Annotated in this window: 44 protein-coding genes, 1 rRNA gene and 1 other RNA gene (1 of these 46 running past the window's edge); 35 read left to right on the forward strand and 11 right to left on the reverse strand. The window is 58.8% G+C overall.

Annotation, left to right across the window (positions count from 1 at the left end; translation table 11 throughout):
* Window positions 1-200: the start of a hypothetical protein gene (locus BM194_RS04750; RefSeq protein WP_092844220.1), read on the reverse strand. The gene continues 1,825 nt to the left of window position 1, outside the view; only the first 200 of its 2,025 coding nucleotides appear in the window; the start codon lies at window positions 198-200; its stop codon lies beyond the left edge, outside the window.
* A 21-nt stretch (window positions 201-221) separates the two neighbouring features.
* The gene (locus BM194_RS04755; protein WP_092844221.1) at window positions 222-1,445 is read right to left on the reverse strand and encodes an ATP-grasp domain-containing protein; all 1,224 of its coding nucleotides are present in this window, start codon (window positions 1,443-1,445) and stop codon (window positions 222-224) included.
* A gap of 290 nt (window positions 1,446-1,735) precedes the next feature.
* On the opposite strand from BM194_RS04755, the gene ffs reads away from it, so the two are divergent.
* The 7 genes from ffs to BM194_RS04790 all read left to right on the forward strand — a co-directional run bounded on the left by ffs (window position 1,736) and on the right by BM194_RS04790 (window position 6,904).
* An RNA gene (gene ffs, locus BM194_RS04760) (signal recognition particle sRNA small type) lies at window positions 1,736-1,832 on the forward strand.
* 140 nt (window positions 1,833-1,972) lie between these two features.
* Entirely contained in the window at window positions 1,973-4,024 is a 2,052-nt protein-coding gene (gene dnaX, locus BM194_RS04765; protein ID WP_092844223.1) for a DNA polymerase III subunit gamma/tau, read from the forward strand.
* Window positions 4,025-4,049: 25 nt separating this feature from the next.
* Window positions 4,050-4,376: a YbaB/EbfC family nucleoid-associated protein gene (locus tag BM194_RS04770; protein WP_092844225.1), complete on the forward strand. Its 327-nt coding sequence runs from the start codon at window positions 4,050-4,052 to the stop codon at window positions 4,374-4,376.
* Entirely contained in the window at window positions 4,376-4,981 is a 606-nt protein-coding gene (gene recR, locus BM194_RS04775; RefSeq protein ID WP_092844227.1) for a recombination mediator RecR, read from the forward strand. The genes BM194_RS04770 and recR overlap by 1 nt, the downstream gene beginning before the upstream one ends.
* Before the next feature lie 36 nt (window positions 4,982-5,017).
* Window positions 5,018-6,163 (forward strand): ribonuclease D, encoded by a 1,146-nt coding sequence (gene rnd / locus BM194_RS04780; protein WP_092844229.1) that lies wholly within the window; start codon window positions 5,018-5,020, stop codon window positions 6,161-6,163.
* 1 nt (window position 6,164) lies between these two features.
* Window positions 6,165-6,455: a YcgL domain-containing protein gene (locus BM194_RS04785; RefSeq protein ID WP_092844231.1), complete on the forward strand. Its 291-nt coding sequence runs from the start codon at window positions 6,165-6,167 to the stop codon at window positions 6,453-6,455.
* Window positions 6,455-6,904, forward strand: a complete 450-nt coding sequence (locus BM194_RS04790) for a YcgN family cysteine cluster protein (protein ID WP_092844233.1) — start codon at window positions 6,455-6,457, stop codon at window positions 6,902-6,904. Before BM194_RS04785 ends, BM194_RS04790 begins: the two co-directional genes overlap by 1 nt.
* Before the next feature lie 73 nt (window positions 6,905-6,977).
* Here the strand turns inward: BM194_RS04790 and BM194_RS04795 are convergent, their stop codons facing one another.
* Window positions 6,978-9,032, reverse strand: coding sequence for a S9 family peptidase (locus tag BM194_RS04795; RefSeq protein WP_092844235.1), 2,055 nt, complete (start codon window positions 9,030-9,032; stop codon window positions 6,978-6,980).
* Between the two features lie 47 nt (window positions 9,033-9,079).
* Here BM194_RS04795 and BM194_RS04800 point away from each other — a divergent pair, with 47 nt between their 5' ends.
* From BM194_RS04800 to BM194_RS04840, 9 genes are all read left to right on the forward strand, one after another.
* Entirely contained in the window at window positions 9,080-9,508 is a 429-nt protein-coding gene (locus tag BM194_RS04800; protein ID WP_092844237.1) for a hypothetical protein, read from the forward strand.
* 9 nt (window positions 9,509-9,517) lie between these two features.
* Window positions 9,518-11,320, forward strand: coding sequence for a vWA domain-containing protein (locus BM194_RS04805; RefSeq protein ID WP_092844239.1), 1,803 nt, complete (start codon window positions 9,518-9,520; stop codon window positions 11,318-11,320).
* A complete protein-coding gene (locus BM194_RS04810) occupies window positions 11,313-12,125 on the forward strand; it encodes a class II glutamine amidotransferase (RefSeq protein ID WP_092844241.1) in 813 nt (270 codons plus the stop codon). The genes BM194_RS04805 and BM194_RS04810 overlap by 8 nt, the downstream gene beginning before the upstream one ends.
* A gap of 160 nt (window positions 12,126-12,285) precedes the next feature.
* On the forward strand, window positions 12,286-13,941 hold the full coding sequence (locus BM194_RS04815) for an AMP-binding protein (protein WP_092844243.1): 1,656 nt from the start codon (window positions 12,286-12,288) through the stop codon (window positions 13,939-13,941).
* Window positions 13,942-14,037: 96 nt separating this feature from the next.
* Entirely contained in the window at window positions 14,038-18,057 is a 4,020-nt protein-coding gene (gene hrpA, locus BM194_RS04820; RefSeq protein ID WP_092844245.1) for an ATP-dependent RNA helicase HrpA, read from the forward strand.
* Window positions 18,058-18,107: 50 nt separating this feature from the next.
* Complete coding sequence (locus BM194_RS04825; protein ID WP_092844346.1) at window positions 18,108-19,235, forward strand: beta-ketoacyl-ACP synthase III; 1,128 nt, start codon at window positions 18,108-18,110, stop codon at window positions 19,233-19,235.
* Window positions 19,232-19,966, forward strand: coding sequence for an MlaA family lipoprotein (locus BM194_RS04830; RefSeq protein WP_092844247.1), 735 nt, complete (start codon window positions 19,232-19,234; stop codon window positions 19,964-19,966). The genes BM194_RS04825 and BM194_RS04830 overlap by 4 nt, the downstream gene beginning before the upstream one ends.
* A 12-nt stretch (window positions 19,967-19,978) precedes the next feature.
* Complete coding sequence (locus BM194_RS04835) at window positions 19,979-21,154, forward strand: PP2C family protein-serine/threonine phosphatase (protein ID WP_092844249.1); 1,176 nt, start codon at window positions 19,979-19,981, stop codon at window positions 21,152-21,154.
* Window positions 21,141-21,647, forward strand: a complete 507-nt coding sequence (locus BM194_RS04840) for an STAS domain-containing protein (RefSeq protein ID WP_092844251.1) — start codon at window positions 21,141-21,143, stop codon at window positions 21,645-21,647. Before BM194_RS04835 ends, BM194_RS04840 begins: the two co-directional genes overlap by 14 nt.
* A 74-nt stretch (window positions 21,648-21,721) precedes the next feature.
* On the opposite strand, the gene tal is transcribed toward BM194_RS04840, so the two are convergent.
* The 3 genes from tal to BM194_RS04855 form a co-directional block, all read right to left on the reverse strand.
* Complete coding sequence (gene tal, locus BM194_RS04845) at window positions 21,722-22,657, reverse strand: transaldolase (protein ID WP_092844253.1); 936 nt, start codon at window positions 22,655-22,657, stop codon at window positions 21,722-21,724.
* A gap of 72 nt (window positions 22,658-22,729) precedes the next feature.
* Entirely contained in the window at window positions 22,730-24,034 is a 1,305-nt protein-coding gene (locus BM194_RS04850) for a methyl-accepting chemotaxis protein (RefSeq protein ID WP_244890875.1), read from the reverse strand.
* A 48-nt stretch (window positions 24,035-24,082) separates the two neighbouring features.
* The gene (locus BM194_RS04855; protein ID WP_177223345.1) at window positions 24,083-24,394 is read right to left on the reverse strand and encodes a Tar ligand binding domain-containing protein; all 312 of its coding nucleotides are present in this window, start codon (window positions 24,392-24,394) and stop codon (window positions 24,083-24,085) included.
* Window positions 24,395-24,592: 198 nt separating this feature from the next.
* Between BM194_RS04855 and BM194_RS04860 the strand changes: the two genes are divergently transcribed.
* The 8 genes from BM194_RS04860 to pstB all read left to right on the forward strand — a co-directional run bounded on the left by BM194_RS04860 (window position 24,593) and on the right by pstB (window position 33,979).
* On the forward strand, window positions 24,593-27,001 hold the full coding sequence (locus BM194_RS04860) for a PAS domain-containing sensor histidine kinase (protein WP_177223346.1): 2,409 nt from the start codon (window positions 24,593-24,595) through the stop codon (window positions 26,999-27,001).
* A 12-nt stretch (window positions 27,002-27,013) separates the two neighbouring features.
* On the forward strand, window positions 27,014-27,406 hold the full coding sequence (locus tag BM194_RS04865) for a response regulator (protein WP_092844259.1): 393 nt from the start codon (window positions 27,014-27,016) through the stop codon (window positions 27,404-27,406).
* A gap of 121 nt (window positions 27,407-27,527) precedes the next feature.
* Entirely contained in the window at window positions 27,528-28,715 is a 1,188-nt protein-coding gene (locus tag BM194_RS04870; RefSeq protein WP_092844261.1) for a Bcr/CflA family multidrug efflux MFS transporter, read from the forward strand.
* Complete coding sequence (locus tag BM194_RS04875; protein ID WP_092844263.1) at window positions 28,708-29,430, forward strand: sulfite exporter TauE/SafE family protein; 723 nt, start codon at window positions 28,708-28,710, stop codon at window positions 29,428-29,430. Before BM194_RS04870 ends, BM194_RS04875 begins: the two co-directional genes overlap by 8 nt.
* Before the next feature lie 96 nt (window positions 29,431-29,526).
* On the forward strand, window positions 29,527-30,540 hold the full coding sequence (locus BM194_RS04880) for a PstS family phosphate ABC transporter substrate-binding protein (protein WP_092844265.1): 1,014 nt from the start codon (window positions 29,527-29,529) through the stop codon (window positions 30,538-30,540).
* A gap of 115 nt (window positions 30,541-30,655) precedes the next feature.
* Entirely contained in the window at window positions 30,656-31,912 is a 1,257-nt protein-coding gene (gene pstC / locus BM194_RS04885; RefSeq protein WP_092844267.1) for a phosphate ABC transporter permease subunit PstC, read from the forward strand.
* A 20-nt stretch (window positions 31,913-31,932) separates the two neighbouring features.
* The gene (gene pstA, locus BM194_RS04890; RefSeq protein WP_092844269.1) at window positions 31,933-33,099 is read left to right on the forward strand and encodes a phosphate ABC transporter permease PstA; all 1,167 of its coding nucleotides are present in this window, start codon (window positions 31,933-31,935) and stop codon (window positions 33,097-33,099) included.
* A 28-nt stretch (window positions 33,100-33,127) separates the two neighbouring features.
* Window positions 33,128-33,979 carry a phosphate ABC transporter ATP-binding protein PstB gene (gene pstB, locus BM194_RS04895; protein WP_244890876.1) on the forward strand — a complete coding sequence of 284 codons (852 nt, stop codon included), beginning with the start codon at window positions 33,128-33,130 and terminating at the stop codon, window positions 33,977-33,979.
* A 74-nt stretch (window positions 33,980-34,053) separates the two neighbouring features.
* On the opposite strand, the gene BM194_RS04900 is transcribed toward pstB, so the two are convergent.
* A complete protein-coding gene (locus BM194_RS04900) occupies window positions 34,054-35,241 on the reverse strand; it encodes an acetyl-CoA C-acyltransferase (RefSeq protein ID WP_092844271.1) in 1,188 nt (395 codons plus the stop codon).
* 125 nt (window positions 35,242-35,366) lie between these two features.
* Here BM194_RS04900 and BM194_RS04905 point away from each other — a divergent pair, with 125 nt between their 5' ends.
* From BM194_RS04905 to BM194_RS04920, 4 genes are all read left to right on the forward strand, one after another.
* Entirely contained in the window at window positions 35,367-35,951 is a 585-nt protein-coding gene (locus tag BM194_RS04905) for a TetR/AcrR family transcriptional regulator (protein ID WP_092844272.1), read from the forward strand.
* A gap of 135 nt (window positions 35,952-36,086) precedes the next feature.
* Entirely contained in the window at window positions 36,087-36,848 is a 762-nt protein-coding gene (locus BM194_RS04910; protein ID WP_092844274.1) for an SDR family NAD(P)-dependent oxidoreductase, read from the forward strand.
* Between the two features lie 112 nt (window positions 36,849-36,960).
* On the forward strand, window positions 36,961-38,772 hold the full coding sequence (locus tag BM194_RS04915) for an acyl-CoA dehydrogenase C-terminal domain-containing protein (protein ID WP_092844276.1): 1,812 nt from the start codon (window positions 36,961-36,963) through the stop codon (window positions 38,770-38,772).
* A gap of 151 nt (window positions 38,773-38,923) precedes the next feature.
* Complete coding sequence (locus tag BM194_RS04920) at window positions 38,924-40,009, forward strand: AI-2E family transporter (RefSeq protein ID WP_092844278.1); 1,086 nt, start codon at window positions 38,924-38,926, stop codon at window positions 40,007-40,009.
* Window positions 40,010-40,078: 69 nt separating this feature from the next.
* On the opposite strand, the gene BM194_RS04925 is transcribed toward BM194_RS04920, so the two are convergent.
* Both BM194_RS04925 and trxA read right to left on the reverse strand, forming a co-directional pair.
* Window positions 40,079-40,963: a hypothetical protein gene (locus tag BM194_RS04925; protein WP_092844280.1), complete on the reverse strand. Its 885-nt coding sequence runs from the start codon at window positions 40,961-40,963 to the stop codon at window positions 40,079-40,081.
* A 365-nt stretch (window positions 40,964-41,328) separates the two neighbouring features.
* Entirely contained in the window at window positions 41,329-41,652 is a 324-nt protein-coding gene (gene trxA, locus BM194_RS04930) for a thioredoxin (protein ID WP_092844282.1), read from the reverse strand.
* A gap of 273 nt (window positions 41,653-41,925) precedes the next feature.
* On the opposite strand from trxA, the gene cysB reads away from it, so the two are divergent.
* Window positions 41,926-42,897 carry an HTH-type transcriptional regulator CysB gene (gene cysB, locus BM194_RS04935; RefSeq protein ID WP_092844284.1) on the forward strand — a complete coding sequence of 324 codons (972 nt, stop codon included), beginning with the start codon at window positions 41,926-41,928 and terminating at the stop codon, window positions 42,895-42,897.
* Window positions 42,898-42,958: 61 nt separating this feature from the next.
* Here the strand turns inward: cysB and BM194_RS04940 are convergent, their stop codons facing one another.
* Together BM194_RS04940 and pabB are read right to left on the reverse strand one after the other, a co-directional pair.
* Window positions 42,959-43,579 carry a phosphoadenosine phosphosulfate reductase domain-containing protein gene (locus BM194_RS04940; protein ID WP_092844286.1) on the reverse strand — a complete coding sequence of 207 codons (621 nt, stop codon included), beginning with the start codon at window positions 43,577-43,579 and terminating at the stop codon, window positions 42,959-42,961.
* A gap of 168 nt (window positions 43,580-43,747) precedes the next feature.
* Window positions 43,748-45,097 carry an aminodeoxychorismate synthase component I gene (gene pabB / locus BM194_RS04945; RefSeq protein WP_092844288.1) on the reverse strand — a complete coding sequence of 450 codons (1,350 nt, stop codon included), beginning with the start codon at window positions 45,095-45,097 and terminating at the stop codon, window positions 43,748-43,750.
* A 117-nt stretch (window positions 45,098-45,214) separates the two neighbouring features.
* On the opposite strand from pabB, the gene BM194_RS04950 reads away from it, so the two are divergent.
* From BM194_RS04950 to BM194_RS04975, 6 genes are all read left to right on the forward strand, one after another.
* A complete protein-coding gene (locus BM194_RS04950; protein WP_092844290.1) occupies window positions 45,215-46,075 on the forward strand; it encodes an alpha/beta fold hydrolase in 861 nt (286 codons plus the stop codon).
* 137 nt (window positions 46,076-46,212) lie between these two features.
* The gene (locus tag BM194_RS04955) at window positions 46,213-46,944 is read left to right on the forward strand and encodes a GntR family transcriptional regulator (protein ID WP_244890877.1); all 732 of its coding nucleotides are present in this window, start codon (window positions 46,213-46,215) and stop codon (window positions 46,942-46,944) included.
* Window positions 46,941-47,828, forward strand: coding sequence for a methylisocitrate lyase (gene prpB / locus BM194_RS04960; protein ID WP_092844294.1), 888 nt, complete (start codon window positions 46,941-46,943; stop codon window positions 47,826-47,828). Before BM194_RS04955 ends, prpB begins: the two co-directional genes overlap by 4 nt.
* A 55-nt stretch (window positions 47,829-47,883) precedes the next feature.
* Window positions 47,884-49,011: a bifunctional 2-methylcitrate synthase/citrate synthase gene (prpC, locus tag BM194_RS04965; RefSeq protein WP_092844296.1), complete on the forward strand. Its 1,128-nt coding sequence runs from the start codon at window positions 47,884-47,886 to the stop codon at window positions 49,009-49,011.
* Window positions 49,012-49,083: 72 nt separating this feature from the next.
* Complete coding sequence (gene prpD / locus BM194_RS04970; RefSeq protein ID WP_092844298.1) at window positions 49,084-50,568, forward strand: 2-methylcitrate dehydratase; 1,485 nt, start codon at window positions 49,084-49,086, stop codon at window positions 50,566-50,568.
* 605 nt (window positions 50,569-51,173) lie between these two features.
* Window positions 51,174-51,373 (forward strand): 16S ribosomal RNA (locus tag BM194_RS04975); the annotation flags it as partial.

The raw sequence follows: 51,373 nt of genomic DNA on the forward strand, positions 1-51,373 counted from the left end.
TCCAGGGTGGGGAGGCGGCTTTCGAGCACTTCGCAGCCGCCCTCGGCCATCAGAACGCGACGAGCGGCGTGCAGAACACGACCGCTCTTGAGCGCCTTGGCAAACGTGCTGGTCTGGGCCAATGCCTGTATGGCATCGTCCAGCTTGGCCAGCAATGCGTTCAACTCCCCACCGCCGGGGATATGTTCTTCGTTGCTCAAACAGACTCCTCTCTCACCGAATCAGACATAGAAGTCAAGGTCTTCCTGATGCTTGAGAAGATCACGCATCGTATGCGGATCGTCGCCGAAGAAATAGATCAAGCCCCAGTGAGTTCCGAACGCCGTACGCTTGGTAACGGTTTCCTCGAGCGGCGGCGTCAGTTCGTGTGACTCGAAATACTCATGCTGCTCGGTTTCCTCGGGTATTTCCAGTCGGCTGACGACGCGACGGCGTGGGTATACGCCGAAACACCCGGCATAGCCCTTGGCATCCACCACCTCTTGAGGGAAGAAGGCGGTAATCTCTTCCTCGGTGGTCTTGGGGTCGAAGGACAGCACCAGGCCCTGATAGGCGTTGAAGCCATAGGCGCGTTCGAGCAATTCGAATACCTTGAAGCCAGGCGGGCGATAAGCCACTTCGCCAAAATACATTTCGCCGTCACTAGTAACGAAGTATTCAGGATGGATGAATCCGAACTGGATATCGAATGTCTTGATGAGTTTTTCGATCTGCGCCTTGATTTGCGGCCGGTATTTTTCCAACTCCGGTGTGGCGGGCACGAACACTGAATAGCCCAGGGTAACGTATTCCGAAATGTTCAAGAAGCGGATCTTGCCGTCATGGATCCACGCTTCGACGGCAAATTCCCAGCCGTCCAGATGGCTTTCCATCAGTACGGGAAATTCTTCCTCTGGAATGGTATCGATTTCGTCCGGTGTGCGAATCACGCGATGGCCCAGGCAGCCCGCCTTGTCGAAGGCCTTGAGGTGAATGGGGTCGTTGGGATCGCCGTCGAGCTTGAGCAGGGTCTGGTTGACACGCTTGAGAAAGCGAACCACATCGTCGCGGTCATGAGCTTCCTCGAAGATCCCTACGCGAATCCCGCCCAACTGTGCACGCCGCTTCATCAGTGCCTTGTCGCGGAACAGAATGGATTGGCCATATAGCCGAGGATTATCCATTAGCACGGAGTTGATCGCACCGGCCCATTCCACGGTTTCCTCGAACAGCGGAATGGCTACGTCCACGCCCATGTCCTTGAGCGTTTCGGCAATTTCCATGGAGCGGTCGTTCAGACGCTCGAAATTCCACGGAAGGTAGGGGATGGAATGCTGTTCGCAATATTCCTGAGCCCAGTCGGGGGCAACGATGACATAGCGCCGGTCAAAGCGTTCCAGAGCCTCGATGGCATTGAGGCTCCAGCCTAGCATGGCCACGTAACCTTTTTCCGGATTCTTGTCCATTATGCTGCTCCTTTTTTGTGTGACTTATGAGCGAAGGTAAATGGCTTTTCGCTCAGTAGCTTTAAAGGTAGCAGCCGCTGAGGTTAATAAAATGCCAAACTTTTCGTTAAATCTTTCTAATGCTTTTATTCGTTAAATAAAAAGTAAGGCCTTTATGCAGGATGGCCATAACCTCCAGGCTTGATCGTGCCCCCTTGGGCTGTTATAGTGCTGCCTCGTTCCACAAGGCCTTGAAGAACAAGCGCTTGTGGTCGCCTGGGCAAACAGCTTCAGGCGCGTTTGTGGTGGCCCATCGGTCCTCCCGCAACGCTAAACCGCGAACCCCGCCAGGCCCGGAAGGGAGCAACGGTAGTGGTGGCTGCGTGTGCCGGGATGTGGCTGGTGGGCCGCCTCCATTTCAGGCCTCCGCCTCTCTCCGCCGCGCTTTTCGCCTCTCCCCAAGCCGTTTAGAATAGATCGCTTCGTTCACTGTTATCGATGGCTGCCATTGGCATGCCTGGTCCAAGAGTCGAGGACATCCCCGCCGCATGAGCTATCAGGTACTGGCCCGCAAGTGGCGCCCACGCACCTTCCATGAATTGGTCGGACAGGAGCATGTCCAGCGTGCCTTGGTCAATGCGCTGGACCAAGGGCGGTTGCATCATGCCTATCTGTTCACCGGCACCCGTGGGGTAGGCAAGACCACCTTGGCGCGTATCCTGGCCAAGTGCCTCAACTGCGAGAGCGGCGTGACTTCGTCGCCCTGTGGCCAGTGCGGTACCTGTCGCGAAATCGATGATGGCCGCTTCGTCGATTTGATCGAAGTCGATGCGGCGTCACGAACCAAGGTCGAAGACACCCGGGAACTACTCGATAACGTGCAGTACGCGCCAACGCATGGGCGCTACAAGGTGTACCTCATCGACGAGGTGCACATGCTTTCGACGCACAGCTTCAATGCGCTGCTCAAGACGCTCGAGGAACCGCCGCCCCACGTCAAGTTCCTGCTGGCAACCACCGATCCGCAGAAACTGCCTGTCACGGTACTGTCGCGCTGCCTGCAGTTCACGCTCAAGAACATGCCGCCCGAGCGTATCGTGGAGCACTTGGCCAAGGTGCTTCAGGCAGAAGGGGTGCCGTTCGAGGATAGTGCGCTCTGGCTGCTCGGCAAGGCGGCCGACGGCTCCATGCGCGATGCCATGAGTCTCACGGACCAGGCAATTGCCTTTGGGCAGGGGGAGATCGCACGCGCCGATGTGGCGGCCATGCTCGGCACGCTCGATCATCGACACCTGCTGGCTCTGGTCGAAGCATTGGCCGAGGTCGATGCAGCGCGTGTGCTGGCGGAAATTGCCAGCCTGGCTGAGCAGGGGCCCGATTTTGCCGGGGTGCTTGACGACCTGACCGGCGTGTTTCATCGCTTGGCCATTGCCCAGATGGTGCCTGAGGCCCTCGACAACGGACATGGTGATCGAGACGCACTCCTGACGTTGGCGGTACGCTTCACGGCTGAAGACGTCCAGCTTTATTACCAGATCGGCCTACAGGGTCGCGCCGACATGGACAGCGCTCCGGATGCTCGCACCGCCCTGGAAATGACCTTGCTGCGCATGCTGGCCTTCCGCCCTCAGGGCGTACCCAAACCGGCGCAGACACCGTTGCCGCTGCGAGGACAGGGCGAGCACAGCTCCACGCACGATGGCACGGCTGCCGGTGGCGCCCCGGTGACACCTGGTCGCCCTGCTGTGCAGGCCCCCCGGCAAGCCGAACCGGCAGTATCTCCCGTCCCGGAAGCTATGGCGTCGATGCCTTCAGCTCCCAAAATGCCATCGTCCGATGCCTCGATCCTGCAGCCGCCGGTATCCGAGCCGCAAGACGATATGAATGTGTCCAGCGATTCGGCCAGCAGCGGGCACGCCGAGGCGCCTCCCCCCTGGGAATACCCTGACGAGGGCGTGCCGGTTGCTTCCCGGCAGGAGGGGAACCCCGCCGAAGGCGACGCTTCGTTGCCCGTGGCTGCCGACGTGGAGCCCGTAGGGAAGCCTATGGCGGAGCCGCTTCCTGAGCCGACTACGCCCCTCCCCGAGGAGGTGGCTCCGCCAGCCCCCCCGCGGGACACGGCACCCGTGTCGGAAAACGTATCGCCCGTGGTGACGGCGCATGAGGAAGCATTGCAAACCCGTCAGCAACCGGGTCCCACTTCACTCGACCATGCCGCCTGGCTCGATCTGTTTCCCCGCTTGAGCCTGGCTGGTCTGACGCGCAATCTGGCAGCACATTGCATTGTCGACCATGATGACGGCCAGACAGTGCAGTTGCGTTTGGCACCGAGCCAGGCCGCAATGAATGCCGAGGTGCATGTCGAGCGGGTACGACAGGCTCTGGCCGACGCCGGTATCGTGCGGCGCGTGACCATAGAGCCTGCCGAGCACCCCGAGGGGATCGAGACACCCAAGGCGCGAAGCGATCGCGAGGCTGCGGAGCGTCATGCCGCAGCGGTTGAAGCGTTGCGCGATGACCCGCATATCCAGCAACTGGAACAGGCTTTCGGTGCGCGCCTGCTCGTACAGACCGTTTCGCCCCAGGGGCAAGCGGAGTGATTCATGACTTTTATGAGGTGACAGCATGTTCAAGGGCGGAATGGGCAACCTGATGAAGCAGGCCCAGGAAATGCAGGAAAAGATGCAGAAGGTCCAGGAAGAGATCGCTCAAGCCGAAGTGATGGGTGAAGCCGGGGCCGGCATGATCAAGGTGGTGATGAACGGGCGTCATGACGTCAGCAAGGTAGAGATCGATCCAAGCATCATGGAAGAAGACAAGGAAATGCTCGAGGACTTGCTGGCAGCCGCAGTCAATGATGCGGTCCGCAAGGTCGAGGCCAGTTCAAAAGCCAAGATGGAAGAGGCCACATCGGGGCTTAACCTGCCACCCGGTTTCAAGATGCCGTTCTGATGAGCTTCTCGCCTCTCGTCGACCGGCTGCTCGAGTCCTTGCGGGTGTTACCTGGGGTAGGACCGAAGACGGCTCAGCGCATGGCTTTGCACCTTCTCGAGCGGGATAGGGAAGGTGGCCGTCGACTGGCCAGTGTGCTCGATCAGGCGCTGGAGCATGTTGGCTATTGTCGGCGCTGCCGTACCCTGACCGAGGAAGCCTTATGCTCGATCTGCAGCAGTTCGCGGCGTGACGGCTCGGTATTGTGCATCGTCGAGTCGCCGGCGGACCTGCTGGCCATCGAGGACGCGGGGGGGTATCGCGGCTACTATTATGTACTGCATGGCCACCTGTCGCCCCTGGATGGCATCGGTCCCGAGGATATCGGGCTCGATCAGCTCGAGGCTCGCCTCGACGAGGGTGGGGTCGAAGAGGTGATCCTGGCTACCAACCCGACCGTCGAGGGCGAGGCGACCGCACACTATATCGCCGAGCAGATCCGCGAGCGCGGCCTGAGGCTATCACGACTTGCGTACGGCTTGCCCATGGGCGGCGAGCTGGAGTATGTCGATGGTGGCACATTGAGCCGGGCCTTCAACGGGCGTCAGCCGTTTCTCGGCGAATGACGCACCGCCACTGAATCCAACCAGATAATTGACGCAATGCCTGTTGATCCCGACATCCAATGGGTGGACACCCCTGATGCCTTGAACCAAGCCTGCGAGGCGCTGGCAACGGTGTCGTTCCTGGCCGTGGATACCGAGTTTATCCGCGAGTCCAGTTTCCACCCGATTCCTGCCTTGATCCAGTTGACGGGAGGCGACACGGTATATCTGGTCGACCCCCAGGCGCTGGAAGCCAATGATGCCATGCGTCGCCTGCTGGGCCGGGAAGGGCCGGTCAAGCTGCTGCATGCCTGCAGCGAAGACCTGGAAGTGCTGGCCAAGTGGTCCGGTGTCATCGTGCAGCCAATGATCGATACCCAGCTGGCTCAGGGCATGCTGGGCGAGACACCGGCCATGGGCTATCAGCGCCTGGTCGAACACTGGACGGGAGATGTCCTGCCAAAGGACGAGACGCGTTCCGACTGGCTTGAGCGCCCATTGAGCGATGCGCAGTGTCGCTACGCTGCACTGGATGTGGTCTATCTCCTGCCGATCTGGCAGTTGCAGCGCCAGGCGTTGGAAGAAAGGGGCCGCCTGACATGGCTCGAGGCTGACTGTGGCGAACTCGTCAGCCAGGCCCAGCGCAGTGACGAAAACGATGAAGAATGGTATCGACGGCATCGCCAGCTGTGGCGGCTGGATCCGCGCTCGGTTGCCGCCTACCAGCGGTTGACGGCATGGCGCGAAGCCCAGGTGCGCCAGCGCGACATGCCGCGGAACTGGCTGGTCAGTGACAAAGTGCTGTACTCCATCGCCGAGTCGCTGCCCGCCAATCGTTATGAGCTGGCACAGGTGGAAGGGGTCAAGCCGACCCTGGTCAAGAGCGAGGGAGACGTCTTGCTGGCTATCCTACGCGAAGTGATCCATCTCGAGCCGGAAGCGCTGCCGACGGCCTTGCCCTCGCCGATGTCGGGCCCATTCAAGCGTCGCCTGAAGCGGCTCAAGGGCTGCGTCAGCGAGACCGCCGATCGGCTGGGTGTTGCACCGGAACTACTGGCACGGCGGCGTGACCTCGAAGCGCTGGTCGTGGCCGACCTGGAGCAATTGCCATTGCCGCTACCCGATGGGTGGCGGGGCGAACTGCTTACTGAACCCTTCGAAAAGGCGCTGGAAGCCATTGCCAGTGAAGTCGAGAGGAACTGACATGCGCAAGATGGTTTGCGAAATCTTCAAGAGTCCCCTGAAGGATGAAATGTATCTTTACGTGGACAAGCGTCACGGCTTGCAGGATGTGCCGGAAGCCTTGCTCGAACGCTTTGGGAAGCCAGTGTCGGTGATGACGATGATCCTGACCGAGGATAAGGTCCTGGCGCGTGCCGAGGCGAGCAGGATCATGGCGGCGATCGATGACAAGGGATTCTACCTGCAGATGCCGCCAGCCAAGGAAGAATATCTGCTCGATCTGTATCGTACCCCGACGCAGGCCAGATACTGATGCGTGAGCGATTCTGGGAACGTTTTCCGCTCGAGTCGATGGATGACGAAGAATGGGAAGCGCTCTGCGACGGTTGTGGACAGTGCTGCCTGCTCAAGCTCGAAGATGAGGACAGTGGCGATGTCGTCACCCTCGATCTTGCCTGCCGTCTACTGGACATTGCTCAGTGTCGTTGCAGTGATTACTCCAACCGTTTTTCACGCGTGCCAGGCTGCACCAAGCTTAGCCTGGATAACTTGCCGGCGTTTCGCTGGCTCCCCGACACTTGCGCCTATCGGCGCTTGCACGAAGGGCGTGGATTGACTGACTGGCATCCGCTGGTCACTGGTGATCGCGCAAGCGTGCAGCGAGCCGGGGTGGGCGTGGCACACTTTGCGGTTCCGGAAGGCAGCGTGCCCGACGACGAGCTTGAAGACCATATCATTGCCGTGCTGCCCATAGCTGATTGACCCAGCCCGAAGGCCCAGCCGGATAGACCCGGCCATGCTCGCCATGGCTGGGTCTTTTTCGTTCATGAACTGGTCACTGCTCGCCTTTGCCCAGCGCCCAGAGTATGAAGGCATCTTGCCGGGCAACGTCTCTCCATGCCTTGAAGCGACCCGACGCGCCGCCATGGCCCGAAGTCATGTCGGTACGCAGCAGAACCGGCCCACGCGCCGTACCCAACTCGCTGAGGCGGGCATAGAGCTTGGCCGGCTCCCAGTAAGGTACCCGTGAGTCGTGCCAGCTGCCCTGCAGGAACACGCTGGGGTAGGGGCGTGCGGCCAGGTTATCGAGCGGCGAATAGGCATGGATGCGTCGCCGCGCATCGGGCTCGTCGGGGTTGCCCCACTCGGTATATTCCGCTGTCGTCAAAGGCAGGTCGGGATTCTCCATGGTGCGCAGTACATCAACGAAGGGAACATCGAGCACGGCGGCACAGAACGCTTCGGGATCGAGATTCAGGCTGGCACCGACCAGTAGCCCACCGGCACTTGCACCGTAGGCGGCAATGCGATGCCCATCGGCCAGTTCGGATGTGACCAATGCATCGCGGGCCGCAAGAAAGTCACGAAAGCTGTTTTCCTTGTGCTCGAGCTTGCCGGCCAGGTACCAGGGTTCGCCGCGGTCGCCACCGCCCCTGACATGGGCGACGGCGAATGCCACGCCGCGCTCGAGGAGTTCGAGGCGGGCCACCGAGAACCAAGGGTCGAGCACCTCGCCATAAGCGCCGTATCCATAGAGCAGAGTTGGCAGAGGATGCGTGCCGAGCAAGTCGGCACGAGCCACTACCGACACCGGGATACGCTCGCCGTCATGGGCGATGGCCCAGATGCGCCGGCAGACGAGCGCCTCGGGAAGGAGGCTGCCGTGGATCGGCATGCGCTTCAATAGCTTGCGTTCATCGCTGTCGAGGTCATGTTCGACCCAACGTGCCGGCAAGGTGAAGGATTCCTCGCGAAGGCGCAGGCGCCGCGAGAAAAAGTCAGGGGTATCGCCCAGCATCAGGCTGCAGGGGGTATCGGCCAGAGGCAGGTAGCGGTCTTCGCCGATGGTGTGTCGGGCATCGAAGGCCAGGACGCGCAGCAGCACCTGGGCTTGTTCGTGATCGCGCTCGGTGAGCACCAGGCCCCAATCGAAGGCATCGACCCCTTCCAAGGTATGGTCCTGGCGATGGTCGAGCAGTGGCTGCCAGTGGGCGGGGTTGCGTTCATCGGCGACATCGAGCCGAAAGTGCGGGGCAGCGCGGTTATGCAGAATGTAAAAGTGTCCGGGACGATGCTCGATGCTGTATTCGACGCCATTCTCGCGAGGGCGGATGCAACTCGGGGGAGTCGCTGGTGAAAGCGCTGGTATCAGATGGCATTCTGAAGTGTCCTTGGAGGCAGTTTCCAGTACCAGCCAAGCCTTCGAGCGTGTCTTGCCCAGGCCGACCCAGAATTCGGGGTCGGGCTCCTCGAAAATGCATGTCGGCGTTTCGTCATCCCGGGTTACACGCCAAACGCTAGAGGGACGCTGCGTGGCATCGTAGCGCGTGAAAAGCAGGGTCCGGTTGTCCTCCGCCCAGGTCAGCTCGGGGCCAATGTCCGTCAGCATTCGGTGTGGCTCGCCATCGGGCAAGCGGCGCAGGTTAAGCTCGAAGAATTCGTCGCCTCGGCGATCCTCGGTCCAGGCAAGCCAGCCTTCATCGGGTGAAATTGCCAGATCGCCAAGCTCCAGATAGTGATGCTCGCTGGAACGCTGCTCAAGATCGAGCAGGCACTCACGTTGGTCAGGATGCTGGTTAGGGTGGCGCCACCACACCGGATAGTCGGCATCCGCCGCGGTCTCGCTCCAGTAGGTGTAGCGTGCCAATGGTGTCTTCAACCCGTCGACGGCCAGCTCCCGGCGCGCCAGATGGCCTTGATATAACGCTTCCATCAAGGGTTCGAGTGATGACAGTGTCTCATCGCTCTGCGCATTCACGGCTTCCAGAAAACGGCGAACCTCGGGGTCGTCACGGTTTTCCAGCCAGTGCCAGTCGGGATCGTCGGCACGCGCGAAGCGGGCAACAGGTGATTCGATGTTCGACGAATGGATCGGCGGCTGTGCTTTCATTGGGTGCGGTGTACCATGATGGGCAAATGAGTCAAGGAAATAAGCTGATGCTAATATCCGATTCCATACCATTGCTATGGCTGTGCTACGTGGCATTGTCGCTCGTTGTCCTGCTGACTGGCTACCTTGCCATTCGTTGGTTGCCGCGATTGCCGAAATTTGCCATTACAGGAGTAGTGGCCGGCCTGGTGTGGGTGCCTGCCGGTTTCACCTTGACCCGGCTGGAGGGGCAGGCCACCTATGAAGGCCTGGCGCCGGCCGTCGTGGTATCCAGCGTGGCGTTCCTGCAGCACGATAGTGAGGCCATGCAAGGCGCAATGACATTGCTGCTGCTGGGAGCAGGCATCGGTGCGGCGCTGGGCGTGATGCTATGGGCGGCGCTGAGACGTCGCGCCGACGATGATAATGATGACGCAGGGGAACGCGGTGACCCGGTCAGAGCCGCTCAGGATCGCCGGGAGCCGTCGATAAGATAAGGAAACTCGATGCGAAGTTTGATCGCTGCGATAGTCGTATCGCTATTGGCCTGGGCTGGCCAGGGATGGGCCCAGGAGCGCCCCGATGTACGCCTGCTGGTGGATGTCTCCGGCAGCATGAAGCAGAACGATCCCAACCGGTTGAGCGGGAGCGGCCTGGAGCTGCTGGTGTCGCTGATGCCATCCGGGGTAAGCAGCGGTCTCTGGACGTTTGGCAGCGACGTGTCGAACATCCTTCCCACCACTCAGGTGGATCCGGCCTGGCGCCAGCGGGCCTTGGCATTGAAACCCGCACTCGTCGACTATCAGCAATATACCGATATCGAGCAGGCCATTCGCACGGTCGCCAATGCTCGACCGGCATCCGGGGAAAGGCATCTGATCCTGCTGACTGACGGTGTGGTCGACGTACCGGCACCGCGTGGCGACAAGCGGGCCGCCGATGCTGCGTCACGGCGCCGTCTGCTCGAGGACTTAGCTCCTGAATTGGCCGAGCAGGGCGTGGTAATCCATACGATCGCCTTTTCGCCCGGCGTCGATCTGTCACTGGTCGAACAGTTATCGACGATGACTAGCGGGCTGGTCACAGTGGCGGAGAACCCGGAAGCGCTGCTGCGTGCCTTTCTCGATGTGCTCGATCGCATCTTCCCGGTCGATCAGGTGCCTTTGCAGGAAAATCGCTTCACCATCGACGATCGGGTCGATTCCTTCTCGGCGCTATTGTTCCATGAGCCTGGCGAATCGGGACTGACGCTGATTGGACCCGGTGGGCAGCGCTATAGTGCAGAGGATCATCCCGAGTCTATCCAGTGGCAGGCTCAGGATCGCTTCGACGTGATTACCGTGACATCACCCGAGGCCGGGGAATGGCGCATCGAAGGAGAGATCGGCGGCGATAGCCGCATCAATATCGACTCATCCTTGACGCTGCGCACGCGTGAACTGCCCACGACCCTGTACCAGGGGTTCCAGACGCCAATCGAGGCCTGGATGGAGTCCAAGGGGACCCCGTTGACCGAAGAGCAGGCCGTCGGGCTCGAGATTGTCGCCGAGTTGCGTACCACGAACGGCGATGTCATCGAAGCCGTGCCGCTGCAGCGTGAAAACGGGCACTATCAGGGGACGCTGCCATCGCTGGAGACGTTGGGCAATGCACGCCTGTCGGTCACAGCCGAGGGCGAGGGGTATATTCGGCAGTTGCATCAGGCAGTCAACATCCTGCCGGCCATCGAGGCCCGGCTCGATGAGGAGGCTGGGCGCGTCATTCTGCGCTCCGAGCATCCACATATCGACGTGGACAACACCACCATAGAGGCGCAGCTCCAGGGTGAATCGCTCATGGCGGCACCGGTCGACGCCAAGCGCTGGCGCATTGTCCTGCCTCAGATCGATCCCAATGTCAGCGTGCCGATCACGCTCACTGCCCGTGTCGAGCTTGGAGGAGAAACCCGTGTTTTGAACTTGCCTGACTTGCAGCTCAACGCCGACGCCGGGACCGGCCTGGAAAGCGTCGGCTTTGGCGACGGGCTCAGCGGGCAGGCGTTGCCGGGGCAGGAGGCGCCGCCCCCCGAGCAGCCCTCGCTGGCCGATCGTTTCAGTGCGCTACTAAACCGGGCAGCCAATGCACTGCCGCAACAGGCGCAGGAGTTCTGGGAGGACAACCCCAGGCTGCAACAGTACTTTCAGGAACACCGCATGGCGCCCTGGTTCTGGCTGACCGCCGTGATTGCGGTCCTTGTGCTATTGATCGTGCAGCGTCGGCGCGTGTTGCATCGCCGTCGCGCAGTGCGTCGGGAGGAACCGCATGTGTGAGTTGCTGGGCATGAGCGCCAACGTGCCCACCGATATCTGTTTCAGTCTGACCGGGTTTCTGCATCGCGGTGGCGGCACCGGCCCGCATCGTGATGGGTGGGGAATTGCCTTTTACGAGGAAGGGGGCTACCGCGATTTTCGCGATCCGCATCCCTCGGTCGATTCGCCCATAGCCCGTTTGATCCGTGACTACCCGATCAAATCGCATGTCGTGATCAGCCATATCCGCCAGGCCAACGTGGGTGGCGTGCGCCTGGCCAATACCCATCCATTCACACGCGAAATGTGGGGGCGGCAGTGGTGCTATGCGCATAACGGCCAATTGAAGGGCTGGGAAGCGCTTGGCTTGCCATTTTACGCCCCGGTCGGCTCGACCGACAGCGAGCATGCATTCTGCTGGTTGATGGGGGAGTTGAGGCAACGTTTCCCCACGCCCCCGGCACAACCTGAGCGTCTCTGGGAAGCATTACACGAGCTCTGCGAGCACCTGCGCACGCTGGGCGTGTTCAATCTATTGCTCTCGGATGGGTATTACCTGTATTGCTTCTGCTCGACGAAGCTGGCCCACATCACGCGGCGTGCGCCTTTCGGCAAGGCACAGCTCAGCGATATCGAGATGGTGGTCGATTTCATCGAACATACCACCTGCCATGATGTGGTCTCCGTGATTGCCACCGAACCATTGACTGACAATGAGCGCTGGTGCCGCATGGAGCCGGGCGAAATGCTGGTATGGCGGCATGGCGAAATACAGGCGCGCTATGTCTCACGGATGACAGCTGAGGCTCCGCTGGTCAGTAAGTGAACGATTGTTTCAATCGTTCGTTTTACAGTGGGCCGGGCTTGTTATAAGGTGCGACTAATGCATGGATTCGCTGTCCAAGTCATGGGACGAATGCCATTTCCCTACCGATTTCGAGATAACAAGAGACCGATATCGATCGGTTCACTGCGGAGAACAGTCCATGAATCAGCACGCCAATGCCCCTGTCCTTTCCGGCCCCGCCCTCGAAGGGCTGGAGGATTACGCCTCGATCATGGATGTCTTCCATGCCTCGGTCAGGCGCTTCGCCGATAAACCGGCCTTCAGTTGCATGGGCAAAACACTGAGCTATGCCGAGCTGGATCAACTATCCGGTGATTTTGCCGCTTGGTTGCAGCACGAGACCGATCTCGAACCGGGTGACCGGATCGCCATTCAACTACCTAACCTGCTTCAGTTCCCGATTGCCGTATTTGGTGCCCTGCGTGCCGGCCTGGTGATCGTCAACACCAACCCGCTCTATACCGAGCGGGAGATGCAACACCAATTCTCGGATTCTGGCGCCAAGGCCATTCTGATTCTGGCTAACATGGCGGACAAGCTGGAGCGGGTCATTGCGCGTACCAAGATTCGCCATGTCCTGATCACCCAGATCGGCGACATACATGGCTTTCCCAAGCGCTTGCTGATCAACGCGGCGGTCAAGCACCTGAAGAAAATGGTACCGCGTTACTCGTTGCCGATGGCGGTGGGCTTTCGACAGGCGCTATCCAAGGGGCGTAGCCTGGAGCACCGCGAGGTCGTGCGCCAGCAAGAGGATGTGGCTGCACTTCAATACACGGGCGGAACGACCGGGCTGGCCAAGGGCACGATGCTGACGCACTGCAACCTTGTCGCCAATATGTTGCAGTCGCGCGCGGTGATTTCCGATGTGCTGGGCGAGGGCTGTGAAACGGTGATAGCACCGTTGCCGGTCTACCACATCTATACGTTTACCGTGAATTGTCTGTTCATGATGGAGACTGGCAACCACACCGTCCTCATACCCAACCCGCGCGATATCGATGGATTCATAAAGACGTTGAAGACCACGAAATACACCGGCTTCGTGGGTCTGAATACTCTCTTCAACGCGTTATGCAACCGCGAGGACTTCCGCAGTCTGGATTTTTCCTCGCTCAAGCTGACCATCTCGGGTGGCATGGCCCTGACCAAACCGGTCGCCAAGCGCTGGGAAGAGATTACGGGCTGCCCGGTAGCCGAAGGGTACGGCATGACCGAGACGTCGCCGGTGGTCTCTTTCAACCCGCCGCGCGCAATTCAACTGGGCACTATCGGCAAGCCGGTGCCCGGCACGTCGGTCAAGGTCGTCGATGGCGATGGCGAAGCTCTGCCCTTCGGTGAGGCCGGGGAGTTGTGCGTGAAAGGCCCTCAGGTCATGAGGGGGTACTGGAACCGTCCGGAGGATACGGCGGTGACGCTTGATGCGGAGGGCTGGATTCGTACCGGTGACATCGCCGTGCTGCAGGAGGACGGATATATACGGATCGTCGATCGCAAGAAGGACATGATCATCGTCTCGGGGTTCAACGTCTATCCCAACGAGATCGAGGATGTCGTGGCAGGGCATCCCGACGTGATCGAGGCCTGTGCTGTGGGGGTCCCCGACGAGACCAATGGCGAAGTGATCAAGCTGTTCGTCGTCTCGCGCAACGAGGCGCTGGATGCCGAAACGCTGCGTCAGTGGTGCCGCAAGCAGTTGACTGCCTACAAGGTGCCCAAGCTGATCGAGTTTCGCGACGAACTACCCAAGACCAACGTCGGCAAGGTCTTGCGGCGCGAGCTTCGCGACGCCTGATTGCCGATTGGCCGCCGCCATCGCTCTGGCGGTACAATAGCCTGTTCGCGCCGGCATGCCGACGCGAACAGGCTATTTTTATGATGCGAGGATGAATTGAGCCCGACCTCACCCCCGACCCAGGCCCTGAAGGAACTCGACCAGCGCCGCTCGCGTCTCGACGCCTGCCTGTTACGCGATGCCCACGATCAGGCGCGTCGCATTGCAAGGCTCAGGCAGCGAGTTCGTGCCGGCAAGCCGATCGGCCGGGCATTGCGCGACATCGATGCACGGCTGTCATCATCCCAGGCGGCTCTGGCGGCACGCCGTCAATTGCCGGTGACATTGCGCTATCCCGACTCGCTGCCGGTTGCGGAAAAGCGCGAGGACATTCTCGCTGCGCTGCGCGAGCATCAGGTCGTGGTGGTGGCTGGCGAGACCGGCTCCGGCAAGACGACACAGTTGCCCAAGCTGTGCCTGGAACTGGGGTTGGGCCGGCGCGGCTTGATCGGCCATACCCAGCCACGCCGCCTGGCGGCACGTTCGGTAGCCACTCGCCTGGCCGAAGAGCTCGAAGTACCGCTGGGCGAGCAGGTCGGCTATCAGGTGCGTTTCACCGATCAGACCAACGAACGCACGCTGATCAAGCTGATGACCGATGGGATCCTGCTTGCCGAGACGCAGCATGATCCCGATCTCGAGCGTTACGAAGCCATCATCATCGATGAGGCGCACGAGCGAAGTCTCAATATCGATTTCTTGCTTGGCTACCTCAAGCGACTCACCGAACGCCGGCCTGACCTGAAGATCATCATCACCTCGGCGACCATCGACGTGGAGCGTTTCGCGGCACATTTTGCCGCGTCGGACGAGCAGGGCAAGCGCCGTCCAGCTCCCGTGGTGCAGGTCTCGGGGCGCACTTACCCGGTCGAGGTTCGCTACCGGCCCTTGGTGCGCGAAGCGGACGATGAAGAAGATCGCACCCTGCAGGAGGGAATTCTGCATGCCGTGGAAGAGATCGAGGCCATCGAGCGTGAAAAACGCTGGTTCAGTGGACCGCGTGACGTATTGATATTTTTGCCCGGTGAGCGCGAGATTCGCGAAACGGCGGATACGCTGCGCCGGGCCGATCTGAAGCACACTGAAATCCTGCCGCTGTATGCGCGGCTTTCCAATGCCGAGCAGAATCGCGTATTCCAGTCGCACAGCGGGCGTCGTATCGTACTGTCGACCAACGTCGCCGAGACCTCGCTGACCGTGCCGGGGATCCGCTACGTCATCGATCCCGGCCTGGTGCGCATCAGCCGCTACAGCTACCGGGCCAAGGTCCAGCGTCTGCCCATCGAGCCGGTGAGCCAGGCCAGTGCCGATCAGCGCAAGGGGCGCTGTGGGCGTATTGCCGAAGGGGTGTGCATACGCCTTTACGGGGAAGAGGACTTTCTCGCCCGCCCCGAATTCACCGAACCCGAGATCCAGCGTACCAACCTGGCCTCGGTCATCCTCTCCATGCTGTCGCTCAAACTGGGAGACATCGAGGCGTTTCCGTTCGTCGATGCGCCGGACTCCCGGTTCGTCAAGGACGGTTTTCGCCTGCTGTACGAACTCGGCGCGGTAGACGAGGGTAACCGTCTGACAGCTACCGGGCGCCGTCTGGCCCGGCTGCCCATCGATCCTCGCCTGGCGCGCATGGTGCTGGCTGGGGCCGAGCGCGAGTGCCTGCGCGAGGTCCTGATTATCGTCAGCGCCCTGTCGGTCCAGGACCCCCGCGAGCGCCCCGCCGAGAAGCGTCAGGCGGCCGACCAGGCCCACAAGCGCTGGGACGACGTCGATTCGGACTTCGTAGCCTGGCTGAACCTCTGGACCGGCTTCGAACTGGCGCGTGATGAATTGTCGGGTAACCAGCTGCGTCGCTGGTGTCGCGATAACTACATCAATTACTTGCGCGTTCGTGAATGGCACGACACCTTCCGTCAGCTACGCCAATTACTGCGTGACATGGACATTGAGGTACCAGGCGTGCCGTCGGGGAAAGCCCAGGCCGAGACCGACGAAGCGGCAGCCCAGGAACGGCGTCGCCACCACTATGCCCAGTTGCATCAGGCCCTGCTGGCAGGGCTACTGTCCAACATCGGTCAATTCATTGAAAACCGGGAGTACCTCGGCGCCCGCAATCGGCGTTTCATGATCCATCCCGGTTCGGGCCTGGCCAAGAAAAACCCCAAGTGGCTCATGGCGGGCGAACTCGTCGAAACCACACGTTTATTTGCCCGCGACGTGGCTCGTATCCAGCCGGAATGGATCGAGCCATTGGCCACTCACCTGTCCAAGCGCTCCTACAGTGAGCCGCACTGGGAAATGAAGCGTGCCCAGGTCGTCGCCTTCGAGCAGGTAACGCTGTTCGGCCTGCCCATCGTGGCGCGGCGTAAGGTGCATTACGGTCCGGTGGCGCCAGCCGAGGCGCGGGAAATCTTCATCCGTCGCGCGCTGGTGGAAGGGGATTATCGTACCAATGCCGATTTCTTCACTCATAATCGGGCCTTGGTCGAGGAGGTGGAAAACCTTGAAGATCGGGCACGCAAGCGCGATATTCTAGTTGATGAAGAAACGCTGTTCGATTTCTATGACCAGCGCTTGCCCGAGGACATCGTCAACGGCAAGGGCTTCGAACACTGGCGACGTCAGGCCGAGCGTGATGACCCTAACGTACTGAGGTTCGACAAGACGGCACTCATGGCGCGTAGTGTCGAGGATGTCAGTGTCGTCCAGTACCCTGACGAGCTGGTGCTGAACGGCGTGCGCTATCCCTTGAGCTATCACTTCGCGCCGGGGGCCGAAGACGATGGGGTGACGATGACCGTGCCAGCCGCAATGCTGCCGCAACTGCCTCGCTACCGTCTCGAATGGCTGGTGCCGGGCCTTTTGCGCGAGAAGTGCATTGCGTTGCTCAAGTCGCTGCCCAAGGCGGTGCGACGCCAGGTGGTACCGATTCCCGACTGGGTCGATGCGGCCCTTGAGGCCCTGACCCCTGACGACGTGCCGCTGACCGAGGCGCTCGGTGAATTCCTGCGCGTCAAGACAGGGTTGCGTCTGTCAGCGGCGGAATGGCGTACCGAGCAACTCGAGCCGCACCTGCGCATGAACCTCCGCGTAGTGGATCATACCGGCAAGGTACTCGGGCAGGGGCGGGACCTGTCCGTACTGGAGCGTCGTTTCCATGCCGAGGCTAGCGCTGGCGCCCAGGCACTGGGCGACGCCGTTGACGTACAGCAGAAAGTCGATGACTTGCCCGAGACGCCGCTGGTCGAGTCCAGCACTACCAGCCAGGCGGGGATTCATGTCAAGGCCTACCCGGCTCTGGCGGAGCAGGACAAGGGCGAGGGATTGTCGATACGCCTGTTCGATCATCCCGACAAGGCGCGCGAGATGCATCGACAGGGCGTCAGGCGCCTGGCCATGCAGCGTCTGCCTGCCCAGGCGAAGGCCATCGGGCAGCTCAAGGGCGTGGATCGCTGCGCACTGTTGTTCACCAAGGTGGGCAGCAAGAGGCAATTGCTCGATGATCTGGTGTCGGCGGTGTTCCTGCACGAGATCGCCTTTGACCCCTTGCCCCGCTCGCGCAGCGATTTTGATCAACGCCTGAACGACAAGCGAGGGGACTTGGTGCCGTATGCCGATACTCTGGTCGAGACGCTGCTCAAGGCACTCGAGGGACATTTGGCAGTGACCCAGGCGTTGAAAGGCAATCTGAACCTGGCGCTGGCCTTGGTATACAGTGATCTCAAGGCCCAGATGCAACGCCTCGTCCATCCCGGTTTCATCAGCGAGGCCGGAGAGTGGCTCAAGGAATACCCTCGCTACATGGAGGCGGCGAGGATCCGGCTGGAAAAGGCGCCGCGTGAGCGCATGCGTGACCAGATGCTGATGCAGGAAGTGCAGGATTTCGAGACGCGCTGGAACGATAGGCGACAAGCCGAACAGCGCAGTGGCTGGGAAGATCCTCTGCTGGTCGAGTTCGGCTGGTGGCTGGAGGAGTTTCGCGTATCGTCGTTTGCCCAGCAGTTGGGTACGCGTTTTCCTGTCTCCGCCAAGCGTCTGGAGCGGCGCTGGTCGGAAATTACCGGACGACGCAGCGAGTGAAGCCAAGCAAGACGGTGATGGGTGGCGACGACCACCGCGAGGAGACGACCATGAATCACGCCGTGATTACCGGCACGGGCCTTTACACGCCGGAACACGCCATCGACAACGATGCCCTGGTAGCGGCATTCAATGCCTGGGTTGATCGAGAAAACACGCGGCATGCCGACGCCATTGCACGCGGGGACAGGCAGCCGCTGGCCTACTCGAGTAGCGAGTTCATCCTCAAGGCATCCGGTATTCGGAGCCGTTACGTGCTGGATGCCGAGGGTATACTCGATCCTGATCGCATGCGGCCACGCTTGCCCCAGCGTCGCAATGACGAGGCATCGATCCAGTGCGATATGGGGGCGACGGCTGCACGTGCCGCGTTGCACCGTGCCCGGGTGGAGCCCGCCGAGATCGACATGCTGATCGTGGCCTGCTCCAATCTCGAGCGGCCCTATCCCGCCGTGGCGGTAGAATTGCAGGCAACGCTCGGCACGGGTGGCTACGCTTTCGACATGAACGTTGCCTGCAGTTCAGCAACATTCGCGATCGAGACCGCCAACAATGCCATCGCCAGCGGTAGCGTAAGGCGTGCATTGATCGTCAGTCCCGAAATCTGTTCGGCCCATCTCAACTTCCGCGACCGTGACAGTCACTTCATTTTCGGCGATGCCTGTACTGCGATTGTCATCGAAGCGCAGGATCAGGCGAGAGTCGAAGATGGCTTCGAGATTCTGGGCACCCGGTTGGCAACTCGCTTTTCCAATGCCATTCGTAATAATGCCGGGTTTCTCAACCGGGCCACCGACAGTGATCCGTTGGCATCGGACAAGCTGTTCGTTCAGGAAGGGCGTCGGGTTTTCAAGGAAGTATGCCCCCTGGTCGCGCAGCTGATCCTCGAGCATCTGGCGTCATTGCAACTGACGGGCGACGACTTGGCCAGACTGTGGCTGCACCAGGCCAACCGGCACATGAATGACCTGATTGCTCGTCGTGTGCTGGGCTTCGAGCCGACAGAAACGCAGGCGCCAGTCATTCTCGATCGTTATGCCAATACCAGCTCGGCGGGTTCGATCATTGCCTTTCATCTTCATCGCGATGATCTGCCGTCGGGGGCCTTGGGCGTGATCTGCTCTTTTGGAGCCGGCTACAGTGCCGGCAGTGTGATCGTACGCAGGATGAGCGAATGAAAGCGATAGCAGTAGCTGTCACGGCAGGCTTGATGCTGGGTGGCTGTGCCAGTCAGTCTCAGCAGACCACCGCCAACCCGGCTGACCCTTGGGAGCCCTTCAATCGTAGAGTGTTCGCATTCAACGATGCACTGGATCGGTATGCCTTGAAGCCCGTGGCGCAAGGATACGACACCATCACGCCTGATCCGGTGCAGACAGGTGTCGGCAATTTTTTCACCAACCTTGGTGAAATACGCACCATAACCAATAGCGTTCTGCAGTGGAAATGGACGAATGCGGGTGTTGCCTCGAAGCGTTTCCTGATCAACTCGACGTTGGGTCTGGGTGGGTTGCTGGATCCCGCCACGGAACTGGGCTGGACGGCGCGTGAGGAGGATTTCGGACAGACGCTGGCGACATGGGGAGTAGGCGAAGGTCCCTTCGTCGTTCTACCGGTTTTCGGAGGCCGCACGCTGCGCCATGCCGGCGGTATGCCTGCCGATTGGTACACCGACCCGATGACCTACGTCGAGGATGATGCCGTTCGTTATGGAGCGCGTGGACTCGAGCTGGTCAACTATCGGGCCAGCGTGTTGGATGAAGAGGCCTTGATTCGTGGTGATCGTTATAGCTTCCTGCGCGATACCTATCTGCAGCAGCGTCGCTACGAGGTGAATGATGGCGAGTTGGGAGCGGATCCGTTCGCGAGTGATGACTTCGAATTCGATGATAGCGATTTCGCCGAGTAGAGGCCTGCCAATATGGCCAGTTCACGCATCCTGATCGGCCTGCTTGATGTGCCTGGCGAGGAACGCAACGCCTTGGCGGAAACTATAGCCAAGGGGCGTTTTGCAGTCGCTGCCGCTGAGCATATCGACGCGTTGCCCGTGGATACGCGCTTGATCGTGGCCCATGCACGTGCGGTGCCCGCCAGTGCCTGGTCGACCCTCACCCGGCGCCTGCCTACGGTGGTAGTCAGCGATACACGTCTCGATGCCGACCTGCTGAGAGCGGTAGATGCCGGATTGGTGGACTATCTGGTCGACCCCTTGAGGCATGGGGATGTGCTGCGCCGGCTCATCTCGCGGAGCCTCGAGCATCATCGCCTGGCTGAAGCGCATGCTCGAGACCGGGAACGGCTGGCCGAACTCAACGAGAATCTCGAGACGCATCTTGCCATGCTGCGTCTCGACCAGCAGGCCGGTAGCCAGATACAGCGCCGGCTATTACCGCCGCAGCCACTCACGATCAATGGAGTCGGCTGTGAGTACTGGTTGGCCCCGTCATTGTATTTGTCGGGTGACTTTCTCGACTTTCAGCGCTTCGACGATCGTTACAGCGTGTTCTACTTTGCCGATGTATCCGGGCATGGCGCCTCGTCGGCCTTTGTCACGGTCTTGCTGAAATACCTGAGTAATCGCTGGTTGAACGAGTGGGACGGCAGCGCGCCCGAAACACTGGCTTCACGCTGGCTGGCCCAGCTCAACAACGAACTGCTGGAGACCGGCATCGGAAAGCATGCCACACTGTTCGTCGGTGTCATCGATCGAGAGTGCCGTCGAATGCACTATTCGCTGGGTGCACAAATGCCCATGCCTTTGCTGCAAAACGGCGATGACCTTCACGTCATCGAGGGCGAGGGTATGCCGGTAGGTTTGTTTCCAAAAGTTACCTATCCTGCCTATGATGTTACGTTGCAGGAGAACTTTCGGCTCTGGCTGTGTTCGGATGGGGTACTGGAATGCCTCCCTGGTGATACGCTGGATAAGCGGCTCGCTGAGCTGCAACGGCGGGTTTCGCGGTGCCAGGATGTAGCGACCTTGCGAACCAGCCTGGCCGTGAACCGCTCGGCTGACGACAGCGACACGGAGCGTCAAGAACTACCGGATGATTTGACCATCATGCTATTGAGCGGATTTGACCATGACGACCGGTGAGGGACGGATCAAGGCGGCCTACGAGGCCGGTGTATTCGTGCTCAAGTTGTGCGGCGACGTTCGTCTCACTCTCTGCGCAACACTGGATAACGAGGCACAGCGCCTCGCCGACATGCCTGGTTTGAAATCGGTCATCGTCGATCTCCGCGAGGCTACGAATGTCGATTCTACGGCACTGGGATTTCTTGCCAAGGTGGCCATGGCCGTACAGGGGCGCTTGACTCATCCACCCACGATAGTGGCCGATCATCCCGACGTGCGCCGAATGCTGGATGTCATGGGGTTCTCACGTTATTTCACCTTGGTGCAGGCGCCTCTCGTCGAGCCTGACGAATTGGCCGAACTGCCTCAGGTACCAGCCGATGAGACGGGGATGCAGCAGCGCATTCTCGAGGCTCATCGCATCCTGATGCGCATGAACGAGCACAATCGGGAACAGTTTCAGCCGCTGGTGGAGCTTCTCGAGGCCCAGGAAAGCAAGTCGACGCACTGATTCGCAACCATGGCATCCTTGGCGAAACGCCCGGCTCGTGCCGGGCGTTTCGTGTATGCCACGAGATGAAAGGGCTAGCGGCGTAACTCGGCCAGCAACGCCTCGAGCTTACGCTGATCGGCCATGAACTTTCGGATACCTTCGGCCAGCTTCTCCGTGGCCATGGCATCCTCATTCATTTCCCAGCGAAACTCGCTTTCATCCAGTGGCTCCGGGGGAGAGGTCTCGGCTTCCAGCGAGACGAGCTGACGTTCAAGCGTGCCTTCAGTCGTGGCCAGTTCCTCGAGCAGTTGCGGTGAGATGGTCAGTCGATCGCAGCCGGCCAGGGCTTCGATCTCACCACAGTTGCGGAAGCTGGCGCCCATGACCACTGTCTTGTAACCGTGGCCCTTGTAGTGCTCATAGATGCGCTTGACGGACTGAACCCCGGGATCATGCTGGCCTGAAAAGTCGGCATTGGGCTCCTTGGCCTTGTGCCAGTCGAGGATGCGTCCAACGAACGGCGAGATCAGCGTCACGCCTGCATCGGCACAGGCCTGTGCCTGGGCGAAGCTGAACAATAGCGTCAGGTTGGTATGGATGCCTTCACGCTCGAGCTGCTCTGCGGCACGAATACCTTCCCAGGTCGAGGCGACTTTTATCAGGATGCGGTCCCGGGAGATACCACGCCGTTCGTAGCGCTCAATCAGCGAATGGGCACGGGTCAGAGTGGCTTGCGTGTCGAAAGAAAGCCGGGCACTGACCTCTGTCGAGACATAGCCTGGCACCAGCTCGCTGATCTCGGATCCAACCTCGACGGCCACGGCATCGACGGCATCGTCAATGTCGGTACTCTCGCGAGCCAGTTCGGCCATTCTTGCGCGACGGCTCTCATGCTGAGCGGCCTGAAGGATCAGCGAGGGGTTGGTCGTGGCATCGGTGGGTGTGAAACGTCGTATGGCTTCCAGGTCGCCAGTGTCGGCGACCACCGTGGTCATCGACTTGAGTTGGCTCAGCTTGTCCATTGCCATGTCGTGCAATTCCTTGGTTCGAGACGATCGTTCACTTTATCAAGCGTGCCACGGTGCGCCTAGCGGTCATGCTCAGGCCGGCTCCAGGCTCACGTTCCTCGCTTCTTCGGCGGTAGGCAGTCGCTTCGCTTCCGGAGCGGGCAGGGTAGGTTGCAACGTTTCGGCGCCGTTGCCGCCGTTTTCTGCCAAGTGGAAGTGGGCAACACTGTCGCGAAGCGCCACGGCGGCCCGTTCCAGCGCCTGGGATGCATCGGCGGCCTCCAGCACCAGTTGGGTGTTCTGCTGGGTGGCTCGTTCCATCTGGCTAATGGCCTGGTTGACCTGGCCAATGCCGAGGCTCTGCTCGGACGAGGCGGCGGCAATCTCTTCCATGATGTCGTTGACGCGCTGAATCTCGGTCACGATCTCCTGCATGGTCTTTCCGGCCTGATCCACCAGAGCCGTGCCGTTGGCAATTTTCTCCGATGACGCTTGAAGAAGCGTCCTGACCTGACTGGCTGCATTGGCGCTGCGACCGGCCAGGGCGCGGACTTCCCCGGCAACGACGGCAAACCCGCGCCCTTGTTCGCCAGCACGAGCCGCTTCGACGGAGGCATTGAGAGCGAGAATATTGGTTTGAAAAGCGATCTCATCGATAACGCCAATGATGTCATTGACCTGGCGGGCACTGTGGTCAATGGCCTGCATGGTGTCGATGACGTCACCAATCACTTCTCCACCTTGGTGTGCAGTTTGCGCGGCGCTGGCGGCCAAGCGGCTTGCCTGTCGAGCATTGTCGGCATTCTGGGATACCGTCGAGGTCAGCTCATCCATGCTGCTTGCGGTCTCGACCAAGGTGGCCGATTGCTGCTCGGTACGCGACGAAAGATCCTCGTTGCCATTGGCAATGTGATGAGCACCGTCATGCACTTCCTGGCCGCTGCTGCGCACTCTTGCCACCGTAGTGGCCAGGCTTTGCTGCATTTTTCCGAGCCCTTGGTAGAGCTTGCCGATTTCATTGCGGCTGCGATGTGCCGGTATGGCTGATAGATCGCCTTGTGCAATGCGTTCGAAATGCTCTCCGATGTGTCGCAAGGGGCGAATGACATTGCGTGTCACACCCCATAGCACCGTGCCTATCAGAATGAGAGCCAGAACGACAGCCACGACAATGGCACGATCCATCCAACCACTCGAGCTTTGAAAGCGCGTCACCAGCGCGTTTCCGCTGCGCTGGGAGGTCTGGAAGAAAGTGTCGGCGCTATCGATGAAAGCCTGGCTCATCTCGCTGACCCGGGTCTGTCCGGAGCGATATCCCGAGAAATCCTCGTCTTCAAGCACCATGAGTTGCAGGGAAAGTCCGGTATTCAGCAGTGACTGGAAACGTTGGGTCAGCATGGCGATGGCCTCCTGCTGGCCTGGTTGGGCAGGAACGGCCAGAAAGCGCTAGAATGCAGCATCGGCGCTTTTCAGCAGCATGCCTGCTTGCTCGATGACCGGTCCTGGTCGGTCGAACGAGGGGGCACGAATCAGCTCGGCGGCACGATCCATTTCCACACGAGCACGTAGCATGTCGATGTAGGCCCGGTTCAGCGCTGCAGTTTGCGCGACATTGAGCTGGTTGAGTGTGCCAAAGGCTTGGCGGCTGAAATGATTCGAATAAAGTCCCATGGTACCGACGACGATCAACAGGTAACTGAACGCTGCCAACACCAGCATCCAACTAAAGCGCACCGTCATGTTGTCGAGTAATTTCATTATATGCCCCGCGTGGTTTCTTATGGACGGCCAAGAGCTGTCGCCTTGGCCCGATACTGTTTTTTCGGTTTCTAGCAAAGGTTTATTGCACTTTGAGGAAAATCCACGGAGCCTATGCAGTGAATGGGCCATGTGAACGGGGGCACCGAGCTACCGTTACTGAGATGGCTGGCAAGAGAAAAGATAGGTAAGCAAGCTGTGTCGCCAACCGATCACGCCCACCGCCAGGATCTGACTGCCAGGCTCTTTCGAGACGAGGGGGAGCTCGCCCGCCTGTGCCGTGAAAAAGATTGGTCGCAGACTCCCCTGGGCCCAGTGGATAGCTGGTCACCGACTCTGTGTACCGTTGCCGGGCTTGTTGTCGCATCGCCCGCGCCCATGATTCTGCTTTGGAGTTCGCAACTCGTTCAGATCTACAACGATAGCTACCGCAAGGTCATGGGTAATAAGCATCCGCAAGGGCTCGGGCAGCCCAACCGGATATGCTGGCCTGAAGTCTGGGAATTCAATGCGCCAATCTACGCAGGGGTGCTCGAACGCGGGGAGTCATTTACCTTCGAGAACCAGCGTCTGGTCATTGAAAGAAACGACAGCCCGGAAGAGGCTTACTTCACACTGACCTTCAGCCCTGTCGCCGATGGCGACGGCCGTATCGACGGTATACTCGTCACGGTGCTCGAAACGACCGAGACCGTAAAGCGCAGGCAGGCAGAAGACGCGCTTCGCGAAAGTGAGGCCCGCTATCGTGAAAGCGAGCGGCGCATCGCTCACGCCTTGGAAATCGAGACGGTCGGGGTGCTCTTTTTCGACATGCAAAGCACCTTTCTCGAGGCTAACGACACCTTTTTGCGCATGACCGGATTGACACGTGACGCGCTGCAACGGGGTGAACTCAATTCGGAGAGGGTCACCTTGTCGGAGTGGATGCCCAGCACCTGGCGGGCTTTCGATGAGCTCAAGGCCAATGGCCGCTTTACCCCGTATGAAAAGGAGCTGTTACGCCCGGATGGCTCGCGATGGTGGGGACTGTTTGCCGGCGCGCAGCTCAGCCAGAACGAGTGTGTGGAGTTCGTGATCGATATCACGGCACACAAGCGCGCCGAGCAGGCACGTTACGAGAGCGAGGCCCGTTTCCATGCGATTGCCGATCTGGTTCCGGACATGCTCTGGCAGGCCGATCCCGAGGGGAAGCGGGTCTGGGTCAATCGCCGCTGGATGGAATACACCGGGCAATCCTCCCAGGAGGCGATTGGCTACGGTTGGGCGGATGCCATCCATCCTCATGAGCGCAGCACTGTGCTGTATAAGTATCGCCGGGCCGTGGAAACGGGCGTGCGCTTTCGCAATGAACATCGCATGCGTCGTGCGGATGGCTCCTATGGCTGGTTTCTGGTCGAGGCGGTACCGATCTGCAACGATGACGGTGAGATATTGCACTGGTTAGGGTCAGCCAATGACATCCACGACCAGCGCATGACCATGGATCGGCTCGAGGATCTGGTCGCCGAGCGCACCCAGTCGCTCGCCGACAGCGAAGAACGCTTTCGATTGCTGGTTACCACCTCTGCTCAGATAATCTGGAGTACTGATGCACAGGGTTGTGCCAGCGAGGACTCACCGTCCTGGCGCGCCTTTACCGGGCAGAGCGTGGAGGATTGGCTGACTGGTCATTGGCGAGACATGGTGCACCCGGAAGATGTCACACCGTCTGAGCAGGCTTGGCAGCGTTCGATTGGCACGGGTAAACCGTTCGAAGCGGAATATCGTCTTTGGCATGCACGCAGCGGTCACTGGCGCTGGACGATGGCACGAGGCATTCCGCTGTGCGATGGTGTGGGACGCACCTTGGGATGGTTCGGGACGAATACCGATATCGACGAGCGCAAGCGGGCCGAAGAAGAGGTCCGTCGCATGGCCTATAGCCTGACGATGGCGGAGCAGGAAGAGCGCCGTCGGGTATCCCAGATTCTGCACGATGATTTACAGCAATTGCTGTATGCGCTGCAGTTGAAGTTGCGCATGGTCAGCAACCGCTTGATTCTCGATCGACAGCGAACGCTTGCCGACATGGTCGCGGATACCAGTGGCCTTATCAACCAGGCCATCGCTACGACACGTCAGTTGACCGTGGACCTGAGCCCCCCCATTCTCAAGACGGAAGGCTTGGGCGATGCATTGGAATGGTTGCAGCGGCAAATGCGCGAACTGCACGGTCTCAACGTGGAATTGCTGGCGCAGCGCGCCATGCCTCCAATCGATGAAGACCTGCGAGTGTTGCTGTTTCAGATCGTGCGCGAGTTGCTCTTCAATGTAAAGAAGCATGCGGGTGTCGATCGTGCCACTGTCGAACTGAAGCAGAGCGATACGCATCTCGCCATTCATGTCGAGGACGAGGGGCTGGGCATGCCCCTGCAGACGAAAGACACATTACAGGAATCGGGATTCGGGTTGTCGAGCGTCAAGGAGCGGTTACGTCAGGTCGGAGGCACGTTGAAGATCGATTCGGCTGAAGGGCATGGCATGCGAGTGCACATTCGAGTGCCTTGGTGCCCGATGCAGCCCGATAACGATACCGACGCAAAATGGCCAGGGAACGAAGGACGATAGCAAGGAGTGCGCATGGTGCGGGTTTTCGTAGTGGAGGATCATCCACTGATGAGAGACATGCTGAGCGAATTTCTCGCTACCGAGGAGGGTATCGAGGTAGTCGGGGTCGTGGAAAGTGCAGAAGCGGCACTGGAGCGGCTCCCCGACCCGCTACCCGACCTGTTTCTCATCGATATGTCGCTGCCCGGGATGAGTGGTATCGAGTTGCTCAGACAACTTCGCGAGCGAGAGCCCGGCTCATGTTGCGCCATGCTTTCGGGCCATGGTGAGAAACACTATGTCGAGCAAGCGCTCAATGCCGGCGCCCGTGGCTACATTCTCAAGGGCGAACCGGACGAGCTTCCGCTGGCAATCCAGCGGATATCGCACGGCGAACGGTTCGTCAGTCACGAGCTGCAGCGCTAGTCGGTATCGATAAGGTGCCTCCCGCACACCGGGCGTGCGGCGCGCGCCATGGCTTCTTCGCTGTTATGATTAGCCCCCTTATGGCTTTTACGTTCTGTCGAAAGAACTGGCAAGGAGGCGTATGCAGCAGCTCGATTCCCGGCGTATCGCGTTACTGGTGGCGGCGAATACGGCGTTGGCACCGTTGGCCATCGATGCCTATCTTCCCGCCATACCTGCACTTGCCGAGAGTGTGGGTGCCAGCGTTCACCTGACCGAGCTGTCCGTAAGTGTGTTTCTGTTCGGGTTTGCGCTGGGCCAATTGATCTTCGGGCCTCTGTCCGACCGGATAGGGCGGCGGCCGGTGCTTTTTGGCGGCATTCTGACCTTTTTGGCAGCCAGTCTCGCCATCACTCAAGTCGAATCGCTGGAAATGCTCTGGGCCTTGCGGTTCATCCAGGCGCTGGGTGGTGGGGCATCCGTCGTCAATTCCTCGGCTATCGTGCGTGACTGCTTCAGTGGACGCGAAGCGGCCAAAGTGTTTTCGACCATGGTCATGATCATGCTGCTGGCGCCCCTGGTAGCCCCGGCCTTGGGTAGTGCACTGCTGTATCTGGCTGACTGGTGGCTGATCTTCGCCTTTCTCAGTGTATATGCCGTGTTCGTGCTGTGGTTGCTCAATCGTTACCTTCCCGAAACCCGCAGTGACGATGCCCAGGTCGCCGGGGTGCGTCAGATACTCGCCAATTACCTGGCGGTGCTTCGTCACCGCGAAGCGCTGGGTTACATCAGTGCCGTCGCAATGTCATTCGCCGGCATGTTCGCCTTCATCACCGGCTCGCCCTTCCTCTACATGGAATATTTTGGGGTATCGCCAGCGGTCTACCCGTTCATCTTCGGTGCCAATATCATCGTCATGGCAGCGTCCAACCGGCTCAATATCCGCCTGCTCAAACGACGTGCGCCCCAGCAGAACCTGCTATGGGGCCTGGGAATCCAGTTAGCCACAGGGGTTGCGCTGGTGCTGGTGTTTGCGGCAGGAATTGACTCCTTGTTTACCGTCGTCCCGTTGATGACGCTTTTCGTTGGCATGCAAGGGCTGATCAGTCCCAACGCCATGTCATCGATGCTGGATCATTTTCCCGGCATGAGTGCAACGGCCACGGCGCTGATGGGCAGCATCCAGTTTTCCAGCGGGGCCTTGGCCGGGGTGCTGGTGGGCGCCTTCGAGGTCCCCAGTGCCTGGCCGGTGGTCCTGACCATGCTGGGTGCAGCCATCCTTGGCAACCTGGGGGTTCGAGCACTCTCGGGAGCCGCATTGCGTGGCTGAATGGCTGGATGTCTCGCTCGGGGTCTGGTTCGGGTGTGCAACCAGCTTGTTCCTCGGCGCCTTCGTGCAGCGTGCAACCGGCTTTGGTCTGGCGGTCATTGGCACGCCACTGATCCTGATGCTGGAGCCTCGTCTGGTGCCGGCCGTTCTTGTCATGTTCGGCCTGCTGGTGGCGCTGATGATGGTCGGCGCCTATCGCAGGGAAATCCGTGTGGATGCCGTGGGCATGGCGCTGGTGGGTCGGGTCCCTGGTACCCTGCTGGGGGTCTGGCTGCTGCTGGTGGCACCGCTGGTCGTGCTCGAGAAGCTCATAGCACTGATCGTGCTGTCGTCGGTGGCAGTCAGTCTTTGCAAGATCAGCCTGCCTCTGAATCGGCTTAGCCTGTTCATTGCTGGCGTCGTCTCGGGCATTTTCGGGACCGTGTCGGCCATCGGGGGGCCGCCCATCGCACTGCTCATGCATCGCCTGCCTGCGGATTCGGCGCGTGCCAACCTATCGGCATTCTTCATCGCCAGTGCCACGATGACGCTGCTGGCCCTGCTGGTAGCCGGCAAGGTGCAGTTGTGGCATCTCGGGTTGGCGGCCACTTTCCTGCCTGCCGTTGTGCTGGGCAACGTGCTGGCCTCACGTATCGCCCATCGACTCGATCGACAAACCCTGCAGCGTTCTTCCTTGATATTGAGCACTATCGCGGCCTTGGGGCTACTCTTCTGACTGGGCATTCATAGCGGCTGTCATAAAGCTGTCATCTTCATTGGGCATCTTGTGTCTCGCGAAGGTTGATCACTCTCATCGACAGGAGTTACCCGCATGAATCGCATCCTCAAGACTACCGCTGTCGCTGCCGCCGTGATGGGCGTCATCGGGGTCGCACAAGCGCGTGAGCAGGTCCGCATCGTCGGTTCCAGTACGGTCTATCCGTTCGCCAGCTACGTCGCCGAGGAATTTGGTGCCACCACGCAGTATCCGACCCCGGTCATCGAGTCGACGGGTTCGGGTGGCGGTCTGCGCTTGTTCTGTAACGGTGTCGGTGAGGGGACGCCGGATATCACCAACGCCTCGCGCCGCATGAAGACCTCCGAGTTCGAGCGTTGCAACGAGAACGGCGTGACCGATATCACCGAAGCCAAGATCGGTTACGACGGTATCGCCTTTGCCCAGTCCAATGACAATGAACACCTCAACCTGACTCGCGATCAGATCTTCAAGGCGCTTGCAGCCAAGGTGCCTCAGGATGGACAGCTGATCGACAACCCCTACAAGAACTGGAGCGATATCGACGCCTCGCTGCCGGATCGCGAAATCATCGTCTATGGTCCGCCCACCACGTCAGGTACCCGCGATGCCTTCGAAGAGCTGGTCATGGAGGCCGCATCCGAAGACATGGAAGCCTATGGCGGCGAAGCCTACACCGATATCCGCGCTGACGGTGCCTATATCGATGCTGGCGAAAACGACAACCTGATCGTTCAGCGCCTGGCTGAAAACACCGATGCCTTTGGTATCTTCGGCTACTCCTTCCTGGAAGAAAACGCCGACACCCTCGATGGTGCCTCCATCGATGGCGTCGAGCCGGAGCCCGAAGCGATCAGTTCCGGCGAGTATCCGGTCTCGCGCTCGCTGTTCTTCTACATCAAGAACCAGCACGCCGAGGAAGTGCCGCCGATGTACGACTATGCCAACCTGTTCATGAGCGAGCAGATGATTGGCCCGATGGGCTACCTCAAGGGCATCGGCCTGATTCCGCTGCCGGAAGAAGCACGTGCCGAGGCGCGTCAGGAAGTCGAGAGCCATGCCAAGCTTGAGTTGTCCGATCTGAAGTGATCGTGCGTTCGTGACGACAGGGCCGGTAGCGCAAGCTGCCGGCCTGAACCTGTAGCTAGGTGCTGGTGGTCGTGATGGCTTCGTTCTCCGGCCGCCTCACGTAAAGAGAGTGCAGATGCAGACCAACCAGATTTTCCTGCTGTTCTGTGGGGTGCTGCTCGCCCTGGGGTTGGCCGCTTTCTTCATGGCCCGCGCCAAGGCGACGCGTACGCGCGCCAGCGGAACTGCAATGTATGCCCAGCCTGACCAGTATGCCTGGTTTTCGGTGCTCACCACGGCGGGCCCGGCCGTGCTTGTCGGGGTGGTAGGGGCCTTTGTCATGTTGCTGGTCGGGGCGGAAATCCCGACGCCATATCTTCTTTCTGGCAGTCTTGTCATTGCTGCCGTCGGACTGCTGTTCGGAATGCGGCAGGTGCGTCCCGACTTCCATGCGCGCCAGGCCATCGAGAAGGTGATCCAGGTCATCCTGGCGACCGCTGCCATGGTGTCGATCCTGACGACACTGGGTATCTTGATCTCGATCGTCTTCGAGGCGATCCGCTTTTTCCAGATCCAGAGCTTCTGGGACTTCATCACCGGTACGACCTGGGACCCGGGCGCCAGCTTCCTGGCGGCTGCGGGCCGCGCGGACGAGGCCGGGAGTGCTGCCCAGTTCGGTTCGATTCCGCTGTTTGCCGGCACGTTTCTCATTACTTTGATCGCCATGTTGGTAGCCATACCGGTGGGGCTATTTGCAGCCATCTATATGGCCGAGTTCGCACCGGATCGCATACGTACCCTGGCCAAGCCGGTGCTGGAGGTACTGGCCGGCATTCCTACCGTCGTCTACGGCTTCTTTGCGGCGATCACCGTCGCGCCCATCGTGGTCGATATCGCCGGGTGGCTGGGACTGGAAGCCTCCTATAGCAATGCCTTGGCCCCCGGTCTGGTCATGGGCATCATGATCATCCCGTTCATTTCGTCGCTGTCCGACGACGTCATCACGGCCGTGCCCGACAGCATGCGCCAAGGTTCGCTGGCGCTGGGAATGACCAAGGCGGAAACCATCAAGAGCGTGGTGCTGCCGGCGTCGTTGCCCGGGATCATCTCGGCGTCCTTGCTGGCTGTATCGCGTGCCTTGGGGGAGACCATGATCGTGGTCATGGCTGCGGGCATGCGCCCCAACCTGACAGCGAACCCGCTGGAAGACATGACCACCGTGACGGTGCGCATCGTGGCGGCATTGACCGGTGACCAGGAGTTCGAAAGTGCCGAGACGCTGTCGGCGTTCGCGCTTGGCCTGGTGCTGTTCGTGGTGACCCTGGCCTTGAATATGGTCTCGGTGATCATGATCCGTCGCTTCCGTGAAAAGTACCGTTCCAACAACCTGTGATACCGAGTGGGGCAAAACGCATGAGTCAATCCTTCGACGAGATCACTGCCCAACTCAAGCGGCGACATCGCAAATCGGCCCGCTTGAAGTGGATGTCGATGGGGGCCCTGATCCTGGCAGCGGCATTTCTGGTCGTGTTTATCGGCGACATGCTGGTCAAGGGCCTGCCGGCCTTTCAGCAGGCGCAGGTCCAGGTAGAGGTCAGTTACACCGAGCAATCGATGCAGATCCCGCCGGCGGCGGTCAACGATGAGGTGCGTAATCTCGTCAGTCGCGGCTACCTTCGACTGATCCCCGGGCGCATGCGCGATAATCCCGAGCTGATGGGAACCACGCGCATGGAGTGGGTACTTGCCGATGCCGAGGTGGACCAATATCTCAAGGGCCACTATACGCGCTTGAGCGATAGCCAGAAGCGTACCGTCGACAGGCTGGAGGAGGCAGGTCGGGCGGAGCTCAGGTTCAACACCCGCTTCTTTACCTCGGGTGACTCCAAGATGCCCGAGCTGGCCGGTATCGCTTCGGCAGCGGTCGGCACCGTGTTGACATTGATCGTGACCATGTTGGTGTCCTTTCCGATCGGCGTAATGACGGCGGTCTATCTGGAGGAGTTCGCTCCCGACAATCGACTGACGCAAATCATCGAGATTAATATCAACAACCTGGCCGCCGTGCCCTCGATCCTGTTCGGGCTGCTGGGCCTGGCAATCTATATCAATTTCTTCGGCGTGCCGCGTTCCACACCGCTGGTAGGTGGCCTGACCCTGGCGCTAATGACGCTGCCGGTCATCATCATCGCCACGCGTACCGCCTTGCGCAGCGTGCCGGACACCATTCGCCAAGCGGCCTTCGGAGTCGGCTGTTCCCGCTGGCAGGTTGTCCGCGATCATGTGCTTCCTTTATCGCTGCCGGGAATCATGACCGGTTCGATCATTGGCCTGGCACAAGCGATGGGGGAGACCGCACCCTTGATCATCATTGGCATGGTGGCATTCATCCCGGATGTATCGACCTCATTCACCAACGCAGCGACAGTCATGCCGGCCCAGATCTTCACCTGGGCCGGCGAGCCGGAACGCGCCTTCATCGAAAAGACGGCAGGTGGCATCCTGGTACTGCTGGCCGTGCTCATCTCGCTGAATGCCAGTGCCGTCTGGATGCGCAAGAAATTCGAGCGTCGCTGGTAAGCCGGCGACCGTTAACGGGACAAGACTGATGAATCAACAGAACGCCGATATCGAGACGCGCCCCACGCACAAGCACGAGCGCACGCCAGGGGAGCCGGTCAATCGCAACGAGGATGCCAATCACGAACTGAGTGTGCGCGTCCGTGACCTCAAACTGTGGTATGGCAACAATCAAGCGCTCAAGAATATCAATATCGACATCTACCAGAAGAATGTCACGGCATTGATCGGGCCTTCGGGATGCGGAAAGTCGACCTTTCTGCGCTGCCTGAACCGCATGAACGATCTGATTCGGAGCGTGCGTATCCAAGGGCTCATCGAGATGGATGGGCGTGATGTCAACGATGCGAAGATGGATGAGGTCGCATTGCGGCGGCGGGTCGGAATGGTATTTCAAAAGCCCAACCCGTTTCCCAAGTCCATCTATGAAAACATTGCCTACGCACCGCGCATGCATGACCTGGTGAGCCGTAAAGCGGAGCAGGACGAACTGGTGGAGCGGGCATTGCGGGATGCAGGGCTCTGGAATGAGGTCAAAGACAAGTTACAGGAACCTGGCACCTCGCTGTCGGGTGGTCAACAGCAGCGTCTGTGCATCGCTCGTGCCATTGCCGTGAAACCCGACGTGATTCTGATGGACGAGCCGACCTCGGCATTGGATCCGATCTCCACGGCAACCATCGAAGACCTGATGGACAAGTTAAAAAAGCAATTCACCATCGTCACGGTCACCCACAATATGCAGCAGGCGGCACGAGTTGCCGATTACACGGCATTCTTCCATCTTGGTGAATTGATCGAGTACAACGACACCCGGATGATGTTCTCCAACCCGCATACCAAGAAGGCCGAGGACTATATCACCGGTCGTTACGGTTGATAGGACGAGGTATGACAAGGCCGGCAGTTTGCCGGCCTTGAACTTTGCGTGCTGCTGGCGCACAGGGCGCACTGTCAGTCGAGCAATTCAACGGCGACTGCCGTGGCCTCGCCGCCGCCGATGCACAGGCTGGCAATGCCGCGCCTACCGCCACGCTGGCGAAGCGCGTTGAGAAGGGTAACGATAATTCTCGATCCCGTGGAACCAATGGGATGCCCCTGGGCACAAGCCCCGCCGAAGACATTTACCTTGTCATGTGGAATACGATGGTCGTCCATGGCCATCAGTGTCACGACGGCAAAGGCTTCGTTGATCTCGAACAGGTCGACATCATCGACATGCCAGCCAAGACGTGTCAGCAGCTTCCCGATGGCGCCAACCGGGGCGATGGTGAATTCGCTGGGGTGCCGGGAGTGTGTGGCATGACCGAGGATACGTGCCAAAGGTCTGACGCCCTGGGTCTCGGCGGCTTCACGACTGGCCAGGATCAGGGCCGAGGCACCATCGGAAATCGAGCTGGCATTGGCGGCTGTGATCGTGCCTTCCTTGGCAAAGGCCGGACGCAGCGTGCGAATCTTGTCCAGTCTGGCGGAAAAGGGTTGCTCGTCACGGTCAATTACGCTTTCGCCAGCGCGTGAGCTGACAGTGACAGGAACCATTTCCGCGTCGAGCCAGCCCTTTTCCTGGGCGGTCATGGCGCGTTCCAGCGACGCGATGGCAAAGTCATCCATACGATCCCGAGTGTAGCCGCGCTCGTCGGCAACCTGTTGGGCAAAGGCGCCCATCAGGCGTCCGGTCTCGGCATCTTCCAGCCCATCGAGAAACATGTGGTCCTTGAGTTCGCCATGTCCCAGGCGGTAGCCGCTACGTGCCTTGGTCAATACGTGAGGGGCGTTGGACATGGATTCCATGCCGCCGGCCAATACGATGTTGCCACTACCGGCCCGGATCAGATCTTGGGCGAGCATGGTCGCCTTCATCCCCGACCCGCATAGCTTGTTGATCGTAGTGGCCCCGATGCCGTCAGGTATGCCGGCCTGACGCATGGCCTGCCGGGCCGGCCCTTGTTTTACACCGGCAGGAAGCACGCAGCCTAGAATTCCCTCATTGATGGCCTCAGCAGCAATGCCGGCACGCTCGATGGCACTACGGATGGCGACTGCGCCCAATGCTGGTGCAGTAAGGCTGGTAAGGCTACCCAGCATTCCGCCCATGGGCGTGCGTGCCCCTGACAGTATGACGACGTCGGAAGCAGTGGTCATGGCGTTCTCCGCTATTGTTATCGGTCGCGCGTGGCCTATCCAAGCCAAGGACGCAGGCTCGATTGACCGGGACGTGGGGCTATGGTTTGCTCAATGCTAACCAAGCAAGCGCTAGTGTTAATTCGATGACTTTAGTGAACGCCTCCAGCCGTCGCAAGGAGCTGATCCGTATCGCTGCTCGTCTTTTCGTCGTAGAGGGTTTCGACCGGACGACAGTCCGCATGATGGCCCAGGAAATGGGCATCAAGTCGGGCAGCCTGTTCCACCACTTCCGTGACAAGCAGGAAATACTCTGTGCTGTCATCGAAGAGGGCATGCATAACGCGCTAGCCCTTGCGAGGCTTGCACTGGATGAAGCCAGCGCAACGCCCGGGGCGCGGCTCGATGCCATGGTGCGTGCGCATCTGGAAACCCTGCTGACCGATCGCAACGCTCATGTGGTGGCGCTCTACGAATGGCGCCGCCTCGATAACGAATCGAGATCTCACCTCGTGCACTTGCGTGATGCCTACGAGGCGTTATGGAAACAGGTCATCGACGAGGCGCTGGACGCGGGGCTGATCCGTGGCGATCCACTGTCGGTTCGTCGCTTCGTACTTGGTGCACTCAATTGGACCGTACGCTGGTATGACCCGGAAGGGCCGCGCTCACCGGAATCGCTGGCGCGGGAATTGGTCACCATGATCACGCACAACCCGTCGGCTTCATGAATAAGTGGGCTGTTAGTCCCTCAGCCTCCTTTGATTGATGACAGTTGTCATCGCCGCGCAGATCGTCTATCTAACCTTGACGTTAACGTAAAACTGTCGAGACCTTGTCCTCATCCAAACGAGGGAGAATCAACGATGCTGTTAGCAGGTCATAATTTTCTGGTCACTGGCGCTGCATCCGGTCTGGGGGCGGCTACTGCTGAACGGCTGATAGCCAAGGGTGCGAATGTCGTCCTGACCGATCTCAGCGAGGGTGTCGAGGTGCAAGCCAGGCGCTTGGGCAGAACTGCCGTAGCATGTCGCGGTGACGTGACGAGTGCAGACGATATGCAAGCGGCAGTAGACAAGGCAAAAACGATGGGCGGATTGCATGGTGTAGTGCATTGCGCGGGCGTCGTGAGTGTCGCCAAACTGCTCGACCGCGAAGGTAATCCGGCTGATCTGGACGCGTTCGCACGAACGGTTCATATCAATCTCGTGGGAACCTTCAATGTGTTGCGGCTGGCAGCCGCTGCCATGGCCAGCAATGAACCCGTGGGGCACGATGGTGAGCGTGGTGTAATCATCGATACTGCTTCAATCGCTGCCTTTGACGGTCAGGTGGGGCAGGCTGCCTATAGTGCCTCCAAGGCCGGCGTAGCAGGCATGACACTGCCATTGACACGGGAGCTGTCGCGTCATGGTATCCGCGTCATGACCATCGCCCCTGGTGTCTTCGAGACGCCGATGATGCAGGGCATTCCCGACGATGCCGTTGCCTCGCTGTCCGCCTCGGTGCCATTTCCCAAACGGCTGGGCAAGGTGGACGAATTCGCCGGATTGGCTGAACACATCATTACCAATCCCATGCTCAATGGAAGTGTGATCCGACTCGATGCCGGTATTCGTATGCAGTAATCGTAAGGAATTAAAACGAACGCTTGACTTGATCTGTCGCTTGGCCTAGTTTCAAACGCATGTTTGAAGGCGCGTGAGGCTGCCTTCCATGTCGAATGCCAGGAGACGTGACATGCCGAATTATCAGGCCCCCTTGCGCGACCTGCGTTTCGTGATGGACGAAATGCTGGATTACCCCGGTCATTATGGACGCCTGCGCAATGGTGACGATGCATCGCCCGACATCGTGACGGCGATACTCGAAGAGGGGGCGCGTTTTGCGCGTGAGGTGCTGCTTCCGCTTAATCAGGTGGGGGATTGCGAAGGGTGTCTTCTGGAAGGCGGAGAGGTCAAGACGCCTCAGGGCTTCAAGCAAGCCTACGCCCAGTATGTCGAGGGGGGCTGGCCGAGCCTGGCTGCCGAGCCCGAGCATGGTGGCCAGGGGCTGCCGCCATCGCTGGGCATGGCGCTGTCGGAAATGATCTGCGCCAGCAATCTTGCCTGGGGTATGTATCCTGGATTGTCGCATGGTGCTGCCGATGCGCTACGCCACCATGGCAGCGACGACCTGAAAGCGACCTACCTCAGCAAGCTGGTCGAGGGCGTGTGGACGGGTACCATGTGTCTGACCGAGCCTCACTGCGGTAGCGACCTGGGATTGATCAAGACCCGCGCCGTACCGACGGAGGAGGGTGCCTATCGCATTACTGGCACCAAAATCTTCATTTCGGCAGGAGAGCATGACCTTGCCGAGAATATCATCCATCTAGTGCTGGCCAAGCTGCCGGATGCCCCAGAAGGCTCGCGTGGTATTTCTCTGTTTGTAGTGCCCAAGTACCTGCCTGATGCGCAAGGTAACCCGGGGGAGCGCAATGGGGTCGTGTGCGGTTCTCTTGAGCACAAGATGGGCATTCATGGTAACTCTACTTGCGTCATGAACTTCGATGATGCCCGAGGCTTCCTGGTGGGGCAGCCCAACAAGGGGCTGGCCTGCATGTTCACCATGATGAATGTTGCGCGCATCGGTGTGGGCATTCAGGGCCTGGGGTTGATGGAGGCGAGTTTCCAGAACTCACTGGCCTATGCACGCGATCGGCTTCAGATGCGTGCCCTTTCCGGGCCCAAGGCGATAGACAAGCCTGCCGATCCCATCATCGTTCATCCTGACGTACGCCGCATGTTGCTGACCCAGAAAGCGTTGTCCGAGGGCGGACGCATGTTGGTGATGTATGCAGCACAGCTGGTCGATGTCGTCGAACTGAGGGAGGACGACGCTGAGAAGAAGCGAGCCGAGGCTCTGCTGGGCCTGTTGACGCCAATCGTCAAGGCGTTTCTCACCGAGTTGGGCTTCGAAGCGACGAACGAGGGCGTGCAGATCTTCGGTGGCCATGGCTTCATCCAGGAGTGGGGGATGGAGCAGTTCGTACGCGATGCCCGAATTACACGGCTTTACGAAGGCACGACTGGTATCCAGGCACTCGACCTGCTGGGCCGCAAGGTGCTGATGGATCAGGGTGAAACCTTGAAGCTCTTTACCAAGGAAATTCACAAGTTCTGTCAGGCTGAAACCGATAATGCCTCATTGAAAGAGTTCATCGAGCCATTGGCGCGCCTCAACGCTGAGTTAGGCGAACTCACCATGGCAGTCGGCATGAAAGCCATGAGTGATCGAGAAGAGGTAGGGGCTGCCAGTGTCGATTACCTGCTTTATGCAGGTTATGTGACATTGGCTTACCTCTGGGCGCGAGCCGCACGCACTGCCCTAACCGCCATGGAGAGCGCGAGTGATTCTACAGAGTACTATCGAGCCAAGCTTGAAACGGCGCGCTTTTACTATCAACGGCTCCTGCCGCGCACGCGTGCGCATGCCGAGGCCATGCGTGCCGGGGCAGAATCGTTGATGACCATGGATGTCGATGCGTTTGGTCTAGGATTCGAAATGTAAGGTCTCATCGTCTCTCTCGGTCAGGCACTCTGACCATTGCCTTTTAGCGGGCCTCTTGGCCCGCTTTTTTATGACTTGCGCAGAGCGATGATTGTCCTGGCCTCTGCATGCCGTCATCATGAGAGCTTGACCCATTGCCAGGAAGGCCTTCATGGACCACGATGTCGATCCCGATAAGCGCGCTATTCCCTTTCATCTGCTGCTGGCACTAGCCGCGCTAGTCATCATCATTGCCGGCATGAAGCTGGGGGCCGACATTCTGGTGCCGCTAATCTTGTCACTGTTCATTGCCGTCATCTGCACGGCACCGGTGCAGTGGCTTCAGCGCCTGGGGTTGGGTCGTCGAATGGCTGTACTCGTCACCTTGTTGATACTCGGGGTATGGGTGATCCTGCTGGGTTCGTTGTTAGCCGGCAGTATTGCAACGTTCATGGAAGCGCTGCCCAATCTCGAAGAGCAGCTGTTGGCCCAGTACTACGCCTTGATAAGCTGGGCTCCTGAGCTTGGAGGCTATCTTCAGCCACATAGCATCACTCAATGGCTCGACATGTCGACGCTATCTCAGTTCATGCCTGCCGTACTCGATAGTCTGGGTACCTTGATTTCGCAAAGTCTGCTGATCACGCTACTGGTCGGTTTCATGCTGTTCGAAACCCTGCACTTTCGAGATAAGGTGTTGCTGGCCTTGGAAGATCCCGTGCCCAGTCTCATGCGTTTCAATGAATTCAGTGCGAATCTCAAACGGTACCTGGCGATAAAGACACTGATAAGCCTGGCAACGGGAGCCTTGATCTTCCTGTCTTGCATTGTGATTGGCGTCGGTTTCCCCTTGCTCTGGGGGACGTTGGCGTTCTGCCTGAATTACATTCCTAATATCGGTTCTGCGTTGGCAGCAATTCCAGCCGTCCTATTGACCCTCGTTATGCCGGAGGGTGGACCTTGGGATGCCTTTCTGCTGGCCATTGCCTATCTCGTTGTCAACTTCGCGATTGGCAATCTGATCGAACCCAGAGTCATGGGGCATACCTTGGGACTGTCTACGCTCGTGGCTTTCTTGTCGTTGGTCGTCTGGGGCTGGATACTGGGGCCCGTCGGCATGCTGCTGGCGGTGCCACTTACCATGACGTTGAAGATTGCGCTAAACAGCCATCCTGAAACGCTATGGTTGGCGCAGTTACTAGGTGGTAGCGCTGAGCAGCGACAGGCCAAGCCTCGTTTTTATATCAGGAAACAGTGATTGCATACGGCATCTTGTCGTCAATGATAATCGAGGCGTGCTATTACAAAGATAGCACGCCTTTATTCTTCAATGCTCTGATAGAGAGAAGAAAGGGCTTCGGCTTTGCGCCGTGGTTTTAGAATGCTTGCCTCGAAGTGCACTTTCTGGTTGCCTGTGTGCATCGCTGGTGATGCTATTGATGAACTCTCTGAAAAGAGTCCTGTTATTTTCAAAGTCGTCTTCAATATTGATCTCATGTACCTTTGAGCCAAGGGAAAGAGCTATCTGCATCATCCTTTCGTTATCTTCTTGGTACGCTTTCGTTATTTCCAGCGCCTTATGGACCCCCAGGTTGCCAATCCAATCATTTCCCGCGCCGGGGCTTTCCTCTTTTCTTTTCTTGAGGTTTTCGATAATGTAATTATCGCACGCCTTGAAATTGATGAAGTGTCTATTTTTTAATAGTTTGCTTATTTCTGATGTCGTCTCGGGCGAAGCATCTTTACTTGCTTCCAGTATGGCGCTGCAGAAGTTGTGTATCAATCCGTCTTCCGAAAGTAACCCTCTGCCTGAGTGCGTTTTTCGAAAAAGAATATCCGCTTTCATTTCCAGCACAAGGTAGCTGTAGATCCTGTCATGTAGTGGCATCGGGAAATCGTCACCCGATAGGCTCAGGTACGTGGCGTGCATGATCCTCGAGATGGCGTTACCTTCATTGACGGTAAGTAAAGCGAAAGCGCTGTCAATTTCATATGTGCACTTCAGGTCGTCCCTGAAGAGCCAATCGCTTCTATAGTCTTCTTTGACTTTTCCGAAGAAGGTGGTTTTTCCAATACCCGAGGGGCCTACGAATTCGATGATGATACCCGAACTCGCCCGAGAGGGAGTACTCACGAGTTCATGATAGCTATATTTCCTTCTGACTTCGTAACCCACCCTGCGTAATGCCTTTTTTGTTATGTTCTTGATCATGTTTTCATGCCTTAAGGATAATTTGGAAGCTGCTCACTTCAGACTAGGGTGGCGAAGCGGAAACTTCAAAAAATCTTCATGGGGTTTACATGAAACCGTAAAAAATGGGAGGGATTTGAAATTGTGGTATTAAAAAAAGTAGTAAGATTTTCTACGGTAGCCACGCGAATGCCTAATTGTCTGTGGCTGAGCTTGTTGGTAGGACGTCACAAGCTGGGTTTATAACGTGCTAAAAGGCAAGCCCTTTCCTTGCAAGCAGGCAATGAGTGGATAAACGTACAGGCAACGCCTCATTCTGCTTGTCTCAAAAAAGCGAACGCCCCAGATAAGGGCGTTCGCATGAGGCTTGTATAGCATGCCAGCGATCAGGCGTTCTGATCGATGAACTGGTTGAGCTGTGACTTCGACTGCGCACCGACCAGAGAAGCAACCTTGGCGCCGAACTTGAACAGCATGACAGTGGGTACACCGCGAACGCCATGCTCAGCTGCGATCTCAGGGGCATCGTCCACATTGATGCTGACGACCTTCAGGTTATCAGCTTTCTCGTCGGCAACCTCTTCGACGACTGGCGCCATCATCTTGCAGGGACCACACCAAGGTGCCCAGAACTTGAGCAGGACAGGCTTCTCGGCCTTGAGCACTTCCTGCTCGAAATTGGCAGTAGTCACGTCGACATTGTTGGCCATGGCAAATCTCCAATTGCTTGCGCTTATCACTAGCGTAGTAGTGTAGTCGGCTGATGGTAGCGTTCGCGTGCCTGGCTGGCAAATGGGCTCCACCAAGAAGTGCGATAGGCAAAGGGTATCGCAACCGCTTGCTGAGGCGCCTCTTGCCGTCGACAGGCGAGGCGACTATGATGCTTTTATATTCTATTCAGTAATCATTTGCTAGAATTTTATTCTTTTAAGGATTAAGGGCGCAGCCGTTCGGCTTTACGTCCTGGTGCGGAGTCAGCTGGTATGAAGCTACAGCAGCTACGTTATATCTGGGAGGTTACCCGGCACAATCTGAATGTCTCGGCTACGGCGCAGAGCCTGTTCACGTCCCAGCCAGGCATATCGAAGCAGATCCGACTTCTTGAGGATGAGCTAGGCGTCGAGATCTTCGCTCGGAGTGGCAAGCATCTGACACGGGTGACACCGGCTGGGCAATCGATCATTGATCTGGCAGGGGAAGTGCTGCGTACCGTCGACAATATAAAGCAGGTTGCCCAGGAGCATAGTGACGAAAGACGAGGCAGCCTGTCCATCGCGACGACACATACGCAAGCGAGATATGCGTTGCCGCCGCTGATCGGGGAGTTCACTCGCAAGTACCCGGATGTTGCTTTGCATATGCAGCAGGGCACGCCGAAGCAGATTGCCCAGATGGTCAGCGAGGGTTCCGCGGATTTTGCCATTTGCACCGAATCGCTTGAGCTGTTTAACGACCTTGTACTGCTGCCTTGTTATCGTTGGAACCGGTGTGTACTGGTTCCCGAGGGGCACCCCTTGGCTGAACTTGAAGAGCTGACGTTGGAAGCGCTGGCCGAGTATCCTCTGGTGACGTATGTGTTCGGCTTTACCGGTCGCTCTCAATTGGATGATGCTTTCCGCAGCAAGCACTTGACCCCCAATGTGGTGTTGACGGCGGCAGATGCCGATGTCATCAAGACTTATGTGCGGCTGGGGATGGGCGTCGGTATCGTGGCGCGTATGGCTATAGATCCCCAGGCGGACCAGGATCTGGTGCCTCTGGATGCGAGCCACCTGTTTGCGAGTTCGACTACCAAGATCGGGATTCGGCGAGGCACCTTCATGCGCAGTTACATGTACGACTTCGTCGCGCGTTTTGCCCCTCACCTGACCCGGGACATCGTCGATCAGGCGTTGGCCGCAGGCCCCCGGCATGAGCAAGCGTTCTTCGCCAATATCGATCTTCCGTTGCGCTAGAGGCATCACCAAAAAGCCCTGCCATGTTGGCAGGGCTTTTGGCGTCTACGACCAGCGTCGCTCAGTGCTGCAGATGCAAGCCACACTCACGTTTCTCTTCCACCTTGGTGGGGTCGAAGTAATCGAAGTTGTTGGGCAGGTCGTGCTTCTGCAGATACTGATACATATCCTTGGCGGTCCAGAACAGTACCGGAGCGACCTTGATCAGCCCATTGGCATTGACGGAGACCGGCTGCATCTGAGCGCGCTGCGCGGTATCTTCGGCTCGAACCGCAGTAAACCACACGTCAGGCGCCATTTCGCGCAGCGCACGCTCGAAAGGTTCGAGCTTCACTTCCTCAGTGAAAGCGGTATGACGTGGATCATCGATACTTGGTGCCGCCCCCTCCAGCGCTTCACGATGAGCGCGAGAACGTCTGGGGTGATAAATGCTCAGGTTCAGCGAGAGCCGCTTGGCTACGTCGTCGGCAAAGCGATAGGTCGCCTCGGTGTTGTAACCGGAATCCATCCAGACGATGGGAATGTCAGGTTGAACTTGCGTGACCATGTGCAGGATGACCGCCTCGAAGGGGCGGAAGTTCGTCGTGCATATGGCTCGCTTGCCGAGGCTCAATGCCCAGCGCGTCAGTGCTTCGGGATCATTACCGTATTGCTCGTTGATTGCATCGATGTTCAGGTCCATAAGCCCTCCAGAAGCATGAGGGAAGCACACTTCCCAGAATGTCGATACCCTAGCAAAGGGGCCTCGCGCTGCCCCAATAATGTTTAGTTCGGTACTTATATAGCTGGAACATAGGTACCGCTGCGCTGTTATTTCCTATTCTAATAAATCGTGCGAAGGCCATGCCGCCTACGCCTTGCTCAACGCTTCCATCAAACGAGCTATCTTGGACAATGTTTCCTGATACTCCGCTTCTTCGTTGGAGTCACTGACCAGGCCGCCGCCGCCCCAGACATGAAGCTGGCCGCCATCGGCGATGACGGTACGAATCGCAATTGATGTATCCATCATGCCCCTTCGATCGACATAGCCGAGACTGCCGCAATAAACACTGCGTCGGCTAGGCTCGAGTTCATCAATGATCTGCATGGCGCGTACCTTGGGAGCACCGGTAATCGAACCGCCCGGAAACGCGGCTGAGAGCAAGTCAATCGAGGAATAAGCCGGGGCCAGTTCGCCGGTGACCACACTGACCAGATGATGCACATTGGCATAACTTTCCAGCCCGCATAGTTGCGGCACTTGTACACTGCCTGGCTGACATACTCGCCCAAGGTCATTGCGCAGCAGGTCGACGATCATGACGTTCTCTGCCCTGTCCTTGGTGCTGTTCGTAAGGTCATCGGCTAGTTGTGCATCTTCCTCCGGCGTGTTGCCTCGGGGGCGTGTGCCCTTGATGGGACGGGTTTCCACCTGACCTTCATGGACCTGCAGGAAACGTTCGGGAGAAAGGGAAAGCACTGCCTTGTCGCCCCAGGCCATGTAACCCGCGAAGGGCGTCGGAGTCGCACATCGCAGTGCGAGATAGCCTTCCCAGATATCGCCCCGGTAGGGGGCACTGAAACGCTGGGCCAGGTTAATCTGATAACAATCGCCAGCCTGGATATAGCGTTGTACGGCCTGGAAGCGCTGCCCATAGCCTGCTTGATCCATCTCCGGTAGGAAGGGTGCCGTGACGGCGAACGAAGGGGATGCCGTGGGCGCGCTGGCCAGCCAGGTATCGACCTGGTGTCTTCTTTCCGGCGTCGCGACCAGCCATGCCTCATGACGTGCATGATCCTGAATCAGTGCCCAGTCATAGAGTCCAAGGCGACTCCAGGGAAGTGTCGTCGTTGCATGGGCATGGCTCGGTAGCGTTTCAATGATTCTGCCCAGGTCATAGCCCCAATAACCGATCAGGCCACCGAGAAAAGGCAGGTCACTTTCCGGCAGTTCGTTATCGAGACTGCCTAGCAAGGCCTGCTGAGCGGCGAATGGCTCCGCTGGCAAGGACGAAGCGTTGTTGCAGCGGACCTGTCCTTGAGTATCGACTTCAAGGACAGCCAGCGGGTCGCATGACATGATGTCGTAACGTCCACCTGGGCCCTCGGGGCGACCGCTGTCGAGGAGAACGGCACCTTCCCGATGGCGCAAGCGGGAAAAGCGCTCCAAGGGGTCGGCATGGTATGGCAGGGGAGTGATAACGAGTTTTGAGGTCATGCAGTACGACTCCTTCGACAAGCGAGTCATTCTAGGGGGGCAAGCCGCATTTGTCCGCCTTGTCGACGAACGGGATAATGACTGTGTCTTTTACCGCGCGATCGATGGAAATTGCCAATGCATGCCGACTATCTTCTGGAGCAAGGAAGGCTCGAACGACACGATCAACGCGTGGCCTGGCGCCATCTCCGCCGCAAGGAAGCAGGAGGCGAGGAGGCTTTACTCTTGCTCCACGGGGCGGGGGTCGCCGGTAGGCTGACATGGCAGCCCATGGTCGGCTATCTCTCACGATGGCGGCACATCATCGTGCCTGACTTGCGTGGCATGGGCCAGACACATGACCTTGACGAGAGGGAGCGTGCCTTTGACTTGGATGATGTCGTCGATGACATAGAAGCAGTACTGGCTGCACGTGACATGGAGCGATTGGACGCTGTGGTCGGATACTCCTTCGGGGGATTGGTCGCCATGCGTTTAAAACAACGTATGGGGGAAGGAATCTCCCGGTTGGGCCTCATTGAGCCTGCACTGCTTGAGCGTGAGGACCATGCCGTGATGGTTCAGGTCCGCGAGGCCTACGCCGAGGCAGCTGAGCGAATTCGACAAGCCGATACACCTGAAGCGGGCATCGTTGCCTTTCTTGATCTCATCGCTCCCAACCGGGCCCGTAACCCTCGTGCGGAGCGCCTGTCGATCATGCGCCTGGCTTATCGTCCACTGGGATTTGCCAATGCGTTGGACTGTGTAACGCAAGCGGTAAGGGATCTGGATCGTGAGACGCTTCTCCAGGCTCAGGAAAATGTCATCAGTATCGTGGGTGGAAAAAGTCTGGAAGCCATGAAACGTTATCATGCACAGTTGGAACGCTCGCGTGCGGACTGGGTGTATCGCGAATTGCCTGGTACCGACCATTCCCTGCCATTTCAAAAGCCCCGCCGTCTTTCGTCGATTTTATTGGAATATTTGACGTCAACGTAAAGCCATTGTTGACAACAGGGCTGTGGTCACAGCTTGCTTGTACGCCGAAAGGTGTAGAAGATCGGGAGCTATGCGCTATTGACCGGTCAGCCCGGGCTGGCTAGAGTTTCTTCAATTACTTATTGTCGACAATCACCATGAATACCAAGATGCAGGACGGCGTGTTACCGGAAGTGCGAACCTTGGCCGAGCGGGTCTTCAACCAGCTGCAGGATGCCATCGTTCGCGGTGAGTTGGCGCCGGGTTCCAAGATTACCGAGCCGGGACTGTCCAAGACCTATGGCATTTCCCGGGGGCCGCTTCGCGAGGCCATGCGACGGCTGGAGGCGCATCGATTGATCGAGCGTGTCCCGCATGTCGGAGCGCGAGTGGTCAAACTGTCGATGAAGGAGCTTCTCGAACTGTTCGATGTGCGTGAAGCCCTGGAGAGCATGGCCGCCAGGTTGGCTGCGCGTCACATGAGTTCCGAGGAAATTGCCGGCCTCCGTGAGGTGCTGGCCTTTCATGAGCGTCAATCCGACCTGCAGCGCGGTGAAGCCTACTATCAGCGCGAAGGTGATCTGGACTTTCACTATCGCATCGTCCTTGGCAGTCATAACCGCATGCTGATGACGATTCTCTGCGATGACCTCTACTACTTGGTGCGGCTATACCGAACCCAGTTCAGTGCCAGCGGCGCACGTCCGCAGCGTGCCTTTGTCGAGCACCATCGTATCGTCGACGCCATCGAGGCGGGGGACGAAGAACTTGCCGAACTATTGATGCGTCGGCATGTCAGCGCCTCGCGGGAAAATGTAGCTGAGCGTTATGCCGAGGTGCTCGAACAGGAAGAAGCTATGATCTCGCCCATTCAAAGGACAACCCCATGACCCAGCCCACGCCTGGCGCACGTTTTCGTGCCGCTCTCGATGCTCACCGTCCGCTGCCTATCGTCGGTACGATCAATGCCTATTCGGCCCTGATGGCGGAGAAGGTCGGCCACAAGGCCATCTATCTTTCTGGTGGCGGGGTGGCCAATGCCTCGTTCGGCCTGCCTGACCTGGGCATGACGACCATGAACGATGTCGTCGAGGATGCCCGTCGTATTACCGGGGCCAGCGAACTGCCATTGCTGGTGGATATCGATACCGGCTGGGGCGGAGCCTTCAACATTTCCCGCACCATCAAGGAAATGGGGCGTGCCGGTGTCGCGGCCGTGCATATCGAGGATCAGGTAGCACAGAAGCGCTGCGGACACCGGCCCAACAAGGCCATCGTCTCGAAACAGGAAATGGTCGATCGTATCAAGGCGGCGGCCGATGCCAGGCTCGATCCGGATTTCTATCTGATCGCCCGCACCGATGCCTTCCAGAAAGAAGGGCTGGAGGCTGCCATCGACCGGGCCAATGCCTGCATCGAAGCAGGGGCCGATGCCATCTTTGCCGAGGCGGTGCATACCTTGGACGACTACCGGGCCTTCTGTGAAGGTGTCGAAGCACCGATCCTCGCCAATATTACCGAGTTTGGCGCCACGCCTCTGTTTTCGCAGCAGGAACTGGGGAATGTCGGGTGTCGCATGGTGCTGTATCCGCTGTCGGCGTTCCGAGCCATGAATGCTGCTGCGCTCAAGGTTTACCGCAGCATTTACGAGAAGGGCGATCAGCAGGATGTGATTGACCTGATGCAGACTCGCGACGAACTCTACGAGTTTCTCGATTACCACGCCTTCGAGAACAAGCTGGATGCCCTGTTTGCCGAGAAGGGTAATGAATAGGCGTCCAACAGGACAACAATAGCGACAAGCCGATCGCACTCATAGGAGACACGCCATGCCTGAGAAAGCAAACAACGGAGCCGGTCTGCGCGGCCAGAGTGCCGGCAGCACGGCACTGTGCACGGTAGGCAAGAGCGGTTCGGGCCTGACCTATCGCGGTTATGATATTCATGACCTGGCAGAGCACGCTCGCTTCGAGGAAGTTGCCTACCTGCTTCTCAAGGGTAAGCTGCCCAACCGCCAGGAGTTGGATGCTTATGTTGCCGAGCTCAAGTCGTTACGTGGCCTGCCGGATGCTTTGAAGGTAGTCCTCGAGCAGATCCCTGCCGATGCCCACCCCATGGATGTGATGCGCACAGGGGCATCCATGCTGGGTAATCTCGAAACCGAAGAGAGTTTCGCCGAGCAGCAGGATCAAAGCGACCGTATGCTGGCGGCCTTTCCTTCGATCATCAATTATTGGTATCGCTATTCCCATGATGGAGTGCGTATCGAGACCGAGACCGACGACGACTCGATAGGCGGCCACTTCCTGCATCTTCTGCATGGCAAACCAGCTTCCGAACTGCATGCGCGGGTCATGAATGTTTCGCTCATCCTGTATGCCGAGCATGAGTTCAATGCATCTACATTCACGGCTCGGGTTTGCGCCTCGACGCTATCCGATATTCATAGCTGTGTGACGGGCGCTATCGGCTCGCTTAGGGGGCCCTTGCATGGCGGTGCCAACGAGGCCGCCATGGCCATGATCGAAGACTGGCAATCACCGGATGAGGCCGAGCGCGAAATTCTTGGCATGCTCGAGCGCAAGGAAAAGATCATGGGCTTCGGACATGCCATTTACCGCGAATCCGATCCGCGCAATGCCATCATCAAGCAATGGTCTCGCAAGCTGTCCGAGGATGTCGGTGATAATCGACTCTATCCGGTATCAGAGCGTGTCGAGCAGGTCATGTGGCGTGAGAAGAAGCTGTTCTGTAATGCTGATTTCTTCCACGCCAGTGCCTATTACTTCATGGGTATACCGACCAAGCTGTTCACGCCGATCTTTGTCTGTTCGCGCCTGACGGGCTGGTGTGCGCATGTGTTCGAGCAACGAGCCAATAATCGCATCATTCGCCCGAGTGCCGACTATACCGGCCCCGACAAGCAACCCTGGCTGCCAATCGAGCAGCGCGATTGACCCCTCGCTGCATCCCGCACCGGTCCCGTCTCAACCGTCCGGCGTAAGCCGCTATATCAAGGAATGTTTTCGATGAGTGCCAATGTCGATATCAACAAGCGCCCAGATTATGACGTCGAGCTGCAAAAGATCGCTGACTACGTCCTCGGCTACAGAATAGAAAGCCAGGAGGCGCTGGATACAGCGCGTAATTGTCTGATGGACACCCTGGGATGCGGTCTTCTTGCGCTGCGCTTTCCCGAATGTACCAAGCATTTGGGGCCTCAAGTGGAAGGCACCGTGGTCCCTCATGGGGCTCGCGTGCCTGGCACATCGTTCCGGTTGGATCCGGTCAAGGCTGCCTGGGATATCGGTTGTATCATTCGGTGGCTCGATTACAACGACACGTGGCTGGCAGCGGAGTGGGGGCACCCATCGGATAATCTGGGCGGTATCCTGGCCATTGCCGACCACCTGTCCCAAAAGCGCCTGGCAATCGGCAAGTCGCCATTGACCATGCGTGACGTGCTGGAAGGCATGATCATGGCGCATGAGATCCAGGGCGTGCTGGCGTTGGAAAACTCCTTCAACCGGGTGGGGCTCGATCATGTCGTGCTTGTCAAAGTGGCATCGACTGCGGTTGTTGCCAAGTTGATGGGCGCTGACCGGGAGCAGTTGCTGTCCGCCTTGTCTCATGCCTGGGCTGATGGCCAGAGCTTGCGTACGTATCGTCATGCCCCCAATGCCGGGTCGCGCAAATCCTGGGCTGCAGGAGACGCGACATCTCGTGGGGTTCGTTTGGCCGACATTGCCATGCGTGGCGAAATGGGCATCCCGGGTGTGCTTACCGCACCGCAGTGGGGGTTCTACGACGTCCTGTTTTCCAAGACCAATAAGGACCAGCAGCTCAAGGATGAGAGTGAACGCAAGTTCAAATTCACCCGTGACTATGGTTCATATGTCATGGAAAATGTGTTGTTCAAGATATCTTTCCCGGCGGAGTTTCACGCCCAGACCGCTTGCGAGGCGGCAGTCATATTGCACCCACAGGTCAAGGGCCGGCTCGACGAGATTGACCGTATCGTGATTACTACCCACGAATCGGCCATCCGTATCATTTCCAAGTCAGGTAAGTTGGCCAACCCGGCTGACCGCGACCACTGCCTACAGTACATGGCTGCCGTGCCACTGGCGTTCGGCAGTCTCGTGGCCGAGCATTACGAAGACGAGTTCCACGAAGCCAACCCGGTCATCGACGAGTTGCGTGAGAAAATGGAAGTCGTCGAAGACGAGCGCTTTACCCGGGAATATCTGGAAGCCGACAAGCGCTCGATCGCCAACGGCATCCAGGTGTTCTTCAAAGATGGGACCAGTACGGATAACGTCATTATCGAGTATCCCATCGGCCATCGCCGCCGTCGCCAGGATGGCATTCCTCTGCTCGAGGCCAAATTCAAGGCCAACCTGATGACACGCTTTCCGGCAGGTCGTAGCCAAGCCATCTTCGCCTTGTGTAAGGATCAGGCCGCTCTCGAAGCAACGCCGGTTCCTGAATTCATGGATCTGTTCGTTATCTGACGGTAACTGACAAAAGGCGGCGGACACGATAGTCGATGTCTTGCCGCCTTTCCGCTAGTTACAGTGACCGGTCGATGGCGAATGTCCACGTGGCAAGTACCGATGACTTGAACTACAATTTTTTGGTCCAAGGGCTTGCCAAGTGCTTCAGTCATCCGTAAAGTACGCATCCGCTGCTGACGACGGACACACGTCGCTGGCGGTGAAGGTGGCGCAAGGCGCTGTTTTCGTTGGGGTTTTTCTCGCGTCGGTGACGATCGCGGGTTGACGAAAACGCCCGGTCTGATAGACTGCGCCGCCACGATACGGGGTTCGCCCGGCAGGCCGGTTGACGCTGGCAAACAACGGCGAACACGGCGCTTGACAGCGCGGCCCGGATCGGTAGAATACGCCTCTCTCGCAGCGAGGCCGCCCTGACAGGGCGAGAAGCGAATGTCAAGTGACTCGCTTTGGCTGCGACGCTCTTTAACAATCGATCAGGTAATTCATGTGGGCGCTTGTCGATGAGGCGGTGACCAGTCACCGATCATCAAGGCAAGCGACTCGTCAAAGAGACGTTTGAACCTTGAGCCAAGTTTGGTCCGCTTAACGGACCGTATGATTTTAAACTGAAGAGTTTGATCATGGCTCAGATTGAACGCTGGCGGCAGGCCTAACACATGCAAGTCGAGCGGCAGCGGGAGGTGCTTGCACCTCGCCGGCGAGCGGCGGACGGGTGAGTAATGCATAGGAAACTGCCCGGTAGTGGGGGATAACCTGGGGAAACCCAGGCTAATACCGCATACGTCCTACGGGAGAAAGCAGG

The organism is Modicisalibacter xianhensis, from assembly GCF_900113605.1.
In the GTDB taxonomy this organism is placed as follows: Bacteria; Pseudomonadota; Gammaproteobacteria; order Pseudomonadales; family Halomonadaceae; genus Modicisalibacter; species Modicisalibacter xianhensis.

Bases quoted from the DNA above. Each gene is read 5' to 3' on its own strand.
- BM194_RS04755 (WP_092844221.1), bottom strand. From the start codon at position 1,445: ATGGACAAGAATCCGGAAAAAGGTTACGTGGCCATGCTAGGCTGGAGC.
- dnaX (WP_092844223.1), top strand. From the start codon at position 1,973: ATGAGCTATCAGGTACTGGCCCGCAAGTGGCGCCCACGCACCTTCCAT.
- BM194_RS04770 (WP_092844225.1), top strand. From the start codon at position 4,050: ATGTTCAAGGGCGGAATGGGCAACCTGATGAAGCAGGCCCAGGAAATG.
- recR (WP_092844227.1), top strand. From the start codon at position 4,376: ATGAGCTTCTCGCCTCTCGTCGACCGGCTGCTCGAGTCCTTGCGGGTG.
- rnd (WP_092844229.1), top strand. From the start codon at position 5,018: ATGCCTGTTGATCCCGACATCCAATGGGTGGACACCCCTGATGCCTTG.
- BM194_RS04785 (WP_092844231.1), top strand. From the start codon at position 6,165: ATGCGCAAGATGGTTTGCGAAATCTTCAAGAGTCCCCTGAAGGATGAA.
- BM194_RS04790 (WP_092844233.1), top strand. From the start codon at position 6,455: ATGCGTGAGCGATTCTGGGAACGTTTTCCGCTCGAGTCGATGGATGAC.
- BM194_RS04795 (WP_092844235.1), bottom strand. From the start codon at position 9,032: ATGAAAGCACAGCCGCCGATCCATTCGTCGAACATCGAATCACCTGTT.
- BM194_RS04800 (WP_092844237.1), top strand. From the start codon at position 9,080: ATGCTAATATCCGATTCCATACCATTGCTATGGCTGTGCTACGTGGCA.
- BM194_RS04805 (WP_092844239.1), top strand. From the start codon at position 9,518: ATGCGAAGTTTGATCGCTGCGATAGTCGTATCGCTATTGGCCTGGGCT.
- BM194_RS04810 (WP_092844241.1), top strand. From the start codon at position 11,313: ATGTGTGAGTTGCTGGGCATGAGCGCCAACGTGCCCACCGATATCTGT.
- BM194_RS04815 (WP_092844243.1), top strand. From the start codon at position 12,286: ATGAATCAGCACGCCAATGCCCCTGTCCTTTCCGGCCCCGCCCTCGAA.
- BM194_RS04825 (WP_092844346.1), top strand. From the start codon at position 18,108: ATGAATCACGCCGTGATTACCGGCACGGGCCTTTACACGCCGGAACAC.
- BM194_RS04830 (WP_092844247.1), top strand. From the start codon at position 19,232: ATGAAAGCGATAGCAGTAGCTGTCACGGCAGGCTTGATGCTGGGTGGC.
- BM194_RS04835 (WP_092844249.1), top strand. From the start codon at position 19,979: ATGGCCAGTTCACGCATCCTGATCGGCCTGCTTGATGTGCCTGGCGAG.
- BM194_RS04840 (WP_092844251.1), top strand. From the start codon at position 21,141: ATGACGACCGGTGAGGGACGGATCAAGGCGGCCTACGAGGCCGGTGTA.
- tal (WP_092844253.1), bottom strand. From the start codon at position 22,657: ATGGCAATGGACAAGCTGAGCCAACTCAAGTCGATGACCACGGTGGTC.
- BM194_RS04850 (WP_244890875.1), bottom strand. From the start codon at position 24,034: ATGCTGACCCAACGTTTCCAGTCACTGCTGAATACCGGACTTTCCCTG.
- BM194_RS04855 (WP_177223345.1), bottom strand. From the start codon at position 24,394: ATGAAATTACTCGACAACATGACGGTGCGCTTTAGTTGGATGCTGGTG.
- BM194_RS04865 (WP_092844259.1), top strand. From the start codon at position 27,014: ATGGTGCGGGTTTTCGTAGTGGAGGATCATCCACTGATGAGAGACATG.
- BM194_RS04870 (WP_092844261.1), top strand. From the start codon at position 27,528: ATGCAGCAGCTCGATTCCCGGCGTATCGCGTTACTGGTGGCGGCGAAT.
- BM194_RS04880 (WP_092844265.1), top strand. From the start codon at position 29,527: ATGAATCGCATCCTCAAGACTACCGCTGTCGCTGCCGCCGTGATGGGC.
- pstC (WP_092844267.1), top strand. From the start codon at position 30,656: ATGCAGACCAACCAGATTTTCCTGCTGTTCTGTGGGGTGCTGCTCGCC.
- pstA (WP_092844269.1), top strand. From the start codon at position 31,933: ATGAGTCAATCCTTCGACGAGATCACTGCCCAACTCAAGCGGCGACAT.
- pstB (WP_244890876.1), top strand. From the start codon at position 33,128: ATGAATCAACAGAACGCCGATATCGAGACGCGCCCCACGCACAAGCAC.
- BM194_RS04900 (WP_092844271.1), bottom strand. From the start codon at position 35,241: ATGACCACTGCTTCCGACGTCGTCATACTGTCAGGGGCACGCACGCCC.
- BM194_RS04905 (WP_092844272.1), top strand. From the start codon at position 35,367: ATGACTTTAGTGAACGCCTCCAGCCGTCGCAAGGAGCTGATCCGTATC.
- BM194_RS04910 (WP_092844274.1), top strand. From the start codon at position 36,087: ATGCTGTTAGCAGGTCATAATTTTCTGGTCACTGGCGCTGCATCCGGT.
- BM194_RS04915 (WP_092844276.1), top strand. From the start codon at position 36,961: ATGCCGAATTATCAGGCCCCCTTGCGCGACCTGCGTTTCGTGATGGAC.
- BM194_RS04920 (WP_092844278.1), top strand. From the start codon at position 38,924: ATGGACCACGATGTCGATCCCGATAAGCGCGCTATTCCCTTTCATCTG.
- BM194_RS04925 (WP_092844280.1), bottom strand. From the start codon at position 40,963: ATGATCAAGAACATAACAAAAAAGGCATTACGCAGGGTGGGTTACGAA.
- trxA (WP_092844282.1), bottom strand. From the start codon at position 41,652: ATGGCCAACAATGTCGACGTGACTACTGCCAATTTCGAGCAGGAAGTG.
- cysB (WP_092844284.1), top strand. From the start codon at position 41,926: ATGAAGCTACAGCAGCTACGTTATATCTGGGAGGTTACCCGGCACAAT.
- BM194_RS04940 (WP_092844286.1), bottom strand. From the start codon at position 43,579: ATGGACCTGAACATCGATGCAATCAACGAGCAATACGGTAATGATCCC.
- pabB (WP_092844288.1), bottom strand. From the start codon at position 45,097: ATGACCTCAAAACTCGTTATCACTCCCCTGCCATACCATGCCGACCCC.
- BM194_RS04950 (WP_092844290.1), top strand. From the start codon at position 45,215: ATGCATGCCGACTATCTTCTGGAGCAAGGAAGGCTCGAACGACACGAT.
- BM194_RS04955 (WP_244890877.1), top strand. From the start codon at position 46,213: ATGAATACCAAGATGCAGGACGGCGTGTTACCGGAAGTGCGAACCTTG.
- prpB (WP_092844294.1), top strand. From the start codon at position 46,941: ATGACCCAGCCCACGCCTGGCGCACGTTTTCGTGCCGCTCTCGATGCT.
- prpC (WP_092844296.1), top strand. From the start codon at position 47,884: ATGCCTGAGAAAGCAAACAACGGAGCCGGTCTGCGCGGCCAGAGTGCC.
- prpD (WP_092844298.1), top strand. From the start codon at position 49,084: ATGAGTGCCAATGTCGATATCAACAAGCGCCCAGATTATGACGTCGAG.